55 protein-coding genes and 1 riboswitch (1 of these 56 running past the window's edge) are annotated in these 55,520 nt (G+C 59.8%); of the genes, 23 read left to right on the plus strand and 32 right to left on the minus strand.

Features of this window, described 5'->3' with window-relative positions; genetic code table 11:
• The first annotated feature begins 34 nt into the window (after positions 1-34).
• The 6 genes from tsaB to NW806_RS03135 all read left to right on the plus strand — a co-directional run bounded on the left by tsaB (position 35) and on the right by NW806_RS03135 (position 3,956).
• A complete protein-coding gene (gene tsaB / locus NW806_RS03110) occupies positions 35-718 on the plus strand; it encodes a tRNA (adenosine(37)-N6)-threonylcarbamoyltransferase complex dimerization subunit type 1 TsaB (RefSeq protein ID WP_414409976.1) in 684 nt (227 codons plus the stop codon).
• Positions 719-753: 35 nt separating this feature from the next.
• Complete coding sequence (gene efp / locus NW806_RS03115; RefSeq protein WP_414396277.1) at positions 754-1,311, plus strand: elongation factor P; 558 nt, start codon at positions 754-756, stop codon at positions 1,309-1,311.
• Positions 1,312-1,358: 47 nt separating this feature from the next.
• Positions 1,359-1,826 carry an acetyl-CoA carboxylase biotin carboxyl carrier protein gene (gene accB, locus NW806_RS03120; protein WP_414404963.1) on the plus strand — a complete coding sequence of 156 codons (468 nt, stop codon included), beginning with the start codon at positions 1,359-1,361 and terminating at the stop codon, positions 1,824-1,826.
• An 81-nt stretch (positions 1,827-1,907) separates the two neighbouring features.
• Positions 1,908-2,921 (plus strand): DNA polymerase III subunit delta', encoded by a 1,014-nt coding sequence (holB, locus tag NW806_RS03125; protein WP_414409977.1) that lies wholly within the window; start codon positions 1,908-1,910, stop codon positions 2,919-2,921.
• A 46-nt stretch (positions 2,922-2,967) separates the two neighbouring features.
• Entirely contained in the window at positions 2,968-3,579 is a 612-nt protein-coding gene (gene plsY, locus NW806_RS03130) for a glycerol-3-phosphate 1-O-acyltransferase PlsY (protein WP_414409978.1), read from the plus strand.
• A gap of 17 nt (positions 3,580-3,596) precedes the next feature.
• On the plus strand, positions 3,597-3,956 hold the full coding sequence (locus tag NW806_RS03135) for a gamma-glutamylcyclotransferase (protein ID WP_414396265.1): 360 nt from the start codon (positions 3,597-3,599) through the stop codon (positions 3,954-3,956).
• Here NW806_RS03135 and NW806_RS03140 read toward each other — a convergent pair.
• From NW806_RS03140 to ylqF, 10 genes are all read right to left on the minus strand, one after another.
• Positions 3,953-6,052: a cation:proton antiporter gene (locus NW806_RS03140; RefSeq protein WP_414409979.1), complete on the minus strand. Its 2,100-nt coding sequence runs from the start codon at positions 6,050-6,052 to the stop codon at positions 3,953-3,955. The two genes, NW806_RS03135 and NW806_RS03140, sit on opposite strands and share 4 nt — an antisense overlap.
• A 203-nt stretch (positions 6,053-6,255) precedes the next feature.
• Entirely contained in the window at positions 6,256-6,564 is a 309-nt protein-coding gene (gene minE, locus NW806_RS03145) for a cell division topological specificity factor MinE (RefSeq protein WP_414409980.1), read from the minus strand.
• A gap of 47 nt (positions 6,565-6,611) precedes the next feature.
• Positions 6,612-7,418, minus strand: coding sequence for a septum site-determining protein MinD (gene minD, locus NW806_RS03150; protein ID WP_414409981.1), 807 nt, complete (start codon positions 7,416-7,418; stop codon positions 6,612-6,614).
• Complete coding sequence (gene minC, locus NW806_RS03155; protein WP_414409982.1) at positions 7,397-8,164, minus strand: septum site-determining protein MinC; 768 nt, start codon at positions 8,162-8,164, stop codon at positions 7,397-7,399. Before minC ends, minD begins: the two co-directional genes overlap by 22 nt.
• Positions 8,165-8,190: 26 nt before the next feature.
• Entirely contained in the window at positions 8,191-8,697 is a 507-nt protein-coding gene (locus NW806_RS03160) for a DNA recombination-mediator protein A (RefSeq protein ID WP_414396255.1), read from the minus strand.
• 105 nt (positions 8,698-8,802) lie between these two features.
• Positions 8,803-10,011 (minus strand): VLRF1 family aeRF1-type release factor, encoded by a 1,209-nt coding sequence (locus NW806_RS03165; RefSeq protein WP_414409983.1) that lies wholly within the window; start codon positions 10,009-10,011, stop codon positions 8,803-8,805.
• A 352-nt stretch (positions 10,012-10,363) separates the two neighbouring features.
• A complete protein-coding gene (gene cpdA / locus NW806_RS03170) occupies positions 10,364-11,221 on the minus strand; it encodes a 3',5'-cyclic-AMP phosphodiesterase (protein WP_414409984.1) in 858 nt (285 codons plus the stop codon).
• On the minus strand, positions 11,218-11,796 hold the full coding sequence (gene psbP, locus NW806_RS03175) for a photosystem II reaction center PsbP (protein WP_414409985.1): 579 nt from the start codon (positions 11,794-11,796) through the stop codon (positions 11,218-11,220). Before psbP ends, cpdA begins: the two co-directional genes overlap by 4 nt.
• Positions 11,797-11,862: 66 nt before the next feature.
• Positions 11,863-14,145, minus strand: coding sequence for a RelA/SpoT family protein (locus tag NW806_RS03180; protein ID WP_414409986.1), 2,283 nt, complete (start codon positions 14,143-14,145; stop codon positions 11,863-11,865).
• A gap of 198 nt (positions 14,146-14,343) precedes the next feature.
• The gene (gene ylqF, locus NW806_RS03185; protein ID WP_414409987.1) at positions 14,344-15,213 is read right to left on the minus strand and encodes a ribosome biogenesis GTPase YlqF; all 870 of its coding nucleotides are present in this window, start codon (positions 15,211-15,213) and stop codon (positions 14,344-14,346) included.
• 143 nt (positions 15,214-15,356) lie between these two features.
• On the opposite strand from ylqF, the gene NW806_RS03190 reads away from it, so the two are divergent.
• Positions 15,357-15,842 (plus strand): 2Fe-2S iron-sulfur cluster-binding protein, encoded by a 486-nt coding sequence (locus NW806_RS03190; protein ID WP_414396241.1) that lies wholly within the window; start codon positions 15,357-15,359, stop codon positions 15,840-15,842.
• Between the two features lie 6 nt (positions 15,843-15,848).
• Positions 15,849-17,207 (plus strand): FGGY-family carbohydrate kinase, encoded by a 1,359-nt coding sequence (locus NW806_RS03195; protein ID WP_414409988.1) that lies wholly within the window; start codon positions 15,849-15,851, stop codon positions 17,205-17,207.
• Between the two features lie 527 nt (positions 17,208-17,734).
• On the opposite strand, the gene NW806_RS03200 is transcribed toward NW806_RS03195, so the two are convergent.
• Positions 17,735-18,586, minus strand: a complete 852-nt coding sequence (locus tag NW806_RS03200) for a Tab2 family RNA-binding protein (RefSeq protein ID WP_414409989.1) — start codon at positions 18,584-18,586, stop codon at positions 17,735-17,737.
• A gap of 17 nt (positions 18,587-18,603) precedes the next feature.
• Positions 18,604-19,071 carry a VOC family protein gene (locus tag NW806_RS03205; protein ID WP_414396234.1) on the minus strand — a complete coding sequence of 156 codons (468 nt, stop codon included), beginning with the start codon at positions 19,069-19,071 and terminating at the stop codon, positions 18,604-18,606.
• On the opposite strand from NW806_RS03205, the gene NW806_RS03210 reads away from it, so the two are divergent.
• Genes NW806_RS03210 through gcvT form a run of 3 tightly spaced genes read left to right on the plus strand, consistent with a single transcriptional unit; the run spans position 19,070 to position 21,571 of the window.
• Positions 19,070-19,297: a hypothetical protein gene (locus NW806_RS03210; protein ID WP_414396232.1), complete on the plus strand. Its 228-nt coding sequence runs from the start codon at positions 19,070-19,072 to the stop codon at positions 19,295-19,297. The genes NW806_RS03205 and NW806_RS03210 overlap by 2 nt on opposite strands.
• Positions 19,278-20,384 (plus strand): energy transducer TonB, encoded by a 1,107-nt coding sequence (locus NW806_RS03215; RefSeq protein WP_414409990.1) that lies wholly within the window; start codon positions 19,278-19,280, stop codon positions 20,382-20,384. The genes NW806_RS03210 and NW806_RS03215 overlap by 20 nt, the downstream gene beginning before the upstream one ends.
• Before the next feature lie 53 nt (positions 20,385-20,437).
• On the plus strand, positions 20,438-21,571 hold the full coding sequence (gcvT, locus tag NW806_RS03220; protein ID WP_414409991.1) for a glycine cleavage system aminomethyltransferase GcvT: 1,134 nt from the start codon (positions 20,438-20,440) through the stop codon (positions 21,569-21,571).
• Here the strand turns inward: gcvT and NW806_RS03225 are convergent.
• Together NW806_RS03225 and NW806_RS03230 are read right to left on the minus strand one after the other, a co-directional pair.
• Positions 21,568-22,524: a sigma-70 family RNA polymerase sigma factor gene (locus NW806_RS03225; RefSeq protein ID WP_414409992.1), complete on the minus strand. Its 957-nt coding sequence runs from the start codon at positions 22,522-22,524 to the stop codon at positions 21,568-21,570. The two genes, gcvT and NW806_RS03225, sit on opposite strands and share 4 nt — an antisense overlap.
• Before the next feature lie 631 nt (positions 22,525-23,155).
• Positions 23,156-24,490, minus strand: a complete 1,335-nt coding sequence (locus tag NW806_RS03230; protein ID WP_414409993.1) for a hypothetical protein — start codon at positions 24,488-24,490, stop codon at positions 23,156-23,158.
• Between the two features lie 232 nt (positions 24,491-24,722).
• On the opposite strand from NW806_RS03230, the gene ccsB reads away from it, so the two are divergent.
• From ccsB to tig, 3 genes are all read left to right on the plus strand, one after another.
• Positions 24,723-25,679 (plus strand): c-type cytochrome biogenesis protein CcsB, encoded by a 957-nt coding sequence (gene ccsB / locus NW806_RS03235; RefSeq protein ID WP_414410071.1) that lies wholly within the window; start codon positions 24,723-24,725, stop codon positions 25,677-25,679.
• Positions 25,680-25,746: 67 nt separating this feature from the next.
• Positions 25,747-26,130 carry a LapA family protein gene (locus tag NW806_RS03240; RefSeq protein ID WP_414396221.1) on the plus strand — a complete coding sequence of 128 codons (384 nt, stop codon included), beginning with the start codon at positions 25,747-25,749 and terminating at the stop codon, positions 26,128-26,130.
• Between the two features lie 71 nt (positions 26,131-26,201).
• Entirely contained in the window at positions 26,202-27,806 is a 1,605-nt protein-coding gene (gene tig / locus NW806_RS03245; RefSeq protein ID WP_414409994.1) for a trigger factor, read from the plus strand.
• An 11-nt stretch (positions 27,807-27,817) separates the two neighbouring features.
• Here tig and NW806_RS03250 read toward each other — a convergent pair whose 3' ends face one another.
• The 5 genes from NW806_RS03250 to trmH form a co-directional block, all read right to left on the minus strand.
• On the minus strand, positions 27,818-28,933 hold the full coding sequence (locus tag NW806_RS03250; protein ID WP_414409995.1) for an extracellular solute-binding protein: 1,116 nt from the start codon (positions 28,931-28,933) through the stop codon (positions 27,818-27,820).
• The gene (locus NW806_RS03255) at positions 28,905-29,330 is read right to left on the minus strand and encodes a resolvase (RefSeq protein ID WP_414409996.1); all 426 of its coding nucleotides are present in this window, start codon (positions 29,328-29,330) and stop codon (positions 28,905-28,907) included. Before NW806_RS03255 ends, NW806_RS03250 begins: the two co-directional genes overlap by 29 nt.
• An 11-nt stretch (positions 29,331-29,341) precedes the next feature.
• Positions 29,342-30,721 carry a DUF3084 domain-containing protein gene (locus NW806_RS03260; RefSeq protein WP_414409997.1) on the minus strand — a complete coding sequence of 460 codons (1,380 nt, stop codon included), beginning with the start codon at positions 30,719-30,721 and terminating at the stop codon, positions 29,342-29,344.
• Between the two features lie 81 nt (positions 30,722-30,802).
• Complete coding sequence (locus NW806_RS03265) at positions 30,803-31,780, minus strand: alpha-ketoacid dehydrogenase subunit beta (protein ID WP_414409998.1); 978 nt, start codon at positions 31,778-31,780, stop codon at positions 30,803-30,805.
• A 191-nt stretch (positions 31,781-31,971) separates the two neighbouring features.
• On the minus strand, positions 31,972-32,556 hold the full coding sequence (gene trmH / locus NW806_RS03270; protein ID WP_414409999.1) for a tRNA (guanosine(18)-2'-O)-methyltransferase TrmH: 585 nt from the start codon (positions 32,554-32,556) through the stop codon (positions 31,972-31,974).
• A gap of 122 nt (positions 32,557-32,678) precedes the next feature.
• On the opposite strand from trmH, the gene NW806_RS03275 reads away from it, so the two are divergent.
• Positions 32,679-33,686, plus strand: a complete 1,008-nt coding sequence (locus NW806_RS03275) for an o-succinylbenzoate synthase (RefSeq protein WP_414410000.1) — start codon at positions 32,679-32,681, stop codon at positions 33,684-33,686.
• Here the strand turns inward: NW806_RS03275 and prfB are convergent.
• The 3 genes from prfB to NW806_RS03290 all read right to left on the minus strand — a co-directional run bounded on the left by prfB (position 33,683) and on the right by NW806_RS03290 (position 37,508).
• Positions 33,683-34,811 (minus strand): peptide chain release factor 2 gene (prfB, locus tag NW806_RS03280; protein WP_414410001.1). Its coding sequence is split into 2 segments (ribosomal slippage): positions 33,683-34,738 and positions 34,740-34,811, totalling 1,128 coding nucleotides; the frame shifts between segments, so codons are not numbered across the junction. The genes NW806_RS03275 and prfB overlap by 4 nt on opposite strands.
• 97 nt (positions 34,812-34,908) lie before the next feature.
• Positions 34,909-36,030 carry a methyl-accepting chemotaxis protein gene (locus NW806_RS03285; RefSeq protein WP_414410002.1) on the minus strand — a complete coding sequence of 374 codons (1,122 nt, stop codon included), beginning with the start codon at positions 36,028-36,030 and terminating at the stop codon, positions 34,909-34,911.
• A gap of 257 nt (positions 36,031-36,287) precedes the next feature.
• Positions 36,288-37,508 carry an HD domain-containing phosphohydrolase gene (locus NW806_RS03290; RefSeq protein ID WP_414410003.1) on the minus strand — a complete coding sequence of 407 codons (1,221 nt, stop codon included), beginning with the start codon at positions 37,506-37,508 and terminating at the stop codon, positions 36,288-36,290.
• Positions 37,509-37,660: 152 nt separating this feature from the next.
• On the opposite strand from NW806_RS03290, the gene pth reads away from it, so the two are divergent.
• Positions 37,661-38,350 carry an aminoacyl-tRNA hydrolase gene (pth, locus tag NW806_RS03295; RefSeq protein WP_414410004.1) on the plus strand — a complete coding sequence of 230 codons (690 nt, stop codon included), beginning with the start codon at positions 37,661-37,663 and terminating at the stop codon, positions 38,348-38,350.
• A gap of 275 nt (positions 38,351-38,625) precedes the next feature.
• Here the strand turns inward: pth and NW806_RS03300 are convergent, their stop codons facing one another.
• Positions 38,626-39,588, minus strand: a complete 963-nt coding sequence (locus NW806_RS03300; protein ID WP_414410005.1) for a hypothetical protein — start codon at positions 39,586-39,588, stop codon at positions 38,626-38,628.
• A 403-nt stretch (positions 39,589-39,991) separates the two neighbouring features.
• Here NW806_RS03300 and NW806_RS03305 point away from each other — a divergent pair, with 403 nt between their 5' ends.
• On the plus strand, positions 39,992-41,173 hold the full coding sequence (locus NW806_RS03305; RefSeq protein ID WP_414410006.1) for an RNA-guided endonuclease InsQ/TnpB family protein: 1,182 nt from the start codon (positions 39,992-39,994) through the stop codon (positions 41,171-41,173).
• Here the strand turns inward: NW806_RS03305 and NW806_RS03310 are convergent.
• The 8 genes from NW806_RS03310 to NW806_RS03345 form a co-directional block, all read right to left on the minus strand.
• A complete protein-coding gene (locus tag NW806_RS03310) occupies positions 41,144-41,815 on the minus strand; it encodes a hypothetical protein (RefSeq protein ID WP_414410007.1) in 672 nt (223 codons plus the stop codon). The genes NW806_RS03305 and NW806_RS03310 overlap by 30 nt on opposite strands.
• Before the next feature lie 3 nt (positions 41,816-41,818).
• Positions 41,819-42,688 carry a (2Fe-2S) ferredoxin domain-containing protein gene (locus NW806_RS03315; protein WP_414410008.1) on the minus strand — a complete coding sequence of 290 codons (870 nt, stop codon included), beginning with the start codon at positions 42,686-42,688 and terminating at the stop codon, positions 41,819-41,821.
• Positions 42,689-42,697: 9 nt separating this feature from the next.
• The gene (locus NW806_RS03320) at positions 42,698-43,084 is read right to left on the minus strand and encodes a DUF1636 domain-containing protein (protein ID WP_414410009.1); all 387 of its coding nucleotides are present in this window, start codon (positions 43,082-43,084) and stop codon (positions 42,698-42,700) included.
• 69 nt (positions 43,085-43,153) lie between these two features.
• The gene (locus NW806_RS03325; protein ID WP_414410010.1) at positions 43,154-43,792 is read right to left on the minus strand and encodes a TonB-dependent receptor domain-containing protein; all 639 of its coding nucleotides are present in this window, start codon (positions 43,790-43,792) and stop codon (positions 43,154-43,156) included.
• Positions 43,789-45,108, minus strand: a complete 1,320-nt coding sequence (locus NW806_RS03330; protein ID WP_414410011.1) for a TonB-dependent receptor plug domain-containing protein — start codon at positions 45,106-45,108, stop codon at positions 43,789-43,791. The genes NW806_RS03325 and NW806_RS03330 overlap by 4 nt, the downstream gene beginning before the upstream one ends.
• A 39-nt stretch (positions 45,109-45,147) precedes the next feature.
• A riboswitch (cobalamin riboswitch) is annotated at positions 45,148-45,289 on the minus strand.
• Between the two features lie 80 nt (positions 45,290-45,369).
• Positions 45,370-45,960: a formylmethanofuran dehydrogenase subunit E family protein gene (locus NW806_RS03335; RefSeq protein ID WP_414404998.1), complete on the minus strand. Its 591-nt coding sequence runs from the start codon at positions 45,958-45,960 to the stop codon at positions 45,370-45,372.
• Between the two features lie 70 nt (positions 45,961-46,030).
• Positions 46,031-48,628: a leucine--tRNA ligase gene (leuS, locus tag NW806_RS03340; RefSeq protein ID WP_414410012.1), complete on the minus strand. Its 2,598-nt coding sequence runs from the start codon at positions 48,626-48,628 to the stop codon at positions 46,031-46,033.
• Between the two features lie 92 nt (positions 48,629-48,720).
• Complete coding sequence (locus NW806_RS03345; protein WP_414410013.1) at positions 48,721-49,611, minus strand: ferredoxin--NADP(+) reductase; 891 nt, start codon at positions 49,609-49,611, stop codon at positions 48,721-48,723.
• Positions 49,612-49,881: 270 nt separating this feature from the next.
• Between NW806_RS03345 and NW806_RS03350 the strand changes: the two genes are divergently transcribed.
• From NW806_RS03350 to NW806_RS03375, 6 genes are all read left to right on the plus strand, one after another.
• A complete protein-coding gene (locus NW806_RS03350) occupies positions 49,882-50,889 on the plus strand; it encodes a phosphoribulokinase (protein WP_414396180.1) in 1,008 nt (335 codons plus the stop codon).
• A 39-nt stretch (positions 50,890-50,928) separates the two neighbouring features.
• Positions 50,929-51,660: a 6-phosphogluconolactonase gene (gene pgl / locus NW806_RS03355; RefSeq protein ID WP_414410014.1), complete on the plus strand. Its 732-nt coding sequence runs from the start codon at positions 50,929-50,931 to the stop codon at positions 51,658-51,660.
• 92 nt (positions 51,661-51,752) lie between these two features.
• Entirely contained in the window at positions 51,753-51,944 is a 192-nt protein-coding gene (locus tag NW806_RS03360; protein WP_414405001.1) for a hypothetical protein, read from the plus strand.
• Between the two features lie 169 nt (positions 51,945-52,113).
• A complete protein-coding gene (locus NW806_RS03365; RefSeq protein WP_414410015.1) occupies positions 52,114-53,268 on the plus strand; it encodes a homocysteine biosynthesis protein in 1,155 nt (384 codons plus the stop codon).
• Positions 53,269-53,359: 91 nt separating this feature from the next.
• Positions 53,360-53,881 carry a thermonuclease family protein gene (locus NW806_RS03370; protein WP_414410016.1) on the plus strand — a complete coding sequence of 174 codons (522 nt, stop codon included), beginning with the start codon at positions 53,360-53,362 and terminating at the stop codon, positions 53,879-53,881.
• A gap of 50 nt (positions 53,882-53,931) precedes the next feature.
• A complete protein-coding gene (locus NW806_RS03375) occupies positions 53,932-54,585 on the plus strand; it encodes a cofactor assembly of complex C subunit B (RefSeq protein WP_414410017.1) in 654 nt (217 codons plus the stop codon).
• A 33-nt stretch (positions 54,586-54,618) separates the two neighbouring features.
• Here NW806_RS03375 and bchI read toward each other — a convergent pair whose 3' ends face one another.
• On the minus strand, positions 54,619-55,520 hold the 3' portion of the coding sequence (bchI, locus tag NW806_RS03380) for a magnesium chelatase ATPase subunit I (protein WP_414396168.1). The gene runs 157 nt beyond the window's last position; 902 of the gene's 1,059 nt are visible here — the last part of the coding sequence; its start codon lies off the right edge, out of view; it ends in the stop codon at positions 54,619-54,621.

Here is a 55,520-nt window from a genome sequence, read left to right on the forward strand (position 1 = left end):
CCGTTAAGTTCTGTCAACTCTCCTGAAAGAAGCCATGTCGCTTGCCCGCTGGATTCTAGGGATCCACACCACCACGCCCGTCTTGGGCCTAGCCCTACTGCCGCTGGAAGGAAAGGAGAGGGAAGGCCGTAGCCAAAGTTGGTGGCTAGATCGCCAGATGGCAGCGCGGCTGCACCCGTGCCTAAAGGAGTTCTTGGCTGGCCAAGACTGGTCCCAGGTGGCGGGGATCGCTGTCGCCGTCGGGCCAGGGAGTTTTACCGGTAGCCGTTTGGGGGTGAGCGTGGCGCGGCTGGTGGGGCAGCAGCTGGGCATTCCCGTGTTTGGCTACTCGTCCTTGGCTGTTATTGCCCGCCAGGTGTGGCAGGAGCAGGGATCCCCACTCCAGCCCCTGAGGGTGGCGGTGCACATGGATGCCAAGCGGGGGGAGCGGTATGGCGGCGTGTACCGGGTAGGCCCAGACCAGGTAGTGGCTGAAGTGGCCGATCAACTCTGGGAGGCGGTGGCTTGGCAGGCCCTTCTCCGCCAGTGGCCGCAGGCGCTAGCGGTCGATGCCGCCGATTGGGTAGAGCCGGTGCCTGTGCTGGCGCTGGCAGAGCTTGCCCGTGCTGACTTTCTTGCAGGCCTGCGCCCTCCCTGGCAGGAGGTGTTGCCTAAGTACGGACGGCAGCCGCCCATTGATCTCAGCGGGGTGAATCGGAGTACCCCCCAGGCGCGGTAAGATTGGGAAGGCTAGGCAACAGACCCCGTGCTGACATGATCTCAAGCAACGACTTGCGCCCCGGCGTCTCTGTAGAGATTGATGGCGCTCCCTACAAAGTCATCGAGTTTCTCCACGTCAAGCCAGGCAAAGGGGCAGCCTTTGTGCGCACTAAGCTCAAAAACATGCAGACCGGCAACGTTGTCGAGAAAACCTTCCGCGCCGGCGAAATGCTGCCTGCTGCCACCATCGAAAAGGTGAACATGCAGTATCTCTATGCGGAAGGAGATAACCTCGTGTTCATGGACATGGAGACCTACGAGCAGGCTGTGCTCAGTACCGCCCAGGTGGGCTCTGCCGTGAAGTACCTGAAGGAAAATATGGAAGTGTCTGTTTTGCGCTGGAAGGGGCAGGTGATCGATGTGGAGCTGCCCACCAGTGTCGTCCTGGAAGTGGTGGAGACGGACCCGGGCGTAAGGGGAGACACAGCTACAGGGGGGACTAAGCCTGCCAAGCTAGAAACCGGCGCCGAGATCCAGGTGCCTTTGTTTATCAAAGTGGGAGAGCGGGTTCGAGTCGATACTCGCACGGACACCTACCTAGGCCGCGAGTGATGGCTCTTCCCCGTCGCTAGGTTGCTGTTGTGGACAGGTGACTTCCCTTGGATGTCATTAATTGGCAGGAAATTCGCCTTCTGCTGGCCGCTCTGCAAGAGAGCGATGTTAGCGAGTTAACTCTGGAGTGCAAGGATTTCCGCCTTACTCTGCGCAAAGGAATCCCTGCTGCTCAGCTTTCCACCACTGCTCCCTCCCTTACTGCTTCGCCCCCTTCTGCTCCTGCCGAGACTCCCCCTCCTGCGCTTGCCCCCAAATCTCCACCGAGCCACTGGGTGGAGGTAGTGTCACCCATGGTGGGAACCTTCTACAGCGCTCCTGCTCCTGGAGAAGCGGACTTTGTCCAAGTAGGTCAACGGGTAAACAAAGGCCAAACCCTGTGCATTATCGAGGCCATGAAGGTGATGAACGAGATAGAAGCAGAAACAGCAGGTGTGGTAAGGGAGATTTTGGTGAGCAACGGCCAGCCGGTGGAATTTGGCCAAGTTTTAATGCGGCTGGATCCCACCGGCTAACAGCGAAACTGGGGCAGAGATGAGGCTTTTCCCCCCGGAGGGATCCCTTGGTAGCTTTGCCCGGGATTAGGGTACTCTGCCATGCTTCAGCCCACGGCCCCCGAGACAGTTGAGGGGGTAAAGGTTCTGCCCCCCCAGCACATTGTCGGCCAGGAGCTGGCGGCGCAGCTACTCGCAGCGGCCCTAGAGAAAGGGCGGGTGACCTCAAGCTACTGCTTCCTAGGGCCAGAAGGGGTGGGGCGGCGCCTGATGGCCCGCTGGTTTGCTCAAGCTCTCCTGTGCGAGTCCAACACCAGGATCCCCTGCGGCCAGTGCCTTGGCTGCCATTGGCTGCTGGCGGGCACCCACCCCGATCTCCACTGGGTCAGCCCCACCTATCTCCATCAGGGTCGCCTAATCCCAGCAGATGCCCCCGAGGCGCAAGCTCTGCAGCGGCGCTCCCCGCCGCAAATTCGCCTGGAACAGGTGCAGGAAGTGTCGCGCTTCTGTGCCCGTAGGCCAATGCGCGCCCGCCGTTCGCTGGTGGTGCTGGAGGGAGCGGAAACCCTAGCCGAAAGTGCGGCCAATGCCCTGCTGAAAACCCTGGAGGAGCCTGGGCCGGCCCACATCGTTCTCATCGCACCCCAGGCGGCCTCCCTGCTGCCGACGCTGTTGTCCCGCTGCCAGACGGTGCCTTTTCGCCGCCTCAGCTCGGCCGAGATGGAGCAAGTGTTGGCTGCTTTGGGCTGCCCGGAGCTGCCCGGGATCCCTCGCTCAGAGCTCATTGCCCTGGCCCAAGGCAGCCCTGGACGGGCGCTGGCCGCCCATCAGCATCTGCAGAGCCTTCCGCCGTCGCTGCTACAGGATCTAAGGCGCTGGCCCCCCTCGCTGCGAGAGGCGCTGGAGCTGGCTAGGGCAGTAGCTGCTCTCGATTTGCCGGCGCAGCTGTGGCTGATTGACTACTTGCAGCAGCATTTCTGGGCGCAGGGATCCCGCCAGGCCATTTGGCAGTTGGAGCAAATTCGCCGCCAGCTTTTGCACTTTGTGCAGCCGCGCCTTGCTTGGGAGGTCAACCTGGCTAGCCTAAGCCGCAGGGCTGTCGCGAAGGGGGACTAGAAGAAAGCCCTGTGGCAAAGTGAAAAGGAGCGTTCAAGACCTGCCTATGCCTGCCTGGCTTTTGGCTTTCCTTGCGGCCCTTGGAGGCTACTTGCTGGGATCCATCCCCACCGGCTACTGGGTGGGCCGCTGGTGGGGCGGGATCGACCTCCGCCAAGCGGGCTCCGGCTCGACGGGGGCAACCAACGTGTTGCGGACGCTGGGCAAAGGGCCGGCGCTGCTGGTGCTGCTGGTGGATGCCGCCAAGGGGGCTGCAGCGGTGGCGCTGGGATTAGCTCTGGGGTCGCCGTGGTGGGTGGCCGTGGCTGCCCTGGGGGCAGTGGTTGGCCACAGCCGCTCCTGCTGGCTGGGCTTCAAGGGCGGCAAGTCGGTGGCCACTAGCCTAGGGATCCTGTTGGCCATGGCTTGGCCAGTGGCCCTGGCTACCTTTGGCGTCTGGCTGGTGGGGATTGCCCTCACCCGCATCGTCTCCTTCAGCTCCCTGCTGGCAGCGGTGGCGGCTCCGCTGCTGATGTGGGCAACGGCTCAGCCCCTGCCCTATAGGGTGTTTGCCCTGGCGGGCGGGATCTATGTAATCGGCGCCCACCGGCGCAACATCGAGCGCCTGCTGGCCGGCTCAGAGCCGCGCCTTGGCCAAAAATGGGCCCAGTCCCCCTAATGACCTCCTAGAGCCAGATGGAACAGACGACGGTGGTTTTTGTCTACGGCTCCCTGCGGCGGGGCGGCCAGTACCACAGCCTGCTGCAAGGGGCGGAGTTTTTGGGAACAGACAGCCTCAACCACATCGACCTCTACGATCTCGGCCCTTACCCCATGGCGATCCCTGGCCGAAATCGGCTCTACGGCGAGTGCTATCGCATTCCCCTGAGCCTGTTGCCCCGCTTGGACGAGCTGGAAGACCACCCGCGGCTGTACCAGCGGCAGTGGGTGCAACTGGAAAGTGGCACCTCGGCCTGGGTTTACCTGGGCCGGCCCGAGCAGGTGCAGGGGTGCCCCCTCATCCCCAGTGGCTGCTGGCTGCCCCGAGGCTCCTAGAGATCGAAGTGGAGTTTGACACCCCCAACATACTGGGGCAGGAACTCGGCTGGGGGCAAATCCGGATCTCTTGCAGAGGGAGCCGCGGCCTCTACAGGGCTGGCCAGGCGCTCTAGGTAGTAGATGCAATCCCCGCGCCGCCACATGTCGGGCTTGGGCAGGTAAAATAGCCGGCCTACCGGGGATGACCGGGCTCCCTTTTGCCACCAGCTCCCTGCCCGCTGCGGGCGCACCAGTAGCAAAGGCAGGCAGAGATCGGCTTTGATCCGGTAGGCAAACTGATCCCGCAGCCGCTCCAGGGCGGGATCCTCCAACCCTATTTGGGCCGAAAGGGGGTTGAGCAGAGCTAAGCGCGCTGCCGAGCTCGACTCCTGGGCCGAGGCCACGGCAGAGGGGGAGGGCTTCAGGCCCAAATCCGCTAAAGTGGGCAGGGTAATCGAGCGCAGCTCCGCGCGCTTGGCCTCTAGGTAGCCGGCCCAGCGTTGCAGTTGGGCAAAAGAGATCGGCAGGGTGCGGATCCCTTCTAAGATGGGCATCTCGGGCAGCAACACCGTCCAGATGGCAGCGGAAACCGAGAGTTTCACCATCAGCTCGGCAATGGCCCAGTTCATCTGGGGATCCCGCGTCAGAATCAGCAGCGTCTCCGCATGGTCGATATCGGCCTTCAACAGGGCCGACTCGCTCAGCACCACTTCCTGCAGCGATCCCGGCAGCAGCCGGCCAACTTCATCCCCCAGGGCAGAGCCACCCTTGTGGCCGTTGGGCTCGGTTTGGCCAGCGGGCTGGCGCCAACAGGCTGCCGAAGGCAAGGGCAGCACCTCCACGACTTGGTTGAGGGAGCGCAGCAATTCGGCCAAGGGTTCAACCAGCGGGTGATCCCCAAGGATCACGGTGGAACTGCCTTGGTCTAGGCCCAGCCAACGAGCCACCCAGGCGGCAGTTAGCCCCTGCACTGTCACCGTGGCCGAGATGGTTAAAAACACTAGCGCCTTGAGGGCATCTCCCCCAGTGATGCCCCGCTCCGTCAACAAAATGGCAAACAAAGAGGCGACCGAAGCCGCCACAATGCCGCGGGGAGCCAGCCAGGCCACAAACAACTTCTGCCGCCAGTTGAGATCGCTGCCCCAGGTACACAGCCACACGCTTAAGGGGCGGACAACCAGCATCAGGCAGAGCACCGTGGCCAAGGCTCCCCACCCCAAAGCCAATACCGCCTTTAGGGACAGCGTGGAGGTGAGCAAGATAAACAGCACCGAGATGGCCATTACCACCAACTGGCCGTGAAACTGGCGCACGCTCCGCTCGGCAATGGCTGCCTTCTGCCGCACCACTAGGCCTGCCATCACTACCGCCATCAGCCCTGCCTCTGAGCGCAGCGACTGGGCCAGGGCAAATACCCCTAGCGCCCCCGCCAGCACCACCGAGTTGCGCAGCTCCTCCGTCAAAAATTGCCGCGACCAGAGCAGAAAGGATCCCATCAGCCAGCCCCCCAGCGCCCCCACCGCTGACCCAATGGCCAAGCGGCTAGATAGCTGCTCCAAGGCCATCAAGAAACTGGGGTGGCCGGAAAGCACTACCTGCAGCACCACCACTGCCAAGATGGCTCCCACCGGATCAATGAGCACCCCTTCCCCTTCCAAGAGGGTGCTGACGGCGGGATCGACGCGTACCCGCTTGAGGATGGGGTTAACTACAGTTGGCCCCGTCACCACCACCAGGGATCCAAACAGAAAGGCTAGGGGCCAGGGGAACTCTCCCAAATAGTGGGCCGCCAGTGCCCCCCCTCCCAAGGTCAAAAGCGATCCCAGCAATACCAGATTGCGCAGGCTGCCGGAGACCTGGTTGAGGCGTTGTAGCCGCAGGTTCAGCCCTCCCTCGAACAGGATCAGGGCCACTGCTAGCGACACCAGCGCCTCCAGACCGGATCCCATGATCTGGGGGCGAACCCAGCCCAAGCCATCTGGCCCCAGCAGCACCCCAAACAGCAGCAGGAAGACAATGCTGGGCACCTTGACAAAGTTAGCCAGGACTTGAGCTGCGATCCCGGCCACCAAGGCCAGCGTAAACAGGATCGTCAGCTCAAAAGAGCTTTCCATGCCGAGGCTCAACCTCCCTCCGTGAGGACTCTGTCCCAGCAGCTCTCTCCTATTCAGTAGGGTTGCCCCTCAAAGCTGCCATGAGCAGACTGGAAACACCTGCAGAGAACTCCACCCTGGGACAGACAGGAGAAAGCATCCTTTTGCCGAGGGCAGATGCTCCCTGAGCCCAGGGTAGCTCAGGCCGAAGTGAACCCCCCTGACTAATCCGGCTGCCCCTTTGCAGAAGGGTCGAGTTCGGCTGCTGCCAGCGGCTTAACTCGGCGAATGGGTAAGTTAGCAATGAGGGCCGTTGTGCTCCCCTCCACGGTCAAGTGGAATTGCATCCCCTCCGAGTCCAGCTCCACATAGCGGGAGACCACCCCCAAAATTTCCAGCCGCATCGATTCCAGGGCTGCCGGACTGAGATTGGCGCGGTCGTGGGCCAAGATGAGTTTTAGGCGCTGCTTGGCCTGCTCGCGGCTGCCGCCGGGGGAGCGGGGAAAAAGCTGATCCAAAAACTCGAGGAGCATGGGCTTTATTCTAGTCTCGTTGAGAGAGAGCTAAGAGCTGTTGGGCTTCAGAACACCTTTTGGCTTAAAAATCGCTTTGCCTTTTCCCAGAAAGACTCACCCAAGCCGGCCAACTTGGGGAACTCCACCACCTCCCCTTCCAGCCGTCGGGCAATGCGCTGAATGGCCTGGGCAGCCGGAGAGGGACGGGCAGCCAAAACCATGGGTTCTCCCTTGTTGGTGGAGACAATCACCTCTCGGTCTTCCGGAATCATACCCACCAAAGGGATGGCCAGCACCTCCACCACATCTTCCACGGCCATCATCTGGCCAGCGGTTACCATATCGGGGCGCAGGCGGTTAACAATTAGCTGAATTGAAGAGATCTCTGCCGCTTCCAACAGGCCCACCACCCGGTCTGCATCCCGCACGGCAGCTACTTCGGGCGTAGTCACCAGCAGGGCCTCTGTTGCCCCGGCAATGGCATTGCGAAACCCCTGCTCAATCCCGGCTGGGCAGTCGATCAACACATAGTCGTAGCTACCGGCAAGCTTCTCCATCAACTGCCGCATTTGCTCCGGGTTGACTGCTGTTTTGTTGCGGGTTTGGGCTGCTGGCAACAAGGAGAGATTGGGGGTGCGTTTGTCTTTCACCAACGCTTGTTCAAGGCGACATTCCCCTGCAATGACTTCTAGAGCCGTGTACACTACCCGATTCTCTAGGCCCAGCAGCAGATCCAGGTTGCGCAGGCCAAAGTCGGCATCCACCACCGCTACCGAGCGACCCAAGCGCGCTAAGGCAGTGCCTAAGTTGGCTGTCAGGGTGGTTTTGCCTACTCCTCCCTTCCCAGAGGTTATGACGATAACTCGGCCCATGCTCTTCTCCGCAGAAACTCCTGAAGGCTGGCGATGCAGATGGCACCATCTTGCAAGTAAACCACCTCAGGGGTATTGCAAGGGGAGCCACTTTCTGGGGGGCGGGCCACCTGGTCGGCGATGCGCAATTGGGTGGGCTCCAACTGCAAGGCCAGGATCACTGCACTTCTATCCCCCTCGGCGCCGGCATGCGCCAACCCTCGCAGCCGTCCCCAAACCCAAATGTCGCCGCCCGCAACGATCTCGCCGCCGGGGTTGAGATCTCCCAACAGGAAGACAGAGCCACGGTGGCGTACGGACATGCCCGAGCGCACGGTTGAACGCAGGTACAGAGGGGCAGTGTCGGGAGGAGGAGAGGGAACCACCTCCAAAAGGGAGGATTGCTCCACCGAATAGCCCAAGGTTGCCGCGGCAATGGCGGTCGTGCGGGATCGGGTTTGGACGCGCCATAGCTGCAGCCGATGCTGCGCCAACAGGACAGCCAGGGCCTGCAGGGTGGGCAGCTCCAGCTCTCGCTCCTGGCACCACAGGGTTAGAGGAGCCACCCCCGTCCAGTAGGACTTGCGGCTGCGCAACTGCCAAACGAGCTCCTCCCAGACTTCTTCCCAAGCTAGGGTGGTGGGCAGGTGCAGGTGGATCCCTTGGGCATCGGAGCGAAAGTAGACACTCTCTTTGGCTGCCCCTACCCCGATAGAGGAGGCAGGGGCTTTGGGAAAGGGTGGCGAGTTTCCCACCAGCAACCCCATTCTGCCTGCCCTCCTTTGCCAAGGAATTAGTCGAAGTAGAAGAGCGTAACCACCTTGTGTTGCTCCTCAGCGTGCCTGCAGGCCTCCAAAAGCGTGACGCTGTCGTGGAAGGCAAAACAGATCAATTGCTGGCACTTGCTGATGATTTCCAGATTGCAGAGGCGACTGGCCTCCGCTAGAGGCAGGTGGTCGTTTTCAGGGTGCTCCACCAGATGCAGCACCTGCTCCAAACTGGCCCGCGACTCTGCCGGCTGCCGCTCTAGGCTTTGGGGCAGGATCACCGTCAAGGATTTAATATCTGCCCGCATCGCTCCACGAATTACAGCCAGGTTGGTACCAATGGCCCCGGACGTGAGGATGCGGTTGCCAGTAAGGGCCAAGGCGTAGCTGAGGGTCTCGATGAGGTACTGGTGGGTAATGGGCACATGGCGAGTGCCCAAGATGGCTATCCGCTTTGGCCCCACTTGCTGAATGGCGGCCAGCTCTTGCAAGAACGTATCGACGCTGGTGGGGAGGTCAATGGATTGGGTCAAGGGGATCCCTCGCTAAACAGGATGGGCCAGATTATGCTAGCAGCCTACACCGTTGCTCTGGGATCTAGCTAGAGGGTTGGGCCATCCCTGCTCAAGTTGCTAGACCTACCAGCGCAGCAGCGCCGCTGCTCCCTGAAACTCGTGGAGCAAGCGCTCTTCAGCTTCGCCGCGAACGAACTCCAGTTTAGCGCCAAAATCGCGGCCTAGCACCCACACCAGATCCCGCAGGGGTGCCGGCTGTGGCTCTGGGCAAAGGAGCTGGGCCATCTCCTGGGTTCCTCCCACAAAGCCGTCTGGGCAGCGCCAGATGGTGGCCTCTAGCCTCCAGGGCAGGACAAGGATTTCCACCCGGCCCAGCTGGAGGGCGTCCAGCACCGCATCCAAGCCCCAAGCGCCGGGCTGCTCTCGAATCCGCTCCAACAAAGCCAGCTCTCCTCGGCGCTCAGCGGCCTCCAGGACGGGTACCACTCGGTCGAGGATGTCTTGCGGCGTCGGTGTGTGAAGGTTGGCGGGGTGCCCCACCCGCGTGACGATGCGGTTGCGTAGGCCGCGGTTGAGATAGCCCTCAAAGTGGGACACCTGCCAGGCTTCGCCCATGAGCACCAGCCGCTCAATGCCCAGGCGATCCACTGCCTTATCCAGGGCGGAAGCCAGGCGCAGGTAGAGCTTGTGCATCCAGAGGCTGACCTTGGCCGCCTCCCGCTCCTTGGGGGAAAGCTTGTCGAAGGTGCCACCGCTGCGGGCGCGACGTTCGGCAACGGCATTTTCAATGCGGCCGGCCAGCTCCTGCAGTTCCTGCCATTCCTCGGCGCTGATGTTGGCAAAGATTTCCGTGTCCTCTCGCAGTTCTCCCAAAAAGAGCTCGTAGAAGCGCCACCTGCTGCCAGACAGGTGCAACACCCCACCCCGCTCGTATTCATCAAAGGCAAAGAAAAGGGGCGTGAGGTAAGGTTCCCCCCAGCGGGCCTCCACCCGCCCATGGGCCAGATCCACCACCGGCAGCTCCACCTGCAGGTCGATTCGGCGCAGTACTGGCTTGCCGGCGGGATTGCGGCTGGCGAAAAGAACCAGGGTGCGGGCCGAAGGGCGCTCCTGCTCTACTAGAGCAAGGACTTGCTCGCAGAGGGAGTTATCAGGCTTGCTCTCCTCCCTCTCCAGCAGCTCCTTGAGGGTATTCTTGATGCGCCCCACCCAGGCGCGACCCGCATTTTCGGGACGAGCAGGGTTGGTGTCGGCATATATCGAGAGCACGGGCTTGCTGCTGTCGTCAAAGGCAGCTTGCAGATCCTGGATCAGGGTGTTGAGTTCGTCCATGGTCTTGAAAAGGGGCGTCGCTGGGGCTCAAGCGTAGCAGAAAGATTAAGGGAAAGCGAGGGATCCGGCCCTAGCTGAAGCCCAGTTGGGCTCGGCTTTGAGGAGAAGCTTCTAGCATAGCCCGCGCCTAGAGCCGAGCGGCTGCGCTGCCCTCCAGATCCACTGGCTCCGATTGGTCTGCCGGCGGCGGAGCCTCCTGTAGCTCAAGGGCCAAGAGAGTTTTCCCATGGAGGCTGCAGCTTCAGGGCGTGGGGCCCTAGCTGCACCGGACGGCTGGAGGGCGGGTTGCTCTACCTCTTGCAGCCAGTTTCTTCTTGGGACAAGCAGTTGGCCTGGTGCGCCCGGGATCCCATTAGTACCCTTTTGCAGCCAAGTTAGGGGTTTGCAAGGCGGCTTCTACCCGCTGCACCTGGGTTTTGAAGCTGCCATCTGGCTCCAGCCATAGCTGTCGCAGGGCTGGGGGGATCACCTCCAGAGCAAACTGGGAGCTCTTGGGGAGAAATTGCACGCAGGTGGAGGGACAGGCAAAGTAATCAACCCCCCGGCGGCGACGGTGCAGCTCCTGATGAACATGGCCAAAAATCACCAGGCGAACGTGGTCGAACTCGTCCAAAACCCCAAACAGCCGCTCCGGCTGCTGCAGCGCACTTTGATCCAGCCAATCGGAGTCTACCGAAAAGGGGGGGTGGTGCAGGGCTAGGAGAACATGGTGGTGGTTGGCCCGGCTGCGCTGTAGCTCTTGTCGGAGCCAAAGTAAGGTGCGGTCGGTTAGGTAGCCGCTGTCCCTGCCTGGCACCAGCGAGTTCAATAAAATAAAGCTCCAGTTCTCGCGACTGAAGCTTTTCTCTGCGTGCAGCCGCCCGCCGTGGAGCTCTAGGTTCATAACATGTAGGCGATCGTGGTTCCCCGCCAGCCAATAGGTGTCGATGGGAAGGGTCTGCAAATAGCTTCTAAGACGGGCATAGGCAGCCGCACTGCCATCTTGGGCAAGATCCCCAGTTAAGAGCAGCACATCCGGCAAGGGATCCAAACTCACAATGGCCTTTTGCACTGCCAGAAAAGAGGCCTCGGTGTCTACCCCCAACAACCGCTGATGGCTCTTGGCAAATAGATGCAGGTCACTGATTTGAACCACGTAAACCGTCATGGCAGCGGGATTTTTCAGCACCGAAAGGCCTTTGCCGTCTCCAAAGGCAGAGAGCCCTCTCAAGAGACACTTAGAGAGCGACCTACCTCCCGGAAAGCAGTCTGCACCTGTGGCCAGCGGGATTCCTGGGTTGAGGCAGTTAGAGTATAGAGGCGATGGTGACGAACGGTTACCGTCACTACCTCGTGGCGAAGCTGGGATCCCAGATTGGTTTGGTACTCAAACAGGTAGTAGGGCTGCCCCTGCCGCTCGAAGGCCTCGGCTGCCAAGAGCTGGGTTGAGCGACCCGATCCCTCAGGGGCAATGATCTTCTTTGCCACCAATTGCCCCACCTCCTCTGGGCCTCCCAGATCCGCAATCGTCTCCCCTTTGTCGAAGGGGGCAATCATTAGGCTGATGTTTTCGGTCTCATAGACTAGGTCGCGCAGGATCACGGCTAGCCCCTTCCCAGGGCTTAGCTTCACGCTCACCATGCCATTGGGGTAAGCAAAGGCAAAAGCTCCATTGGGATCCCGGTAGACTCGCAGGTTGGGGCTTGCTGAGCAGGCACCAATGATCAAGCTGAGGCAGACCCCCAGCAGCAACAACACCCTAGAAAGCCGCCGACCCAGTAGGCTCAACTGCCCCTCTCCTGCCATGCCGAGATCCTCCGCTTAGGGTTAGCCACCTCCATATCCTACCTAAGATTAGACCGCAGCAGCCTTTTAGCGGGATCCGTTCTGGTAGTGGCGGGAGCGCAGGACCAACACATCGGAAAGCTGGCGCAGCTGATTTTGAAGCTGAGCAAGCTGTTGGGCGTCGCGTACATCAATGCAGAGGTCAATTGAGGCAGTGCGATTGGCAAAGGTTTGCACCTTGGCATTGCGCACATTGATGCCCTGATCGGAAAGGCGGGAGAGAATATCCCGCAGCACGCCAACCCGGTCGATGACCTCTAGACGCAGTTCTACAGGATAAGTCTGGGTGCTTTGCCGCAGTTGCTCCTCGTTCCAGCGCACCGGCACCAGCCGCTCACCCGGAACCTGGGCTACCCGCGGACAATCGCGATGATGAATGGTGATGCCCTTGAAGCGGGTAACCACACCCAGGATGGGATCCCCTGGGAGCGGGTTGCAGCATTTGGCCAATTGATGTTTCAGGCCCTCCACCCCCAGGATGAGAGACTGGGATCGGCTAGAAGCTCGCCCTCCCTCGCTTCGCGGCAGCAGCAGCTTGGCTTCCGCCAAAGATCCCTCCTCGGGTGGGGGGGAGATGGCTGGCTTGCTGACCTCCTGCAGCCGGTGGATCACCTGCGCGGGGGTTACCTCTCCATAGCCCAGCGCCGCCAGTAAATCGTCCACGCTGCTGTAGTTGAGCTTCTCGGCAACCTTCTGCATCCGCTCGGACTTCAGCAGGGCTTCAAACCCCGTTTTGCCCAGCTCCCGCTCCAGCAACTGCCGACCGCGGGCAATATTTTGCTCGCGATTGGAGCGCTTAAACCATTGGCGAATGCGATTGCGCGCCGAGCTGGTGGCTACAAAATTAATCCAGTCTAGACTGGGGTGGGCATTCTTGTGGGTGATAATCTGCACGATGTCGCCATTGCGCAGGCGGGTATCCAGCGGTACAATCTTGTTGTTTACCCGCGCCCCGGCGCAGTGATCCCCAATTTCTGAGTGGATGCGATAGGCAAAATCAATCGGGCAGGATCCCTGGGGTAAGGCCAGCAGATCTCCCTTGGGGGTGAAGACGTAAACTTCGCTCTCAAACAGGTTCTCGCGAACAGTCTCCAGATATTCTCTGTCGTCCTTGAGGTCGTTTTGCCACTCCAAGAGTTGCCGCAGCCAGCTAAAGCGCTCTTCCTCGGGCTTTACGGGGGTGCTGCCGGCTTCCTTGTATTTCCAGTGGGCAGCAATGCCGTACTCGGCCACGCGGTGCATTTCTTCGGTGCGGATCTGCACCTCCACGGGTCGCCCCTGCAGACCAATCACTGTCGTGTGCAAAGATTGGTAGCGGTTTGGCTTGGGCAGGCCAATGTAGTCTTTAAAGCGCCCGGGAATGGGACGAAAGCAGTTGTGAACAACTGCCAGCACCCGGTAGCACTCGCTCACGGTCTGCACAATGACCCGCACGGCCAGGAGGTCGTAGATCTCGTGGAATTCCTTGCGCTGCTGCTGCATCTTGCGGTAGATGCCATACAGGTGCTTGGGCCGCCCGCTGATCTCAAAGTGCTCTAGCCCCGCTTGGAGGAGGTTCTTCCGCAGCTCTTCGATAAAAGCTTGGATCTCCGCCTCTCGCTCGCTGCGCTTGGCGTTAACCAACTCTTGGATCTGGCGATAGGCTTCGTAGTCCAGGTACTTAAAAGCCAGGTCTTCCAGTTCCCACTTGAAATGCCAGATCCCCAGCCGGTTGGCCAAGGGGGCAAAGATCTCCATGGTTTCGGCTGCAATCTGCTTTTGCTTGTGGGGCGGCAGATATTGCAGCGTGCGCATGTTGTGCAAGCGATCCGCCAGCTTGACCACGATGACCCGAATGTCTTTGGCCATGGCCACAAACATGCGGCGGAAGTTCTCCGCTTGCTGCTCCGTTTTGCTGGAGAAATTAAACTTAGAAAGCTTGGTTACCCCTTCCACCAGGAGGCGCACTTCGGGTCCAAATTCTGCTTCTAGCGCCTCCAGGGTAACGCCTGCATCCTCAACAACATCGTGCAAGAAGCCAGCCGCTACCGTGACGGCATCCCCCCCCAGCTCCCGCAACAAGCTAGCTACAGCCACCGGGTGGGCGATGTAGGGATCCCCCGACTTCCGCTTTTGGCCCTTGTGCAAGCAGTAGGCAAACTCAAAGGCCCGGCGCAGCAAATCTGCCTCTTGGGGAGTGTAAGCTCTCAGCCCATCGCCGAGATCTTCAGCGCCAGAAAGCAAAGCACGCAGCCATCCTGGCACCTCAAAATCGAGGTTATTTAGGTCAAAGCCTCCTTCTAAGCTGGCGGCAACAGCAGGCTGACCCATGGGAATCTAGCAAGGAGGATGGTCTACTCCCTGGAGTTTCTTACAGCCTATCCCCAACTTGACTCGTCCGCAGGCAGGTTAAAGGCAAAAAGCGCTGCGAAAAACCTCAGGGAAAAATCTGGCGCAGTGTTAGTATTCTAGTTCCATCGTATCACTCACTCTGCCGCATCTCGTAGCAACATATACAGACAGATGAAGCTAGCCTCTTGCTGGGGGGCTAGAGATGGGAGGAAGTTGCAAAGCTAGAGGCCCTAGCCACCCCTTGCGGTAGTCGTTGAGGATTTGCCTTGCCGCTCGCTCGGTATCGCCTTGGTAGCGCCGTTGGGCCAGCTCCTGGACTGCCACGCTGCCAGGGGGGATCGGGTCAGGCCAGCCGTAGCGCTGTTGCAAAAGAGCTTGGGCCTGGGGCTGCACCTGCAGCAGTTGATCCACAAAGTAGGCCGCTACGCGCTCGGGGTCGTAGGCGGCAGCGCCAATGTCATCGCAGATGGCTAGCAGCGTGGCTGCCCGCTGATCCGGCAGCGAAGGCGGGAGGATGCCCGGCGAGTCCAGCAAATCCAACTCCCCCCCTAGCCGTACCCACTGCAGTTGCCGGGTTACCCCAGGGCGCGCAGCGCTCTCGACGGCTCGCCGTCCCAAAAGTCGATTCAGCAGGGCCGACTTGCCCACATTGGGAAAACCCACCACCACCGCCCGGACAGCCCGCGGCCGCATGCCCCGCCGCTGCCGCCGCTCGTTGACCGACTGCCCTAGCTGCAAAATAGCCTGCTTGAGGCGACTGACCCCTTGTCCCGATTGGCCGTTGGTGGGATAGACCGGGATCCCTTGCTGCGAGAAATACTCCTGCCACGCTTTCAGATCCCTTGTCGCAATCGAGTCGGCTCGGTTGAGGGCCAAGAGGCGCGGCTTCTGCCCCAGCCACTTGTCCAGCTCGGGATGGCGGCTGGCCAGCGGGATGCGCGCGTCCACCACTTCAATTGCCACATCCACCAGCCGCAGTTGTTCCCGCAACTGGCCAAGGGCCTTAGCTACGTGGCCAGGATACCACTGGATGGGCGGAGAGCTCATGCTGCCAAAACCCTGGCAAACACCAAGGGCGGGATCTACTCTAGCTTGTCCAGCTCGTCTTTCCCACCTGCAGGGCAAGCAACGGCTGGGATCCCTTGCCAAGACAAGCTAGCGTTAAGGAGTGTAACGGCGGAGAAGGGACGATGGTCAAGCGCGTGCGGTTGGATCCCATTGCTCAGGTGTCAGAAGTGGCCACCAACAACAACTTGCTCTCGGTGCTGCTGCAGGAAGAGCTGAATGTGTTGAAAGAGTGCGGCGGGCGCGGTCTCTGCGCCACCTGCCATGTGTACGTGAAAGAAGGGATGGAGTCGCTCTCGCCCATGACCCGTCGGGAGCAGCGCACCCTGGAGGTGATCACTAGCCGCAAGCCCAATTCCCGGCTTGCCTGCCAGGCGCGGGTTTTGGGAGAAGGGGTGGTGGTGGAACTGCCGATAGGAATGTACGCCAATGCCCTCAAGGACATCGAGGTGCTCATTGGGCGGCGGGCCGAGCAGCCCATCTTGCACCCTATCACTGGTGCTGTGTTGGTGCAGGCAGGAAAGCTGATTACCCGTTCGGTGCTGGAGTCGGTGAAGAACCTCGATCTAGACATCCAAGAGGCTTTGGCCCGCAGCAGCCGAGATTTCTAGAGCTCTATGGAACCTGTATTTCTTGGGATCGACCTAGGCACGTCGGGAATGCGGGTGGTGGCCCTTTCAGAAGCGGGGGAGGTGGTGGGCAAAAGCGAGCGCTCCTGGGATCCCCCAGAAACCAACCCGGGTCGCTGGCTGCGCACCCTAAGAACCCTGTTGGGACACCTGAAGGGGCAACTGGGGGATCGCTACACCATTGTTGCCCTTAGTGCCTGCAGCACCTCGGGTACAGTGCTGCCGGTGGACGGTCGCGGCATGCCGCTGGATCAGGCCTGGCTGTATTCCGACCCGCGGGGCCAGGTTCAGGCCAAGCAGTTGGGGATCCCTGCCAGCTGGGGACTTAGCCGCTGGCTGTGGTGGGCAGAAGCCCATCCCGACCGCTACCGGGACAGCTACTTGGCCCATCCGGCGGACTTTCTCCTAAGCCAACTGGGAGGCCGCCGACGGGTAACTGACCACACCCACGCCTTGAAAAGTGGCTTTGACCTAGAAACCTACACCTGGCCGCGGGAGTGGCTATCTCGCCATGGCCTCGACCCCAAGCGTTTCCCTGAGGTGGTGGCGCCGGGAACGGTTTTGGGAACGGTGCGAGCTGAGTGGGAGCTGGGGCCAGAGGTGCTAATTGCCGCCGGGATCACCGATGGCTGCGCCGGGCAACTGGCTGCAGGAGCTACTCGCTTGGGTCAAGTCTCCACCAGCCTGGGCACCACTCTTATCTTCAAGGCCAACAGTGCTGATCCCATACAAACCCCTAGCATCTACTCCCATCTGCACCCCGACCGAAACGGCTGGTGGCCAGGGGCAGCTTCTTTTTGCGGAGGCGGGGTTTTGCCCCACTTCTTCCCTGGCGGCAACTTGGCTGCCTTGGATCAGCAGGCGGAGGCCCATCTGCCCACTGGCTTGGTCAGTTATCCGCTCTGCCGACCTGGCGAGCGTTTTCCCATCCTCGACGACGCATTCGCGGGGTTCTTGCCCCAGGCAGAGGTGGGCTCTCCCCGTTTTTACGCGGCCTTGCTGGAGGGAGTGGCTATGGTGGAGCGGCTGGGGCTGGAGACCTTGGCCGCCCATGGGATCCCCCTACTAGAAGGGAGCCCAATTTTTACCACCGGCGGGGGCTGCAAAAGTTCCCTCTGGCTCCGCCTGCGCGCCAGTATCCTTGCCCGTCCCTTGGCAGTGGTCAAACATCCCGACCCGGCTGTAGGAGCGGCCATCCTGGCAGCATCGGCCTATTGGTGCTGCTCAGTGCAGCAGGCTGCCGAGTGCTTGGTGCAGGTGGAACGTCTCATCCAGCCAGATCCAAACTGGGTCAAGGCCTATGCCGAGATCTACTCGGAATTTCGCAGCCGGTATTTCTCCCCCTGAGGGGGAACATTTTTACACACTCCCCGGGGATCTACCTCGGGGGGTTTCGTTTCCTATTTCCAGGAATCCCCCCGAAGGGAAGACCTCGGACATTAAGCGCGGCCCTCGCTTTGCTCAAGCCTTGTTTCCAGTTTCTGGGAGTCACCCCGGACGGGAGAACTTGCCAGTTTGAGATTAAGTGGCACGCTCCTGTCGCGTTTCCAAGTTTCTAGGGCTCCCCCAAAGGGGGAACTCGATTCCGAGGTGGGGCTACCACCTAGACGACGTGGATCATGTTTCCAATTTCTGGGAACCAACAGGACTCCACCCCCCTTAAAGCCAAGCAGGGCAAGGAATACAAGACCCATTTGTGAGGGGGTCGGTCGAAAAGAGCAGAAAGTAGCCTTGGAAAGGGGGGTAAGAGCCTGAACCTCGTGCTGCAAGGAATCGAGCGGGTGAACGAAAAAATAGGCTTTTCCGGGACTTTCAAAGGCGCTCGCAAAGCTGGCGATACTATGCTTGCCCTGAAGGATTACGCAGGCTTCTCCTCAAAGTTGCATCAGCCAAAAGCCAGCGAACGACTGAGCCCTGAAATCGCTTTGGATGGCGAGGAAATGGATCCCTTGCGCTTGGCGTTGGCGTTGGGCAAAGCCCTCGGCCTCTGCTCGCAGCTTTTCGTCTTTGAGTTGTGCAAAGAGATAGCAATCGTTGAGGCCAGCCTCGAACAGCAGCCATCCCTCCGCCACAGTCAAGTAGGCAGGCTCCATGCCGCTCATCCAGGCTGCTATAGGAAGAGCCCGCTGCGAGGCGATCACCAAGCCGGGAATGATTGTGTCGGGCGCAAAAGCCTCCCAGTTTACTGGAAACAGCTCGCCAAATTCGATTGGCCAGGTCTCGGCTTCCCGCAGATCCCTAGCCCGCAGCGTCACGAACGCCCAGCGCTCTCCCTGCAACTTGTCCGGCAGGGGGACGGGATCCGGCGGATCCGGCTCCACGGGGGGTTCAGGGCTGTAGGTGAACTGGGTTTCCTGGGGGTAAACCTGCTCTGCCCGTTCCCGCATCCAGGCCTTAAGGGCATAGACGCGACGGCTGGGGAGCATGGGGATCCCGACGGCGTTGCAGGCCCGTTGCAGAATGGAGCTCATGCGGGCTCGGAACACCCGGATGGCCGAGGGGGGCTGGGGAGCCGCTTCCAGATAGCTGCGCAACTGTTGGGCCACCCAGGTGCTATTGACCTCTTGGTTGCTGCAGTACTTGGCCTGGCGAAACTGGCCGCCGGGATCGCACACCAAGAGCTCCCAAACTCGCCGATCCTGGGCATCTCGCAGCGGGACGGCGTTGAAGTCCATCTGCCAGATGGGGCCGCGCACAGGGCCAGAACGAGGGGGTTGAGTAGCCAAGGCACTTCTCCCCTTTGCTACGCGCTGCTGGGAGAGGGGTTCGGAAGCTGTTGGCCTGCAATATCCCCGACCACGGCCCATTCCCGCTCCCCAAAAATGGCGGAAGGGTAGCGGTAGTACTTAAACTCCAGCAGGTTGTAGAAGGGATCCTGCAAAAAGAACGTGCCGTGCTCCAGGGGGGTGCCGACGAAGCGCCAGCGTGGCTCCTGATAAAAAGGCAATCCCCGCACCTGGGCCCGGTCGGCCAGGCTCTGCCACTCTGCTTGGGTGGGAAAGATCAGGCCGAAGTGGCGAGGGTAGATGCCCCGCTGGGGCCTCAGCTCTTCCTGGGTGAGGTGAGCCACCAGTTGATGGCCATAGAGGTTCAGGATGACGGAAACAGGCGTTTCCCGACCAATCTGGCAACCCAAGCCCTCGCCGTAGTAGGTCTTGGTCAAGGCAATGTCGGCAACCGGAAAGGCAAGATGAAAGCGGATGGGTTCCATGGGCTCTCCTGGCAAGCAGCCTGCTCAAGTCGGGATCCCTGCTCTTTATAAGGTAGGCGATTTTGTGCTGAAGGGTGGGATCCCTTCCCCAGCCGACTGTACGCCTTTGCGCAAGAAGCCCAGCCAGGGCGATGTTATAACATTTGAGCTGGAGAGCCAACTCAGTGTGGTGAGAGACTGGGGAGCGCAAAGAGGCAATCTTGGCCATGACCAGCACCTGGACTGAGCAGCGCCGCCGCGAGGAGGAAGCGCGCCATTTTTTTTGGATGGTGGCGCTGTCCCTGCTGCTGCATGGGTTGGCGCTGTTGGGCTTGCTCTCCTGGAGTCGGTTTTGGCCGTTTCGCCAGCAAGAACAAAAAGCCATTGAGTTTATCTTGCTGGAGCTAGAAGATCTCGAGACGCCGGAAGAAGCAGAGCTGGTTTCAGAAGTGGATTCCCGCGATGGGGGCAAGCGGGTAGAGGCCCCTCCCTCCCAGGGCAGTCCACCCCAATCCCGCGCTGCTACCCGTCAGCAAGCCGCTCCGCCGCCTCCGCCTCAGCCCCAGCCGCCACGGCCGCAGCCGCCTGCCCCTGTACCGCCGCCTGCCCCAGCAGAAGTTGCCCTAGCCACTCCTAGACCTACCCCACCCCCTCCACAAACTCCAGTTCCAGCTCCTCCTCGGTCCAGGGCAACGCCAACTGCAGCGCCGCCTCCACCTACCGCAGCCCCCAAACCCACTCCCACTCAGACTCCGCCACCTGTGGCGGCCGCTCCTCCTGCTCCGCCCGCGCAGCCCAGAGAGCGGGCCTCGGATCTCAGCCAATTGCAACCCCTTGCGCCTGCTCCCCAGCCGCCGACAGAGGTTTCCCCTGCTGAGCGGTCCTCCGAGGCTTCTCAGTTGGGACCGCCCATCAGCGCTTCTGCGCCCAGCGATGGAGGCGGGATCCAGGGCAGAGGAGCCAGCGGCTTGGCCAACCCTACCCAGTCGGCTCCCAACCCTCCCAGTGTGGCGGCGCGGGCCAATGTGGATTGGGGCCCCTGGCTGGCAGCTTTGCAGCGCAAGGTGGAACAGAATTGGATCCCAGGCCAGACCGGCACTTCCCGCCGCACCGTAGTGATCTTCACGGTGGGTCGGGGTGGCGAGCTGCAGAGCATTCGCCTGGCCCGCACTTCCGGCAGCCAACAAACCGACGACGCGGCGCTGACGGCAATTCAGCGGGCGGCACCCTTTTTGCCCCTGCCTGAGGCCTATGAGGGCAACTCGGTGACGATCAACTTCACCTTCGACATCAACGTTTTGGGCCAGTTGACGGTGGACGGATCTGCCAACTAGACCCCTGAAGCGAGCTCCAAGAAAGGTACGAGGTTGGGTTTAAAGCTCCCTTCATGAGCCAAACGCCGCTGCAGCGCACCCCCCTGTTCCCCTTGCACCAAGCCTTGGGGGCGCGTTTTGTCTCCTTTGCCGGATGGGAAATGCCGCTGTACTACCAGGGTGTGGTGGCTGAGCATCGGGCGGTGCGGGAGCAGGCGGGGATATTCGACATCTCTCACATGGGCAAGTTCACCCTTTGGGGACCAGAGCTGGGATCCCACCTCAGCCGTCTCGTGCCCAGCGATCTCAGCGCTGTGCGGGTGGGCTCTGCTCGCTACACGGTTTTGCTCAATCCCCTGGGGGGCATTGTGGACGACGTCATCTTCTACCGGCATCCACCGGAAGGAGAGCTGGAGCACTGGAGCCTGATCGTCAACGCGGCCACCTGCCAGAAAGACAGGGAATGGCTGCAGCAGCAAGGGATCCCTGGCCTAGAACTTCAAGATCGCACGGTGTCCCACGTGTTGCTGGCCGTCCAGGGGCCGGCGGCGGAAGAGGTTTTGCAGCCTTTTCTAGAGGGATCCTTGAAAGCTTTACGCCGATTTCAACATGGGCAGTTTATCCCTAAAGCTCCTCAAAGGGAGAGCTCCGCAGAAGCAAGTATCTTCGTGACCCGCACCGGCTACACCGGCGAAGATGGCTTTGAGCTCCTGCTCAGTCCCTCAGACGGCCGCTGGCTCTGGGAGCAACTGGTGCAGGCAGGAGTCCAGCCCTGTGGCTTGGGCTGCCGCGATACGCTGCGGTTGGAGGCTGGCTTTTGCCTCTACGGGCAAGACATAGATGAGAGCACCACTCCTCTCGAAGCCGACCTGGGCTGGCTGGTCAACAACCCGGCAGAGTACCTAGGCAAGGCGGCGCTAGAAAACCAGCGGGCCGAGGGGATCCCTCGTCGTCTGGTGGGATTTCGCATGCTGGATCGAGCCATTCCCCGCAGCGGCTATGCCATCTATGCTCCCAACTCCTCTCAGCCGATTGGCCGGGTAACCAGCGGCACCCACTCTCCCACCTTGGGCTATGGCATTGGCCTGGGGTACGTGGATTCGACTTGGGCCGAGGTGGGATCCCGGCTGGAGATTGAGATTCGGGGCCAGCGCCGGCTTGCCGAGGTGGTGAAAAAGCCCTTTTACCGGAGGCAGGCCCCGGCCTAGTTGGAGGGATTGAGCCGTTTGCCAGTCTTGGGGGTGGAGTATTCCTGCTGCAGCCGCCGCAACTTCCGCAGGGCCCGTCGCTCAATTTGCCGTACCCGCTCCCGCGACAGGCCAATGTGCTCCCCAATCTCGCGCAGCGTCATCCTCTTGGCTCCATCTAGGCCGTAGCGGGCTACGATGACCTGCTGCTCGCGTTCGCTCAGTTGCCTCACAAGGGCGCGGACTTCCTCCCAACGGGCAACCCGAGTGAGATGCTCGACTGGGTCGTTGTCTTCGTCGGGGATAAAGTGCTGCAGCTCCGTGCCGTCCTCATCGCCCACACTCACGTTGAGGGAACAGATCTCGGCCATGTGGCGGGTGATCAGCTCGCGGTAGTTGTCGCCAATATCCAGCGAATCGAAAACTTCTTCGGCTGCAGGTCGGGATCCCTTCTGAGCGGATAGCTCGCGGTAGCGCCGCTTCACCTGGGAGACCTTCTCGTACATGTGGGCAGGCAGACGAATGAGGCGCCCTTTGTTTTGGATGCCGCGGTTTACGCTCTGCCGGATCCACCAGGTAGCGTAGGTGGAGAACTTGTACCCTCGCGTGGGATCAAACTTTTCCACGGCGCGGGTGAGGCCAATGGTGCCCTCTTGGATGAGATCCAAAAACGGCAAGCCGCGGTTGCGGTAGCGCTTAGCAATCGATACCACTAGGCGTAGGTTGCACTCCACCATGCGCCTTTTGGCCGCTTCCCCCTCCTGTAGGATCCGCTGCAGCTCTTCCACGGGGATCCCCACCCGTCGGCTCCAGTCCTCGAGCGACTCATCCTGCCGCCGCTGTTCCAGGAGGGCCATCATTCGCTGTACCTGGTAGGCCAGGCGAAGCTCCTCTTCAGGGCTGAGCAACGAGTAGCGACCAATGATTTTCAAGAAACGGCCTACTGCATCTTGCAGGTCAAGGCTTTCCGACATATCCAACCCCACACCCTAAACTACGCCCTGTCCGGGCTTTCGCCTCTCCTGTTGCTTTAGGCCTTTCCCCTAGCAGGAGAAGTTGACCGCTCTGCAAGCAGCATCTCCTTCATACCAGAAGAGCAGACTTTCTGTAAAGGTTTTGGCACTTCAAAAATTTGAACTTCTGGTAAACGCCTAGTTCAGAAAACTTACTGAGCCTGTCTCGCTTGGCTCTACATAAAGTGTTTTCGAACTAATCTTTTGGACGTGCAACTCCACCAGTAGATGTTGCGAAAGATAAACCAACTTCTCTAGCCAAGAGAAAAGCTCATAGAAATAAATGGGAAAAAATAGCTTATATCGAATACTTCTTGAGGGCCAGATTCCTTCGGGCTAAGACAAAAAGTCCAGAAAAATGCTTGAGGATATCTGTATGGGCACGGACATTTGATTGCAGCGATCCGGCACCTGCTTCCGACAGCAGCTAGCCTTAGGAGCTTGCCCAGCAAAATCTTGAAAAAGGTCAGCAGCTACCTCGAGCTTTCAAGTAGCCCCAACCTGAAACCAGCCAAAGCTGGCTCCAGGAAAAGCCATGACTGGGCTATCCCAAGTCTAGAGTATACCGAGGATTCAGGCACTATATATGGGGTCAGCCCTCGGAGCTGAGCTCCTGCTGTAGCTTATTGCCTGAGTAGGGGCTGCGCAGCCCAGGTGGGAAAAGTCGCAGTCCCTGGGGCCGCACCTGCCGCTCCGCCAACGGAATGGGTGTCAGCCGCGGCAAAGGGGTAGCCTCTGGCTGAGATCTGGGCGTGGGTGTTGGGGTCGGTGTGGGCCTGGGCGTTGGCTTAGCCGTGGTCTCTGCTGGAGACGGAGGGGTAGGCTCGGCCAGAATCGCTTCTGGCGTCGGACGACGGCGCGGCGCGGGCGTAGGTGGCGACTCTGGTGTAGGTGTGGGTGCCAGCGGTGGAGTTGGGGTCAGCGTAGGGGTAGGGGTGGGTGTCGAAGTAGGAGTGGGAGTGGGCGTCGGAGTCGAAGTGGGAGTGGGTGTTGGACTTAGAGTGGGGGTGGGTGTTGGAGTCGGGGTGGGCGTGGGTGTCGGAGTAGGGGTAGGCGTCGGAGTCGGAGTCGGGGTGGGCTGGGGCTGTACGATAGCCAGGGCCTCTTCCGCTTTCAGCTCTCCTCGGATCAGCTTGGAGAGGGTATCTTGGCCCCCGGGGGTGTAGGTGATCTCGCGGGCGGCGCTGTTCAACACATTGCGGATGGGATCCCCTTTGCTGTCAACCAGCTCCACTACCATCACGTTGCGGCCAGGCTTCCAGCCCTTCAGGTAAAAAGACTCCCAGCGATCCAGCAGGCCAGACTGACCGTTGAGAGTGTAGCGGATGCGCCAGTCACGGGGTAGGTCAGCCAGCAAGCTCTCCCGCACGGGGGCATTGGCGAGCCAAAAATCGACCAGGATTGGCTCAGCTCCGTAGCTGCCGCTGGGAGAGCTGTAGGTGAGAAGAGGCAACTGCGGCTGCGGCACGTATTCTGGCGTGGGAGCTAGCACATGGAAGCTGACTTGAGCGTAGGCTTCGGAGTTTTTAAAGCTCTCGTGCCAGGGCTTGACAGCAAACACCCGCAGCGTATGGGATCCCGGTTCCAAATCCTCAAAAACAAGAGGGGCATCAGCGTCGTAGTGAGAAATGTAAGGCTGGTTGTCCAGAACCACATGCAAATGGGGACCAAGACCCAGTTGCGGATCCTTAAAAATCGGGTACCCTCGTACTGCAAAGCGAACCGTGACCTGGCGCTCTGGCAAGATCTCGCCAGGTTGTGGGCTGAGGATCTGCACCTGCGGGCGATAGTGCTGCAAGTAGGCATCCAGCTTGGCAATTTCTGTCGGCGTTGGCACCCGCTCGAGCTGAGGTGGTTGGTGCTCCTGGGGTTGCTTGGGCGCAGATCCCCCACAGCCAACCAGCACCAAAGCTGCCAACAGCACCATCCACCATCTCAATCCCCATGCCTTCAAGCTGGCACTTCCCGCGTGTTCTTGCATGAGCCTCCCATTCCAACACTTGCCAAGCCGCAGACAAGCCATCCTCACATTACCAGGATGTGTCCTTTGGGGAGGATCCCTTCCCCGCCCTAGAATGGGATCGGCAGGCTTGGTCCTGTCCGGAAAAGCTTTGGGGTCATCTATGAGTTGCTTGGCAGCGACGATAGCGCTCGCGGGCTTGGATCTCACTCAGTGGCAAGCTCTCCTCAACACCCTGGCCTTTGCCATTTGTCTGGGGGCCATGCTCTTTTACTGGGGTGGGGCAGCTTTTCCCCAAGTGCCCCTTTTGGCCGAACTGGGCTTGGCAGGAATGGTGGGGGCCAACTTGACAATAGCTGCTCTGTTGACGGCCCGCTGGATTGATGCCGGCTACTTCCCTTTGAGCAATTTGTACGAGTCTTTGTTTTTCTTGGCCTGGGGGATCACCGCCTTGCACCTAGTGGCTCTCCAGTGGACTCGCCGCCGTTGGGTGGGAGTGATGACTGCCCCATTAGCGACAGGCATTGTTGCCTTTGCCGCCTTGGCCTTGCCGGAGGATATGCAGGCAGCCCAGCCGCTGGTGCCAGCTCTGCAGTCCAACTGGCTGATGATGCATGTCAGCGTCATGCTGTTGGCCTACGCAGCCCTCTTGGTGGGCTCCCTGTTGGCCATGGCCTTTCTCATCCTCACCCGTGGCCAGGAGGTACAGCTCAAGGGCAACTCCCTTGGTCTGCAATTTCGCCCGTCCCAAGCTGCAGTCCAGCCGGAGCTGATAGCCCGTGCCAGGACTGAACTTCCTCCCCAGCCGACTCCAGAGGGGATCCCTCGGCAACAACTGAGCCTGGCCGAGATCTTAGACAACGCCAGCTACCGCTTCATCGGGCTGGGCTTTCCGCTACTTACCATTGGCATTGTTGCCGGGGCCGTCTGGGCCAACGAGGCCTGGGGTACCTACTGGAGCTGGGATCCCAAGGAAACCTGGGCCTTGATTACCTGGTTGGTTTTTGCTGCCTATCTACACGCCCGCATCACCAAGGGCTGGCAGGGCAGGGGTCCTGCGCTTCTAGCCAGCTTGGGTTTTGGGGTGGTTTGGGTTTGTTACCTGGGAGTGAACTTTTTGGGCAAAGGCTTACACAGCTACGGCTGGTTCTTTTAGGTCCGCCGCCCCATTGACTCTGGTGCTGGCAAGTCGTCGTGGATACCTTTGATTTGAGGAAAACGGCATGCGTCTGTTTAACTACCTAATCTTTTTCTCGGCCCTCCTGGGTGTGGCCCTCTTTGCCATGCAAAACGCCAACCCGGTAACGATTACCTTTGCCCCTGGCGTCAGCATCGAGAGCCCGCTAGTGATTGAGCTTTTGGCTTCTGCTGGGATTGGCGCTGCCTTGGCCTGGATCTATGGCCTCTGGATGCGGCTGCAATTTAGCCTCGAAGCCCGCGAGAAAAATCGGCAACTGCAAGAGAAGGAAGTGGCCATCAGCGAGCTGAAGGAAATGGTGGTGGAGCTGGAGGCAAAAGTTAAGCAACTGCCCCCCAGCAAACGAGCTGAGCCTCAGGAAGACCTCCAAGAGGTTAAGGAAGTGACCACCGAGGGATCCCCTGCCTAGACCGCCCATTAGCATAATCCCTGGATCTTTGCGGTACAATTGAGCCTCTATTTGCCTTTGCACTAGCACCTATGCAGGTTACTCAAGAAAAGCGCCCTGGTAGCCGGCTTGGCTTCAAGATCGTGGTGGAAGCTGACCGGGTTAAGCGCTCCTACGAAAAAACCCTGCGCCAACTGGAGCGGAACATCCAGATCCCGGGGTTTCGCAAGGGCAAGGCCCCTCGTAACCTGGTAGTGCGCCAGGTGGGCCGCGAGAGGGTTATTGCCAGTGCTATCGACGACCTAATCCAGGAGGCTATCCAGGAGGTTCTCCAGGAGGCTCAAGTCACCCCCATCGGCCAGTTTGAGCTGGATGAAGAGGTGAAGCAGCTTCTGGAGCGCTTTAACCCAGAAGCCGAGTTCAGCTTCTCAGGGTATGTGGAAGTGTACCCTGAGGCTCGCGTTGGCCAGTACAAAGGGCTGACGGTTACGGCAACCCGGGTTGACGTCAAGCCTGAGGAAGTCGACCGCCTCATCGAAAAGCTGCGAGATCAGCGGGCTACCCTCTTGCCTGTGGAGGATCGGCCTGCCCAGTTGGGGGACGTGGTGGTGCTGGATTTCCAAGCCCGCGACGCCGAGGGCAATCCCCTCAAGGAGCTTGCCGCCCAAGACTTGCAACTGGAGCTAAAAGAGGAAAACTTCATTCCCGGCTTTGTAGCAGGTGTTGTGGGCATGCAGCTCGACGAGACTAAGGAGATCACTGCCACCCTGCCCGAGGATTACTTTAGAAAAGAGCTGGCTGGGAAAACGGTTACCTTTACCGTCTGCCTCAAGGAGATCAAAACCAAAGAGCTGCCGGAGCTGGACGATGCCTTTGTCCAGGAAGTCAGCAACTTCCAGACGGTGGCGGAGCTGCGGGAACACCTGCAAAAGCGCCTTGAGCAAGATGCCCTAAGACAATCCGAAGAAAACCTTGAAACGGCCATCCTCAACGCCATTTTGGCAACCACCGAGGTGGATCTGCCTGATAGCCTTGTTGAGCAAGAGATAACGCAGCTGCTAGCTCAAGACCTGCAGTCGCTGCAGCAGCAAGCAAGGGTTGCCCCGGGAGAAATCCGCAAGCTCCTGGCTCAACTGCCACCTGAGACTCTCAACCAATTGAGGGAGCGCCACCGAGCTGAGGCCATCGACCGGCTGCGCCGCGCCTTTGCTCTCAGCGCCATCGTCCGGCAGGAGCAAATTGCCGTCGGCCCCACTGAATTGGAAGTGGAAATGGAAGCGGTGATGAAAGCCTACGCTCAGCAGGGCCACAAGCTGGATCGGGAGCGGACACGCCAGGTCATTTACGAAAATTTGCTTACTCGTAAGGTGATGGCCTGGTTGAAGTCTCAAACCACGGTCAACTGGGTCGATAGCGATGGCAATCCCACCGAGGCACCCCCCCTTCCCGTCGGGGCTAAAGGCGAAGACTTCGAAGAAAAGGCTGGGTCGGTACTGGCAGCAGCAAGCCTTGAGGCTTCTACAGCCCCAGCTGAGGCTGTGGCAGAACCCCCTTCAGGAGTAGCCACAGAAACCGCCACAGTTGCCGCTCCAGAGTCGGAACCAGCCTCTGCCTCTGGGGAGAGCTTAGATCGAGAAGCCGAATCGGCCGTCCAGGACAAGCCCAAGTCGGGTAGAAAGAGCAAAAAGGTCAAGTAAAAGCGGTCAAGCTACAGGAGGCCGCGCCGCATCTGATCCCAGAGGCGGAGGTAGGACTCGGCTTCGGCCAGGCTCAAGGGCCGCCAGATCTCGGCCCGTTCCCAGGTGGAGGGGTGGAAGTCGGGCCGGCGGCGCAGCCGCAGGGAAAGTTGGTTCAAGTCCAGCGGTAACACTGAAGGGATCCCGCTTAAATTGACGAGGCGAGGGGCAAACTCGGGATTTAAGACAAAGTCAATCCAGTTGACCAGCAGGGATGGCAGCTCCGCCTGCAGCTCTTCAGGGAGAGGCTGGGCAGCCCGAGGCCGCACCCAGACATCCCACCAGACAGCAGATCCCGAGGCCGGGATCACCACCTCCAACTCGGGGTAGTTGGCCTGGGTGGCGTAGAGATCTTGCGACCAGCCCACAGCTACCCAGCTATCGGCCAGGCGCAACATGGGCAAATAGTCAGCGGAGGTATAGGCCAAAACTTGACGGTGCAGGGATCCCAGCTCCCGTCGCAACTCGGTTTCTTCCGGATCGAGGGGATCGTTGTAGGAGCGGCCCATCTTTTTTAGGGTCAGCCCAATCACCTCGCGTGGGTGATCCGGCAGCGTGATCTTGCCAGCCAACTCAGGCCGCCACAGGTCGGCCCAGTCCTGGAGGGGTTTGCTGACCCGGTCCCGGCGGTAGGCAATGGCCGTCACCCCCCAGCGCCAGGGCACACCCCAGATCTGCCCCTCCCGCAGGGCTGCTGCTTGCCAACGGGGATGCAACTGCTGCCAGCGTTCTCCCAGGAGACTGCGCGGCAAGGGATCCAGCCAGCCGGCAGCCAGAGCCCAATCCAAAGCGTCGGCCCCCAGCAGGCTGAGAGCTGGCACCGGCAGTCGTTGGCTAAAAGGCCCCCAGGAGGGCTGGGGTGGCTGAAGGCTTTGGCGCAGGTAAGCCAACAACTGGCTTCGCTCATCCACCAGCTGCAACCGAAAGCGGGCCCGAGTGCGACGGCGAAACTCGCTGACTAAGCTCTGAGGGATCCCCGGCTTGAGGGCGAGGATGAGGGGCAAATGGGCACTGGGCCCGCCACAGCCGGCCACCGCTAGCCCGGCTAGGAGGAGGAATTCACGTCGGCTTAGCTGTCTTTTGCCCACGCCAGTACCGCTCCACCAGAATCAAGGCCACCAGATCATCGTAGGCCCTGTCCGGCAGTCGCAGCCCTTTGGGCAGTAGGTGCTGCCACCACCGCGGCCGGTAAACCTCCCAGTAGCGCCGCCGGGCTTCTTCCGAGCTGTGGCGTTCGTCCACCAGGACAATCTGGTGCGGCGGAAGAAGCAGCTCCAGTTGAGACTTCCACTGCCGCGCCGTCGTTTGATCCCCCAGGATGAGCCGCTCTGCTCCAAACTGCTGCCAGAGAGCCCCCAACCTGGGCAGGGCCTCTTGGGCAGGAACCACCTCCCGGTGCAAAACTTGCCAGGCTGGCTGGGTTTGCACAACCGCAAGGCCGCACTTGTCCCGCCCTGGATCAAAACCCACTAATACCCGCTCCATCTCCTTGACCCTCACCCCTCCCTGCGCCCTCTTAGCTGGGCTGGAGCAGGGCCGTGTTGGCTGGAGGCTTGCGCCATGAGAAAACTCACCCGCAGCGGCCCTGCCGTGTAGATGTCGGCATCAGCCACCAGCTTCACATCCAGAGGGGTGGTGCTTTGGCGCAGCTGCTGCACCACTTCCAAAAACTTGACCTGGGAGAACTCTCCAACAGTGCCAGTGATGGGATCTGCAAGGAGACCTTTTTCTTGGGAGCGCTGGTTGGCCTCGTTTAGCAGCTCCAGCAGCCGCTGCTGGATTTCACTTTCGCTGAGGCCCGGCTGGATCACTCCTTGGGCCAGCACCGACCCCTTGGCGAAGAGGCGCTGGTTGGGGTAAATCTGAACCACCACAGGCACAGGCTCACCCTTGAGCCGGTTGGTGAGAGAGAGGATGCGCACCGCCCAGCTGCCGGCTTCCTGCAGCTTTTTCAAAGCTCGATCCGCATCCTCGCGGCGGATGAGGATGGCGTTTTCTAGAGGAGGTATAGGCTGGGATCCCAGCGCCAGCGCCCGCTGTTCTGCCTGCGCCAACAGTTGCTCAAACTGCTGCCGGACTGTCTCTGGCTTTGCCCCGGCAGGGGTCTGAACTACCCCTGTAGCTAAGACTTCGCCTGCCAAGATGGCGAGCTCGCCCCGCCGCAGCCGCACTGCCAACTGGCTGAGCTGGGCAATTTCCCCCTCGAGCTGGTTTTTCTGGGTCTCCAGTTGGTTTAGGGCTGCCTGCGCCGCCTCCAGGGAGCGCTCCAGTTGATCCCGATCCAACTGCAAGGTCTGCTTTTGGGACTTTAGGGTGGCGATGGTTTGCTGCGCCGATTCCACCTCCCTCTTGACCGCCGCCAGCTCTACTTGGGCCTGCTCCAGCTTAGGCTGCACCTGGGCCAGCTGCTCTTGGGTTGCTGCCAGCTTGGCTTCGGCCTCCTGCCGGGCCTGCAGGGCTGCGGCCAGTTGATCCTGAACTTCACTCAGGCGGGTTTGGGCTGCCGACTGCTGGCTGCGAAATCGATCCAGATCTAGCCGCAGGCGATCCCGCTCGGCCCTGAGGGCAGCATTCTCGGTCTCCAGCCAAGCTTTTTGGCGATTGAGGGCCTGCAGCTCTTGCCTAGCCCGAGCAATTTGGTTGGTGTAGCTAAAAAGGGCTTCTGACAGCGAGCGGTTTAGAAGCAGCAGCGTGCCCAGGGTCAGGGCTGAGATGCTCACCCCCGTAATCACGGCTACCAAAATGGCTGTGTGGCGAGGGCGGAGGTTAAACCAGGTTAGGCGCTTTTTGCCAATGCGATACCCCACCCGATCCCCAACCACGGCAATCAGGCCACTGACAAACAGCATGTAGAGGATCAGCAGTACGCCCTGCATATCCCGGGATCCCTGCCACGGAAATCTTAGCAAGGCCACCCAGAGGACTTGAGAAATTTTTGGCGCTATTTAGCAAGTGTTTTAAGCGTAGAGGAGCCGCTCCACAGCTGCCACAATATCTTCTGGCTGCACGATGGTGGCTGCTTCCAAGGTGCCGTTGTAAGGAGTGGGAATGTCTTGGGAAGCCAGGCGCACCACTGGCGCATCCAGCTCGTCGAAGAGTTCTTCCATGATACGCGCAGTCAGCTCTGCCCCAATGCCGCCAGTTTTTACATCTTCCTCCACAATGATCACTCGGTGCGTTTTGCGCACCGAAGCTGCAATGGTCTCCATATCCAGCGGCTTGAGGGAGATCAAATCAATCACCTCAGGATCGATCTCCTGCGCTACCAGGGTATCCACAGCCTTGAGCACGTGGTAGCGCATACGGGAGTAGGTGAGGAGGGTAACGTCGGATCCAGAGCGGACAACTTCCGCCTTATTCAAGGGCAAAAGGTACTCCTCCTCTGGCACCTCTCCCTTCACGTTGTAGAGAAGAACATGTTCGAAGAAGAGGACGGGGTTGTCGTCGCGGATGGCCGACTTGAGCAGACCTTTGGCGTTGTAGGGAGTGGAACAGGCAACGATCTTCAGCCCCGGCACTGCTTGAAAGTAGGCCTCCAGCCGCTGCGAGTGCTCGGCCCCCAACTGCCGGCCCACGCCGCCAGGTCCGCGGATGACAATCGGGACCTTGAAGTTGCCGCCAGACATGTAGCGCAGCATGCCGGCATTGTTGGCAATCTGGTTAAAAGCCAGCAGCAGAAAACCCATGTTCATCCCTTCCACCACCGGGCGCAAGCCGGTTATCGCTGCCCCAATGGCAAGGCCGGTGAAGCTGTTTTCGCAAATGGGGGTGTCCAGGAGGCGCATCTCCCCGTACTTGCGGTATAGGTCTTTGGTCACTTTGTAGGAGCCGCCGTAGTGGCCTACATCTTCTCCCAAAACAAACACGTTGGGATCCCGGGCCATTTCTTCGTCAAGAGCGGCACGCAAGGCGCTGTAGAGGAAAGTCTCCGGCATAGGGGCAACTGCTGCTCACTAGTCTCTACATTAAACCACCCCTTTGCCGCTGGTTGCCTGTCTGCGGGAGAACTCCGTCTATGCACCCAAACGGCAGCAACCCTTTTGCAAGCGCCCCTTGCGACTAGCTGGGGGCAAAGTGGCCTTGCCTTCCTTGTCCTGCTGGGCTTTGCGGAGGGATCCTTGGAAATTTACTTCATAAGCCAGTCCTCCAAAATCTGCTGGTAAAGTTCGGGATCCAGGCGGGGTGCGTCGTAAAGCCCTGCTTCGAGCCTTTGTCTTTGAGCCTCAAAGAGAATCACGGCTGCTGCCACCGAGACATTTAGGCTCTGCACCATGCCCAGCATGGGGATGTGGATGAGCGCGTCAGCCAGGGCCAAGGCCTGCTCAGAAACCCCCCACTTCTCCGCTCCCAAGACGATGGCGGTGGGCTTGGTGTAGTCCACCTGTCGGTAGCTGCGGGCCCCCTCCTTCAAGGCAGTGGCATAGATTTGGAAGCCTTTTTCCCGAAGGTGCTGGAAGGCCTCTTCCGTGGTGGGGTGAACCTTGAGGTAGACCCACTTGTGGCTGCCGCTGCTGGTCTCGTTGAAAGTGGGCACACCCTCCGTGGGGTTCACGGCGTGAACTCTGAGCACCCCCACAGCATCGCAGGTGCGCAGGATGGCGGAAAGATTGTGGGGTTTGTGGACGTTCTCTAGAAGCACCGTGAGATCCGGCTGCCTCCGCCTTAGAACCTCCTCCAAGCGCCTTCGCCTCTCTGGAGTGCGCTCCTTCATGGGTGCCTCCCGGAGAAACTTTCGCTTGAGCTTAAAGGTCTAGGGGTAAATCGGACTAGCACCTACCCCAGCTCTGCCGCCTGTAAGATGGCTCTTGGTCAGGGTTCCCAGGGATCGGAAAATTGCTGGCCCGCCTTGAAGTTTGCTGCTATCAGCAACCTTTCCGGCAGCCCCTGCGCACCCGCTACGGTCTCTGGTCTACCCGCGAAGGGATCCTAATCCGCCTGACAGACCTGGAGACAGGGCAGCAGGGCTACGGGGAGGTAGCCCCCATTCCTTGGCTGGGCAGTGAGACCCTCGAGGAGGCCCTGGCCTTTTGTCGGCAGTTGCCGGCTGAGCTCTCGGAGGCGCAGATCAAGGAGATCCCGGCAGCGCTGCCTGCTACCCGCTTTGGGCTGGAATGCGCCTGGCTGGCCTGTCGGGATCCTGGCTGGCTAGATAGGGATCTCTCCGGTCTTTCCTTTTGTGGGCTTTTGGGGAAGGATACCCCCTCCGGCTCCTACCCAGTTTACAAGGGCAAGGTGGGAATGGATCCCTTCGCAGCGGAGCGGAAGAAGCTAGAAAGCTGGCTGGAGCGGTTGCCTGCGGGATCCCGGCTGCGGCTAGATGCCAACGGCGGCTTGACTCTAGCAGAGGCGCGGCAGTGGCTGGCTCTCTGCGACCGGATCAATCGGGAGTGGCCGGGCAAGATCGAGTTCTTCGAGCAGCCTTTGCCGCCAGAGCAGTACGCTGACTTAATCCAACTTAGCCGCGAGTTTCAAACCCCCATTGCCCTGGATGAGTCGGTGGTCGGCCTGGAGCAGTTGCAAGCTGTCCATCGCTCGGGCTGGCAAGGGATCCTGGTGGTCAAACCCTCTTTGATGGGATCGGGTCTTGCCCTTAGAGACTACCTCAGCCAACACCCGGGCTTGGATCTGGTGTTCTCCTCAGCCCTAGAAACCCCTATCGGCGCTTGGCATGGGCTAGCTTGGGCGGGATCCCTGCAAGCAAAAACCGCCTGCCCCAGGGCCGTGGGATGGGGGGTGGGGGAGCTTTTCCAGGAGGGGGATCCCCTGGACCTGCTCAAGCTCTCGCCCCACGAGCGGGCCGCTTGGATGCAAGCGGTGTGGGAGCGCCACAGCCAGCCCTAGACTGCGGCGGCTTGCTTGGCGTGTTCCTGCCGTAGGTAGGCCTGGATGAAGTGCATCAGCTCCTCCGGCTCGCCGTTCATAAACGCCTCGACGTTGGTGGTTTCGGCGTTGGTGCGGTGGTCTTTGATTAACTTGTAGGGATCGAAGGTGTAGGTGCGAATCCGACCCCCAAAGCCCTGGGTCACGATCTCGCCGCGGATCTCAGCCAACTTTTGCCGGCGCTTTTCCTCCTCGATTTCGAGGAGCTTTGCCTTGAGGATCTGGATGGCCCGCTCCTTGTTTTGCAGTTGGGAACGCTCCTCGCTGCAGCGCACGGCAATGCCGGTGGGCTTGTGGATAACCCGCACCGCCGTTTCCACCTTGTTGACGTTTTGGCCTCCTGCCCCTCCCGAACGGCAGGTCTCGAACTCCAGATCCTCCATCCGCAGCTCAAACTCGTTCTCTTCCTCGAGGATGGGCATGACCTCAACGCCGGCAAAGCTAGTCTGGCGCTTGCCGTTGGCGTTGAAGGGGCTGATGCGCTCCATGCGGTGGTTGCCCTTCTCCGCGGAAAGATACCCGTAGGCATAGGGCCCCTCAATCAACAGCGTGGCTGACTTGATGCCCGCCTCTGCCCCTTCCGAGTAGTCCGAAAGGGTAACCTTGTAGCCCTGGTTCTCTGCCCAGCGGGTGTACATCCTCAGCAGCATCGCCGCCCAGTCCTGGGCATCGGTTCCTCCAGCTCCAGCAGTGATGGTGAGGATGGCGCCGTTTTTGTCGTAGGGCCCTGAAAGCAGTTGCTGCAGCTCCCATTGGCTCAACTCTCGCTCCACCGCTGCTAGAGATCCCGCTGTCTCGGCCAAGAGCTCCGAATCGGCTTCTTCTTGCAGGAGCTCCAGGGCAGTGGCAACCTCTTCCAGGCGGGCTTTCCAGCGGTGGACCTGCTCCCAGGAGGCCTTGAGGCTGTTGAGCTGCTTTAGGTGGCGACGAGCTGCCTCTACATCGTTCCAAAATTGCGGCTGGGAGGCTTCCTGCTCCAGAATGGCGATCTGCTGTTCCAGGTAAGGCAGGTCAAAGGTAGTCCTGAGCAGTGCTCAGGCGCGCGGTGAGCGCTTCTAGGCTGCGTTTCAGCTCGGCCAGTTCCATAGGCTTACGAACACTGTCTCATACTTTTGGACCCCGTCCAGAATCTCATCTTAACTTCCCGACCTCCAGAAGGAGGTAGCTATCTATCGTATTCAGACTAAATCCGAGCTTGCTCCAACAAAGCTTGCAACTCCTCCAGGGCCACCTGGGCCGACTGGGCTTGCTGGTAGAGGGATTGCACCACCTCGGCGCTGGCCTGGGCCGATTGCAGGGTGGCTTGGCTTTGGCGTTGGATGCGATCTGCCAGGCCGCGGATGCGGTTGCTGGCCTCGGTAGTGCGCCCCGCTAACTTGCGGATCTCCTGGGCAATGGCGCCAAAACCCCCGCCCCCACCGCTGCGGTTGGCCTCTACAGCCGCGTTGAAGGAGAGCAGACGAATGTAGCCCGCCACCTCTACGATCACGTCGACGATGGTGTTGATTTCTTTGAGCTCGCGGGATAGCTCCTGGTTGCTGTCGGCAATTTCCTGAAATAGGCGGCGCACCGCCTCTACCCCAGCAAAGGTGGCGGCAAAGGTGGATTTGCCCTTCTCCGAGAGCACCGAGCTGATCTCGATGATGCGAGCGTTGAGGCGGGCCAGTTCTTCCGAGCGCTGCTGGGCCTGGCGTCGCTCCTGCTCCAAAGCAATGTTCTGGCTGAGGATCTCGGCTTTCTGCCGCTCCAGATCGCGGGCATACTGGAGGCTGCGGTTTTTCTCCTGCTCCAGCTCGGCCAGGATCCGTTTCATCTCCTCCTGCTGTTCTTCGAGCTTCCGCTGGGTGGCTAGATGTACCTGGGACTGAGCCACCAACAACACCGGCACATCCAAAAGGCGATAGTCTTGGGGGCCGACTTCTACCACCACCGGGTCGTAGATAGTCTCCTGGGGCCGCCGGAAAGCCTGGCTGGCCGCCTCAATGACATCGCAGTCGCCGGGCAAAAGGAGAAAACCCTGGCCCTGGAACTCTGCTAGGGAGCTGATGGGCCGCTTCGAAAACACCTCCAGGCCATAGGGTTTGCTCAGCATCCACTCCAAAATGGCACGCCGAGTCAGCATCCCCCGCACCTGCGACTGCTCGTCCAACACGACTACCCCTGAAAGGTTGGGGTCGTCTTCTAGGCGGCGCACCACGTTCTCGCAGGGGGTGGACTCACTTACCTGAAAATCCACTAGCGCCAGATCGCGCAGTTTGGTGTGGATCGATAGGGTGGGAGTGGGCGGATTCGTCAGGGTAGTCATCCTAGGGATCCTCAGCACAGGCTCGGTAGAGACAAGTGGTCAATAGTGTGCTATGTATAGAGGAAAACAGGGACCTACCTCTCCTCGGCTTTTCAAAGGCCCAGCAAAAGGAGGGTCTAGTTACCTTTAGTTTGACTTGGGATCTGGTTTCCTGACTACAGCTCTGTCCCGGGTTATACGGGAGAAGACTCTTTTTTGTGGTTTTTACGGACGGGCAAGGAAGCTGTCCTGACCCCAGGGGCTGGAGCGATCTGAACTTAGCGAGGTTCTTGGTAGCGGTGGTAGACCTCGAGGATTTCGCTGCGACCACGGTTGAAAGCTGCCACCACTTGGGGATCGAAGTGGCTACCGCTTTGGCTTTCCACGAAGCGAAAGATATCTGACAGATCCCAAGCTTCTTTGTAGGGGCGGCGGCTAGCTAAAGCGTCGAACACGTCGGCCAAGGCCACAATCCGCCCTTCTAGCGGGATCTCTTCTCCCTTAAGGCCCCGCGGGTAGCCGCTGCCGTCGAACTTCTCGTGGTGGGTGAGGGCAATGATGGCGCTTTTTTTCATCAGCTCCGAGTCCGATTTACTGAGGATCTCGTAGCCAATCTCGGGGTGGCGGTTCATAATTAGACGCTCTTCGGGGGTGAGGGGGCCTGGCTTCCGCAAGATGGCATCCGGGATCCCGATTTTGCCCACATCGTGCAGGGGGCTGGCATAGAAGATCAGCTCTTGTTCATGGCTGGAGAGGCCCAACTGTTTGGCAATGATGCGGGAGTAGTGGCTCATCCGCTTGAGGTGAAAAGAGGTGTCCTGATCCCGGTATTCGGCGGCTTGGGCTAGACAGAAAATCGTTTCCAGGTGAGCGGCTTTCAGCTCTTCCCGCAAGCGCACATTTTGGTAGGCAACCGCCGCCTGGGAAGCCAGGGCTTCTGCCACCCGGACTTCCAGCTCAGAAAACGGCTGGCTCCAGTCAGCCACCTGGTTGGGCGCTAGGTTGGCAGGGCAATCCGGCCTGAGACGGTTCAAGAGTTGCAGGGCGCCAAGGATATTTCCTGAGGGATCCCGCATCGGCACCGTGAGCAAAGAGCGGGTGCGGTAGCCGGTCTGCTGATCGACTTGGGAGTTGAAGGCATAGGGCAAGCCCGCTGGCAAGCGATAGACGTCCGGCAGATTCAAGCTCTCCCCCGTGAGCACCACATAGCCCACAATGCTGGAAGGAGCAAGGGGCAGGCGCAGATCCTGCAGCTCCTCGTTGCGGTTGACCACGAAAAAGCGCAACTCTTCTCCCTCCCGGACGAACAGGCTAGCGCCATCACAGCAGGTTAGCTCGCGGGCCTGGGCGACAATCAGTTCCAGCAGGCGCCTTAAATCCGTTTCCGAAGAAAGGGCGATCCCCACTTGGATCAGCCGCTGACTCAGGCGCAAGGCAGCAGCAGCCTCAAATTCGGCTTCGCCAGGAGAGAGATCGAAGGCGAAAGGCCCATGGGACATAACCTGATCCTCCGGTGGGTTACAAGTGTTCTCAGGGAAGCGGGGTTAGAGCTCTGGCAGGGATCCTGCCGCTGCTCCAAGTTGGGAGGCTGGGGGTCGCCAATCCAAAGTAACTCTGCTACCCTACTTTACCTGTGGAAGCGAGAGACGCTGTGACCCAGGTCAAGACCCAGCCGCCAGATGAGGTTGCCCTCCAGCTCATCGTTGGTCTAGGCAATCCTGGCCCGCAGTATGCCAACACCCGCCACAACTGCGGCTTTATGGTGGTGGATCGGTTGGCAGAGCGCTGGGGGATCCCATTAGCTCTGGAAAAGCAGTTCCAAGGCAGCTACGGAGAAGGTTTTGCCCTGGGGGGCAAGCGGCGCCTGCTCAAGCCGGCGACTTATATGAATCGCTCTGGCAAGGCAGTGCGGGCAGTCCTGGATTGGTACAAGTTGGATCCCAGGTCGGTGCTGGTGGTCTACGATGATGTGGACTTGCCTCTGGGTCGCCTGCGACTGCGGGGATCTGGCTCCGCCGGCGGGCATAACGGCATGAAGTCCGTCATTCAGCACCTGGGCAGCGAAGCCTTCCCTCGCTTGCGCCTGGGCGTGGGCAGGCCCAAGGGCAACCAAGACATGGTTGGGCATGTTTTGGGAAGGTTTGAACCTACTGAGCAGGCAGTGCTGGAGCGGGTTCTAAGGGCAGCAGTGGAGGCAGTGGAGTGTTGCTTGCAAGAAGGATTGAGGGCGGCGATGAACCGCTTCAACCCTCTGGATCTCTCTGAGCCGCTATCCGAGCGAGATCGGCAAGATCCGGCAGCTTCTCTCGACCCAGCCAAGACTGGGCCTGGGGAAGGCTGAGGCCGGGCTCTTGGGCGCTATCCGAGTGAGCAAAGCCGCCTCATCGAGGACTACGTCCAGCAACCCGCGGCAATTTCTCAGAACCGTCTGACTGCATCAGGAGGTCGGCTTCCCCAGAGCCACTGGCAGGAGAGGGCAAGGAACCCTCTAAGATGCTCCCCGCAGGGGCACCCCCAAGTCCAAAAAAGTCAGCAACTCTCCTCCCTCAAATGGAGCGAAGCCGTTCTCCTCCTAAGCCGAACTTTTTACCCTCTCTAGTCGCAAGCTAAGCGGGGCTACGGCTGTTGCAAGAGGTCTTGCCGCACCGCCTCCACATACTGCAGCAGTTTTGGGGATCCCGTGCCCGCAGACCGCCACAGACTCAAGGCGCTTTCCAGATCCGCGGCGGCGCCAGCCTTGTCTTCTCCCTGGTAGGCGCGCGCCATGCCCCGGTGGTAGTACCCTTCAGCCCGCTGCGGCTGCAGCTCAATCGCCCGGCTGAAATCGGCAACGGCCAGTTGGAAATTGCAGATGCTCGCCCACAGCAGGCCGCGATGAAGGTAGGCATCGAAGAGATCGGCGATGTTTTGATTTTGTTTGGCTAGTTCAATGGCCAGGTTAGCTACATCAAATGCCGATTCCAAATGCCCTTGCTCGGCCCAAATGCGGGAGCGCAACAAGTGGAGTTGGGGGTTGCGATAGGCAATGCGATCCAAGGGAGACAAGGTTGCCAAAGCCTGCTCCAGCTCTCCAAAATGCTCGCGCTGAATCCTGGCCTTGAGCAAATAAGCCTCAGGCAAATAGGGATCCAAAGCAATGGCAATGTCCAGATCCCGCAGAGCCCTGAGCACTAGATGGTCAGCAGCTGTCTGCTCTGGCTCGCCCACCTGCGAATACTCCCAGAGGTACTGGGCCCGCTGGAGATAGAGCCGCGCATTTCCTGGCTCCTGCTCAATGAATGGCCCTAGCTGCAGGAGCAGTTGATGAGCCTGGGAGCGCTGCTCAAGCTCTCGTGCCCGGGCTTGCAATTGAGCCTGCCGCCGAAGCAAAGGTTCAGGACCTGGCTTGTCTTTAAATCGCGGCAACTGAGCTTCCTGCAAGAGGGGCACAGAGAGACCTTCCGTGGCCTGCCCCTTGCGCAGCGAGGCCAGCCAACCACACTCGCCGTTCAAGCACAGCCAAGACAGCAAGCCCACCAGGGCCGATCCGGAAAGCAAAAGACTGGGCCTAAGCATGGATCCCACCCCACGAAACAGCATGGAAAGAGAAGTTGCCTCTAGGCTAGTTCGCCATCGCAGCGGTGTCCAGATTTCTTGGCTACACAGGCGTGCTCCAAAGCCTGAAGGTGTTAGGGGATTTTGTCGCTAGCCAGCTCCACTAAGAGGCGGTTCTTCGCCCGGCCCTCGTCGGCAGCCTGCTCCGACAGCCATAGTGCGGCGCCCTTCGACAGCTTGAGAACGATAGGGCTGCACGGAAAAACACTCTCAATTGGTCTGAGGCGCCGGCGGCATTGAGAGAAGTCTCACAGCTTCCTGAGGTTGAGCTTGGAACATTTGGGTTAGTGCGGAAAACCTAAGTGACCAATAAAACTGGGTTTCAAGCCCCGACCTTGGGAGCGGCTTTTTGTATAATGCTCTAGATAGCAGAAAGACAATTTTTTGCATGTACTTTGTCCGCAAGCTCAAGCTGGGAGTCTCGGAACAACTACAACTTTTGAGCAGGGCGGCAGGCGAGCTGTACTCCCAGACACTCGTCAGTTTTTGGCGCGTCGTCCGCAAGAAAGGTCTTTGGTTGAAGCCTGCCACGCTCATGCGTTGGTTTCCCAGTGATCCTGAAAACAGACTTCACGCCCACAGTGCGGATGCTGTTGTCCAAAGTTTCTTTGCCTCCCTAAAGTCGTGGCGAGAACGTCGCAAAACTGATCCCAATGCTCGCCCACCTCGACGCCGACGGTACTATTACAAAATCCAATGGAAAGCTTCAGCCATCAAAGTCGTAAATGGAAAGTTGCGGTTGTCCAACGGAAAAGGCAACGAGCCTTTGGTCATTCCTTGGGCCTGGGATACGCCTGTCTGGGTAGAAATCGGCTGGGACGGCAGGCAATACGAGCTAAGGGCTTGCTACAAATTGAGTGATGCGCGCCCCAAAGAAGAGAGGAAAGAAAGCGGTGTTGCCGGTGTGGATCTGGGTGAGATTCACCTTGCCGTTGCCCATGATGGGGAGAACACCTACATCGCCAATGGCAGGCTGCTGCGTTCCAAGCGCCGCTACCAGAACAAGCTGAAATCTACTCTGTCAAGGCTGCTTGCCAGAAAGAGGCGTGGCTCAAGGCGTTACAGGAGAGTTTTAGCTTCTGGGCGAAAGCAGCTGGCGAGGTTAAATGACCAGATTCGAGATATTTTGCACAAGCAAACTACAAGACTTGTCTCGACGCTGTATGCAAGGGGCGTCCAGACCGTTGTAATTGGGGACATTCGGAATATCAGGGTGTCTGCTGATTACGGCACAAGGTTGAACCAAAAGCTCCACCAGATGTTGCATGGCCAAACTCGGCACCACATCACCTACAAGGCTGAACGACTGGGAATGAAAGTTGTGCTGCTGGATGAGCGGTACAGCTCTCAAACCTGTCCTGCTTGCAACAAGAGGAACAAGCCTCAAGGCCGTGGGTATAGGTGTGGGTGTGGGTTTGAGTTTCATCGCGACGGGGTGGGAGCACTCAACCTTCGCAGAACGTATCTGGGCTCTGGCCTAGTAGTTGGGGTTATGGCATCCCCCACAGGGTTGAGGTTTCAGCCTCATGCTCTGTGTAGCTCAGCCGGTAGGAGCCATCCTGCTGTCTGAGAAAGAATCCCTGCCTTTTATGGCAGGGAGAATGTCAAGTGCCCTGTCCCACACCAAAAGAGTATGAATCCCAAGCCAAAAGCTCGTCCACAGCCAGTTATCCACCCAGATCTTGCCGAGAACAGGTAGGGTCAAACCCTCTGTCCCTCCCAAAACTAGGCCGGCTGCCAAGATCAGCCCTTCAAAAGCAAGAAAACCCAGGATGAGCATGGCTGGGATCCAAAGATAATTCCACAGCCATCGTCCGGCTCGGAGAGGGTGGGGCTGGAAGAAGAGAGGGCGGTAGCTGGCTAGCAGGACCACTCCCACCGTGCCGATCCCCAAGACCACCCCCCAGGCAAAAGAGTCAGGGGTGCGGGGATAGTTGTGCCAGACATAGCCAAAGATTTGGTTGGCTAGCCAAATCATCGAGGCGCTAACCATTGCCCTTTGGCGAGTTAACGTGGTGCCCGCAATGATGCCAACGGTTACAAAAGGAAGCGTACAGGTATAGGCAATGTTGCTAAGGCAGCCAATGGTGGTCAATAGACTGGGCCAAAATCGGCCACAGGCTAAGTCTTGGGCAGCTCGTAGCCAAATGGCAACCGGGATCCAGGGGCGAGGTTTGGGGATGGACTGCACAAGAGATTGTAGACTGACCATAGGCTAATCTCCGGGAAAAAGGTGAGCTTTCAGGGGGCAGTTCTTTAGCAGATGCTCCTGGACAATTTGCCGCGCTACTGGAGGTGTAACCCGCTTGTACCAAGTGCGGTCGCCAGAGTAGAAAACCACAGGCCCTTCTTGACAGACTTCTAGACATCCGGAAGTAATGACCCGAATATCTAAATTGGCTTCTTGCAGGGCAGATTGCAGGGCTTCCACAACCGGTTGATAGTTGCGGGAAGGATAACAGCGGCTGGAGCGGCAAACCGCCAAGTAGGGCCGCTTGAGAGGGTTATCCTCGTAAGGGATCCGCTCTTTTCCCTCGACATAAATGGCTCGCAGGCGTTCATAGAGGGAGAGCTTTTGGTAGTTGGCTTTGCTTTCGGGCAGGTAGTCTTCTCCTGGCCCTAAAAAGGGACTAGGCAAGAAGATCTGCAGCAGAGATTCCTCTGCCCCGTTCCAAAATTGAATTCCCCATTGGCGAGGCTGGCGCCGCGGATTGAGGCGGCGATAGAGGGCGGCGCGGCTGACCAATCTTTTGCGGCGCAGTTCTAGGGGGGTTCGGCCATAGGGGCCGCCCCGGTGCTCTTCTAGACACAGATGCAAATGCCAAGTTTCGGTGGCCACGGTCAAGTAGCCGTCGTAGAGCACACAGAGAGCAGGAGGACTGGTAAAGGCCGCTTCCAGCACTCCCCCCTCCGCCACACAGCCCACTTGGATCTCAGCCCAGTGCTCCTGGAAGAGCTCATAGAGGAGCGGCCCAAGACAGTCGATGTGAGCCGGGATCCCTTCGTAGAGGGTTATCCAGCCAGTGGGGGAAATCTCCTGCCAACTTTGGTTTAGAGGCGTGATCCAGGGGCCGAAAGCGGCCATAGGCTGCTCCTATTGGACTGGTGGAATGCGGGCAATCACCCCCTTTTTAAGAGGGCGCTCTGCCCAGGGCAGGACGCCATCGGGCTTTGTCAAATACAGCTCCGCTGTTTGCAAGATTGGCTCTACGTCTTGGGGATCGAGATCTCCAAACACGTAGGTCATCTTTCCAGGGGCTGCCAGGGCAATCACGCAAGCATGGCTGCAGCTGCTCATACAGGCAACCGGCTTAAGCTGCAATTGAGGACTGAGCACCTGCGATTGCAAGGCGGCTAGAAGCATTTCTCCTTTGCTAGCCCCTTCTTTTTGGCCGTTGACCCAGCGAGATCCGCAGGTGGTACAAACCCAAAGGTAATGTTTGGCCTCAGCTTGAGTCGAGATTCTGGTTGAGATCGTCATACAGTTGCTTCCAAACTAGAAGCACCCCACAAATGGTTAGCCAGAATTCAAAAACAACCTGAGATGTTGCTAAAATTGCCCCCGCAAGTTCACCCTCAACGTGCGACCAACGCCGGGATAGCCGGGGAAGACTTCATACTGCTCGTCTAGCAGGTTGTCGATCCCCATCTCTAGGCTTAGGTCCTCAGTCAACGGGATCCCTCCTCGCCAAGCTACGGTAGTGTAGCCTGGCAGGGATTCTATGTTGGTGTTGTTGGTAAAAAAGCTCCCAATGTGATGGACTAAAATTGAGCTGTACCAACCTTGCTCGTGACGGTAGGTCAGGCCTAAGTTCAGGCTATCGGCTCCCACAAAGGCTAGCTGCTTGCCAACTGTAGCTGGGTCAAGGGCAGCGCGGATGATGGGATCATTGAGAGTGTAGTTGGCAAAAAGCATCCAGTTTTCCCCCAGCCGCACATCCAAAGCTGCCTCCAGGCCGGTATATTCAACCAGCCCAATATTTTCATAGGTTCCCCGGCGCGGCCCAAGGCTGACAAAGGTGATGCCATCGCGGATGCGGTTGTGGGCAACAGTCAAGCGCAGTAGGCCAAAATCTCCCAAGGTTTGATCTAAGCCAATGTCAAAGCTTTCCCCTCGCTCTGGGCGGAGATTGGGGTTGCCATCCACTTCAAAAAAGCCGCGCAGCCGGAAGAACAATTCCGAGATCAAGGGAGTAAGGGAGTGCGAAAGCTGCCGGCATAGCTGGCCCTCAAGGTGGTGCCTTCCGCCAAAGCCCAGCGGATCCCTAGAGCAGGCGAGGTAGCCGAGCCGCTGGCCAAACTGCTGAAGTCCTGGCGGATGCCTAAGTCGAGGTGGAAACGGGGATCTGGGCTGTAATCCAGGCGGGCAAACAGGGCTCCCTGGTTAACCGTATCGTCGTAGTTGATATTGGTAGAACCCCTGGCAAACGAAAAAGTTGTATTGCGGGCTGAGATGGAGCGATAATCTGCCCCCAGGACTCCTTCTAGGTTTTCGCCGGCTTTCCAAGCATACTGGAGCTGGGATCCCCAGCTATCGCGCAGGATGAGGTCGCGGGATCCCTGGCTTTGCGGGGCGCTGAAGCGGTAGTTGAGATCGTCCAAAAAGAGCCGAGCTTGCAGGGAGCCTGTTTCCTGAGTCCACAGCCACCTGAGATCCAGCAGCAGGTCGTTGGTGGTTTGCTCGGCATCGAGGGAGGGAAAGTCTATGCTGCCGGGCACGCGGAAGGTTTTGTTGAGGTAGAGGGCGTTTGCCGTTAGGACTTGGTCTTCGGCCAGTTGCCAGGTGAGCTTGGCCTGCAAGTTGTGGTACTCCACCGCCGAGTTTTCCCGCCTGCCTGACTTGCCTAGCCGCCGGATGGTAAAGGGAAAGTCGTTGTTGCTCTGCAGGCGACGGTAGCTGAGCACCCAGCCCAGCTCCTGCCCTTGGCCGCGGCTTTGGATCCCTTGCTCATTGAGGCCATAGCTGCCGACCGCCGCTTCCACCACCGTCTCCGTTTCTGGCTGGGGCTCCACCGTGACGATGTTGATGACGCCGCCAACAGCGTCTGAGCCGTACAGGGTAGAGCCGCCGCCGGGGGAGACTTCAATTCGCTCGACGACATCGGTGGTGATTTGGGAGAGGTCAAACCCCCCAAAAAAACCCAGATCGTTGAGGGGGCGGCCATCCAACAGCACCAGCACCTGGGCCGTTCGCGCCCCTCGCAGGAACTGAGAGCTGAGGGCTCCCAACTGGTTGCCGGCTGTGCCATCGCTGAGGATGCCGGGCAGATAGCGCAGGGCTTCCTGCACGGTTCTTGCCCCTTGCTCGCGCATCTGCTGGCGGGTGATGACATAGACGGGGCGGGAAGACTCTCGCAAGAGGCCAGGACGGCGAAACGGGGTGGTGACGGGTTGATTCAAAATCTCGGCGCTGAGGCCGGTATCCAAGACCGCTTGCGCCCAGGCTGGGATCCCCAAAACCCAGCTTCCCAGCCCAAGGCTGAGGCCTAGAACTGTCTTTTTCATGTCAGCTCTTTGTTCCATGCGACCCGGAAGGGCTCTAAGCCCTGAGCTGAAGCCGCAGGCGGGCATCCTGACTGAGGGCTTTTGCCCATCACAGTTGCGGCACAGCGCCGGATTTGCACCGGACTTTCCCCATTGCTTGCCCTGGCTGATCCCCAGAGCAACCTAGCGGCACAGCTTTCTCCTTAGTCCTTCTGGAAAAAGCCGTGCTAGGCATCATACCTCTCCCGCCCTGGAGTTCCCATCCTGCTGGGGGGATCGGCGCTAGGGTCTAATCGTGAGACGGAAAAGAGCCTCGTCGGCCATTTGAAGAACTTCTTGCCCCGCTGCCATAAGCCGTTCTGGGGGCAGCTCTCGGTACTTAGCAATAAACCCAGGCAAGACTTGAAACTCCACTCGCTTGCCAGTTTCTCGATGGATGACAACACTGCGCATTTTGTCCAGGGAGTCCACCTCCACCAGCTTTAAGTTCAGCTTGCCCAAGCTGGCTCCAGTGGCGGCGTGCAACCCATCCACGATGCAGGCAAAGGGAATCTGGAGCGGCGACTCGTGAATGACTTCCACCACAAAGCGACTTGGGGAGGTGGGGGGGAGGGGACTTGCCAAGCCCAGCTCCTTGAGAGCCCGCATCCCCATGCGATAACCCACCACCGCCCAGGGGCCAGCACCGCCGTGGATTTCGGTAACTCGCTGGGTGGCAGCCTCAAGGGCAGCCGGAGGATTGGCAGAGCTGCTGCTGGGGTGGGCCAGGGCAGGGATCCCGACCGCTAGCTGAATGGCCATCCACAGCAGAGGAAGCTGCTGCGGCTTGAGAACCCATCGCTTGCGCATAGGCAGACAAGAACTAAACCCCAAGGCAGTATCCTAAGCCCTGCTCCTGGGTCTTGCCTATGCAGGGGGGGAGGTTACCTGAGCAAACGGAGAGCTAGACAACCACGTTGACCAGCTTCTTCGGCACCACGACGACCTTCTTCGGCGTCGCCCCTTGGAGATACTTCTGGGCCGCTTCCGACTGCAGAGCTAGCCGCTCCTGCTCCTCCGGCGTGACATCGGCAGGGGCTTCAAAGGAGCCGCGCAGCTTGCCGTTGACCTGCACCACAATCGTGACCGTATCGGCCACCAGCGCCGCCGGGTCGTAGCTAGGCCAAGACTGGCGATGCACCGAGTCGGTACCGCCTAGGGCCTGCCACAGCTCTTCGGCAATGTGGGGGGCAAAGGGCGCCAGGAGCAAGACCAGGGTGCGGATCCCTTCGGCGTAGACGGGCGAGTCCGGGATCCCCGCCTCGGCTAGGGCATTGCTCAGCTTCATCAGCTCGGCAATGGCAGTGTTGAACTGGTACTCCTCCAGATCCTCACTGACTTCCTTGATGGTCGTGTGGACGGCACGGCGCAGATCCCTTTCCGCCTTGGTCAGGGATCCCGCCTCAACCTTGGCCTGCAAGGACGCCGTCCCGCCACCGCGACTGACAAAGTCGTACACCTGCCGCCAGACGCGGTTGAGAAAGCGGAACTGCCCTTCCACGTCGGCATCGTCCCATTCCAAGTCCTTTTCCGGTGGCGCCTTGAAGAGGATAAACATGCGGGCCGTGTCTGCCCCATAGTTGGCCAGCACCTCTTCCGGATCCACACCGTTGCCCTTGGATTTGGACATCGTAGCGTAGATAACTTGCAGAGGCTCGCCGGTTTCGGGATCCCGCGGATCGTTGGGATCCTTAACCAGCGCTGTGGGGATCCAGCGATCCTTGCCGGACTTGTTGGGGTTGTAGTAAGTGCGCGCCTGCACCATCCCCTGGGTTAGCAGGCGGGAGAAGGGCTCATCGAAATTCAGCAACCCCAGATCCCGCAGCACTTTGGTGAAAAAGCGGGCGTAGAGCAGGTGCAAGATGGCGTGCTCGATGCCGCCCACGTACTGATCCACCGGCAGCCAGGCGTTGACCAGATCCTTGCGGAAGATCTCGCGGTCGTTGTGGGGATCACTAAAGCGCAGGAAATACCAGGACGAGCAGATGAAGGTGTCCATGGTGTCCGTTTCCCGGCGGGCCTCTGCGCCACAGGTGGGGCATTTCACCTTCACCCACTCCTCCAGTTGGGCTAATAGGGATCCGCCTCGCCCCGTCAGCTCTACATCTTCTGGCAAGAGCACTGGCAGATCTTCTTCCGGCACCGGCACAATGCCGCAACGGGGGCAGTGGATGACCGGGATGGGGCAGCCCCAGTAGCGCTGCCGCGAGATAAGCCAGTCGCGCAGGCGGTAGTTGACCTGCCGTTCCCCTAGCCCCTGCTCCTCCAGCCAGGCGATGGCCCTTTCCACACTTTGCCCTGGGCCCTTGCCCACCGGGATTCCGTTCAAGGGGCCGGAGTTTATCAACACCCCCTCCCCTGTCCAGGCCGCCTGCAGATCTTCAGCAGTCTCCACCCCACCCTGAGGCGGCTGCACCACCAGCTTGATGGGCAGGCCAAACTTGCGGGCAAACTCAAAGTCCCGCTGGTCGTGGGCCGGCACGGCCATGATGGCCCCTGTGCCATAGCCCATCAACACGTAGTCGGCAATCCAGATGGGGATGCGCTCTTGGTTGACGGGGTTGATGGCGTAGGAGCCCGTCCAGACGCCCGTCTTTTCCCGATCCTCAGCGCTGCGCTCGATCTCGCTGCGGGCAGCAGCCTCGGCCTGGTAGGCTTTGACGGCAGCCTGCTGCTCGGGGGTGGTGAGCTTCTCCACCAAAGGATGCTCCGGCGCCAGCACCATAAAGGTGGCTCCCCAGAGGGTATCAGGCCGGGTGGTAAACACCGGCAGCTCTTCCCCTGTTTCGGTTTTGAAGAGAACTCTAGCCCCTACCGACTGGCCAATCCAGTTCTCCTGCATGGTGCGCACCCGCTCTGGCCAGCCGGAGAGCTTCTCCAGGTCAGCCAGGAGTTGGTCGGCATAGGCCGTGATCTTGAGAAACCACTGCTTGAGGAGGCGCTTTTCCACCCGAGCCCCAGATCTCCAGGATCTCCCTTCCGCATCCACCTGCTCGTTGGCCAGGACGGTCTGATCCACGGGATCCCAGTTCACCGGCGCTTCCTTTTGGTAGGCCAGGCCTGCCTTGAAAAACTGCAGGAACAGCCACTGCGTCCATTTGTAGTAGTCGGGGGCGCAGGTGGTGATCTCCCGCTCCCAGTCGTAGGAAAGCCCCAGCCGCTGCAGTTGATCCCGCATCTGGGCAATGTTCTGGTAGGTCCACTTGGCCGGCGGGATCCCCCGGTCAATGGCGGCGTTCTCTGCCGGCAAGCCAAAAGCGTCCCACCCCATGGGGTGCAGCACCGCATACCCCTGCATCCGCTTGTGGCGGGCAATGACATCCGTGATGGTGTAATTGCGCACATGCCCCATGTGCAGGCTGCCGCTGGGGTAGGGGAACATCGACAGGGCGTAGAACTTGCGGCTTTCTGCTGTTAGCTCTGGCGTGCGATCCAACCCAATTTCACGCCAGTGGGCCTGCCATTTCCTTTCAATGGCCTGGGGATTGTAGCGCGCGTCCACAGCTTAGGACTCCTGGAAAACCTTTTGCTCTGGGGAGCCTAGATACCAGCATTTTGGCATGCTTTGGCCGCTCCAGAAACCTCCAGGACCCCCTAGTAGGTTTCCTCGTTCCAGCGGCTAGCTTTCTTGAGCTCCTTCTGGAAGCTGCTCCAGTCTTGGCCTGCTTGTTGGGCTACGGCAGCCATGACGCTGTTGATGCCATCCTCCATCCCCTTGAGACCACAGATGTAGACGTAGGTGTTGGGTTTTTGCAGCATCTCCCACAGCTCGGCGCCGTACTCGGCCATGCGGTTTTGCACATACATCTTTTTGCCATCGGGGGTTTGCTGCTCGCGGCTGATGGCGTAGTCGACGCGAAAGCGATCCCCATGCTCAGCTTTCCAGGCTTCCAGGTCGCCCCGATACAGCAGGCTGGAAGTGGTGGGTACCCCAAAAAACAGCCAGATCTTGCCTTGGTAGTTGGGATCCTCCTCGAGCAAATGCTTGATGAAAGCCCGAAAAGGAGCAATGCCCGTGCCAGTGGCAATTAAGATCAGGTTGGCGTTTGGATCCTCCGGCAGGAGGAACGTCTTCCCAGCCGGCCCCGTGATCATCACCTCATCCCCAGCTCGGAGATCGGTGAGGAAGCCCGAGCAGACTCCCACTCCCGGCTGGCCGGTTTCCTTATCCACGTATTCGGCCCGCTTCACGCTCAAAGAAACCGTGCGTCCCTCGCCATCGTCGCCGTAGCGGGTGGAGGCGATCGAGTAGAGGCGGGGCTTGTGGGGCTTGCCTTGGGCATCGACGCCAGGAGGAATAATGCCAACGCTCTGGCCCTCCAGGTAGCGGAAGTTGGGATCGGGCAGGCTAAGCACAATGTGCTTGGTTAGGCCAGGTGCCCCTTCCTCAACAAGGGAGTAGGTCTCCAAACATTGGCCAACTAGAGGGGCATTGGGGCGGTAGAGATTGACCACAACTTCTCGTTTTTGGGCGCTGGCAACCATGACTGGGATCTGCTCCTGGCAGTGGTAGCTACAGCAAACACCTTAGCAGGCTGCCTTTGCGGAAGGGAACCTGCCCTGTCAACTGGCGGCGTCTCCCTTGCCCATCCAGAAAAACGCCTGCACTGCCCAGGAAATGGTTTGTCTTCTGCCAGCGCCAGCTTTTCCAGCCTCAGGCTCGCTTGCGGTGGAGCGTCTTGTGGTAATATGCAAAGCCATAAAGTTTTAGAAGCCTCCTTGCAGTTTTGCCCCGCCTATCCCCAAGGAGTTCCCATGGCAAGCAGTCCCGAACGCATTGTGATGATTGGTGTTGCTGGAGATTCTGGCTGTGGCAAGTCCACGTTTTTGCGGCGGCTGAGTGACTTGTTTGGCCGGGATCTCATCACCACCATTTGTCTGGATGACTACCACTCCTTGGATCGCCAACAGCGCAAGGAAAAGGGCATTACGGCGCTGGATCCCCGCGCTAACAACTTCGACCTCATGTACGAGCAGGCCAAGGCCCTCAAAAATGGCCAGAGCGTGATGAAGCCCATCTACAACCACGAGACGGGGACCATCGACCCCCCTGAGCGGGTGGATCCCAGCCCCATCATCGTCTTGGAGGGCCTTCACCCCATGTACGACGAGCGGGTGCGGGAGTTGCTGGACTTTAAGATCTATCTAGATCTGGCGCCGGAAATTAAGGTTGCCTGGAAGGTCAAGCGCGACATGGCAGAGCGGGGCCACACCTATGAGGATGTGCTGCGCTCCATCGAGGCCCGCCGCCCGGATTTCGAGGCCTACGTCGATGTGCAGAAGCGCTATGCCGATGTGGTGATTGAGGTGCTGCCCACTAAGCTTCTGCCAGAGCTGGATCCAGAGCACAAGGTGTTGCGGGTGCGCCTGATCCAGCGCGAGGGGGTGAAGTACTTTGACCACGTCTATTTGTTTGACGAAGGCTCCACCATTGACTGGATCCCGTGCGGCAAGAAGCTAACCTGCTCCTATCCCGGCATTCGCCTACACTACGGCCCCTCCACCTATTTCGACCATCCGGTCTCGGTGTTGGAAATTGACGGCAGCTTCGACAAGCTGGAGGAGGTCATCTACATCGAGAACCACCTGAGCAATCTGTCGACCCGCTATTACGGCGAGCTGACAGAGCTTCTGCGCAAGCACCCCGAATATCCGGGATCCCGCAACGGCTCCGGGCTCATCCAGGTCATTGTGGGCCTAAAGCTGCGATCCCTCTACGAGAAAATCCAGGCGGAAACCAAGAAGATGGCGGTCGCTTCTTAGGGGGATCCCTTTGCCCAGCTAGGGCAGTAGAAGGCGCCGATGCAAGGGTTCCAGTTGGAAATCTGGCCGGAGGGGGCAGCTCTTTTCCGCCGGGCGGTGGAGATCTGGCAGGAGCAGGCTGCGGCGGCCATTCGTCAACGGGGTCGCTTTACGGTAGCTTTGGCAGGAGGAAACACCCCGCGAAAGTTGTATGCCGCTTTAACCCAGACGCCAGGGATCCCTTGGCAGCAAACCTGGTTGTTCTGGGGGGATGAGCGCTACGTTCCCCCGGATCACCCCGAGAGCAACTACGGCATGGTACGGCGGATCCTGCTGGAGACGGTCGGGGTTCCTGCCTCGCAGGTCTTTCCCATGCCTACCCAGGCAGGGGATCCCTTGCGGGATGCAGCGGAATACGAGGCAACCCTGCGGCGGGTTTTCGGCAACGAATATCCTGCCTTTGATCTCATCTGGCTGGGAGTGGGGGAGGACGGCCATACGGCTTCCTTGTTCCCCGGCACAGCTGCCCTGCAGGTGCAACACCGCTGGGTAACGGTGGGGCAGAAAGGAGAGGAGCCGCGCCTGACCCTGACCTATCCTGTCCTAAACCAAGCGGCCCAGGTGGTGTTTTTGGTTGCCGGAGCTAGCAAAGCCGAGATTGTCAAAAAGGCGCTGACGACGGAGGCCCACCTGCCCTGTCAGAGCGTCAACCCTAGAGGGCGGCTGCTGTGGCTGCTGGATGCGGCAGCGGCGGCAGAGTTGCCCCTGCCGGCAGTGGGCTTGCTTGGCTAGGCCCTGGCTGAGGATGGCCATTTGACTTGGATCACGGCTGTCTCCTCCTCCTTCTGAATTTCATAGGGGTAGTTGAGTTAGAGCGCTGCCCCATGTCCATTCGCCTAATTGTCGAATCAGTTCTCCAGAGTGCCTGCCTCACCCGCGAACAAGAATCCCAAATCTGCTATCTCCTCCAAGAACGGTTCTACGACGAATTGGATCTGGAGGCCCTTGACCGGCTAACCCTGGCTTTGCTGGAAGGGCAAGTCCACCTGGAGGGAGAGGAAAGCCGCGCTGCCTAGCCAGATCCTCAAGAAGCCCGATAGTTTGGCGGCCCGCCTGGCCTACCCTGCCCAGGGACGCCCTACCGCCACCGCTAGCAGCTTGCCTCCCTGAGGCTTTCTTGCCCATCTAAGCTATTGATAGCCATTCGAGAGCGCTGCCGCAAAGGAACGCGGACTGCCTGCAATCATGGAAAGAACTCTAGACGAAATTAACCGGCGCATTCTCCAAGGCCAAGTGCGGGTGTGGACGGCTCAGGAGGCCAAGGCCAAGCTGGCCACCCTTAGCCTTGAGGAGGCCTTCCAGCAGGTGGACGTGGTAACCACCGGTACCTTTGAGCCGATGGAGTCTTCGGGGGCAATTCTCAACCTAGGGCACACGGATCCCCCAATCAAGATTCGCCAGGCCTGGTTAAACGGCGTGCCCGCCTATGCCGGCTTTGGGGCTGTCGATCTCTACATCGGGGCAGCCCAGCCCAGTGAGCAAGCTGATCAGCCCTATGGAGGGGGCCATGTCATCGCGGATCTGGTTGCCGGCAAGCGGGTGCATCTGCGGGCCATTGGCCAAGTAACCGACTGCTATCCCCGCCCCGACTACGAGACTGTGCTGACGCGGGATCAGCTTAACCAGTTCTACCTGTTCAACCCCCGCAACGCCTACCAAAACTTCATTGTCGGCGTCAATGGCGGCGATCGGCCGCTGTACACCTACTTGGGCCTGTTGGAGCCCAACCTGGGCAACGCCATCTATTCCAATCCCGGCGAGCTATGCCCCCTGCTCAATGATCCCCTCCTGCGCCGGGTGGGGATTGGCAGCCGCATCTTTCTAGGGGGCGGCATCGGCTATATAGCTTGGGAAGGTACCCAACACTTTCCGCTGCAAAAGCGGCTGCCCAACCAAACTCCCATTGGCCCCGCAGCCACCCTGGCCTTGATTGGCGACGCCAAACAGATGCAAGCCGAATGGGTGCGAGGCTGCTACTTCCGCAACTACGGCCCCAGCTTGATGTTAGGGGTTGGGATCCCCATCCCCATCCTTTCCCCCAGCGATTTGGAGCCCATTGCCATCCGGGACAAAGATTTGGTGGCGCCCGTGATTGACTTTTCTATCCCCCGGCGGGTGCGGCCCACCTTTGGCCTGGTGAGCTATGCCCAGCTCAAATCCGGCTACATTGTCCTCAATGGCCGCAAGGTGCGCACTGCCCCCCTAGTCAGCCTGCGCCGCTCGATGCAAGTTGCCGAGATTCTCAAACAGTGGATTGCCAGCGGTCAGTTTACCCTTACCCAGCCAGTGGCCCCCCTACCGCTAGATCGGGAGTTCCTCACCCAAAATCCCTATTCATGAGAGAACCTTGGCTGGCAAGGGGTTGCCTAGCTGAGAGTTGCCGCTACCATTACGCCTTAGGTGTCCCTGGGGGAAGAGAATGTTCCGGCGTATGGCTTTTGGCTGGGCGGTGTTGGGATGGCTCCTAGCCCTGCCTGTTCTTCCCGGCCACGGGTTTGGGGAGCGGCGGGTTGTGCCTGACACCCCCTTCTACTTCGATAACCACTACTTTGATCGCTACCCCGAGGCAGTGGTGGTGGGCGTGGTCAATGGCGACACGCTGGTGGCGCAGATTGAAGGGGAGCAGAAATTGCGCTTGATCCGGCTGGCCGGGATCCAGGGCCTTAGCCCCCAGGAGGATCCTTTTTATCAGCAGGCGCTTGAGCTAATGCGTGAGCGCATCCTCCGCCGCACGGTCAAGCTGGAAGGGGATAAGCTGCTGCGCAACGTCGATGCCACTGGCTTGGTGGAAGCCTATGTCTGGCTGGAGGGCCAGCAGATGAACGCCATGCTGGTGCGCAACGGCTTGGCTCGCATCGCCCCCTATACCCATAACATCAAGTACGACAGCTACTTCCGCGGCCTGGAAAAAAGAGCTCGCCAAGAGCGCCTCGGCATCTGGAGCCGCCTCTAAGACCTTGGGTAGCTCTAGACTGGACTTAGCGCTAGACGTCTCTTCCTGCTTTGAGGGTCAAGCGAGATCCCAACCGCTGGCTGCGGCGACTGCCTTTGGTGGCAGGCGTTTTGGGCAGCATTCTCCTAGTCATCAACCGGCTGGCCTTTACGCCAGAACTGCTGGCCAGTCAATCCCGCTCTGACGCCTTGGGGATCCTCCTCAGCGCCGTCTTAATCCTAACTGGCCTTTTGTGGCAGCAGGTTCAGCCCCGTCCTCCCCAGGCCGCTCCCCTGCAGGGGAGTCCAGGTTGCGATTGGCATCCTGAGCTGTCTGAACGCGAAAAACTGGAGCTGGCCTGGGCCTCCCACACTCTCCTTAGCACTACCGCCGCCCGCACCGTGGTGATCTGGGTGGAGGGACGCACTCTGCTGCAGCGAGGGATCCTAGCTAGCCCTGGCCAGTTGCCCTCCCTCCAGCCCCAAGGCACTCTGCAGCAGGTGTTGAAGACGGGGCAGCCGGTTTACCTAGGGGATCTGCGATTTTTCCCCGCCCGCGCCGAGTTCGAGGGCCTGTTGCCGGCCGGATCCCAGGCGGTTCTCTGCCAGCCCATTGGCCAAAAGGGATGCCTTATCTTGGGCAGTGACAGGCCGCGCAGCTTCAGCCGCCAGGAGCGAGCCTGGATTGCTGCCATCGCCAACAAACTAGAAACCCTGTTTGCCTAACTCCCCCCCTGGAGGAGGGGTTGGGAGCAAGGGCTAGGCAGCGCTCTCCAGGCTCACCTGAAACACCTCGCTAAAGGCCTTCTCGACCTTGTAGCCGGAGTCGATGGTTTCCAGAGGATCCTTGCGCAGGCGGTGGCGCAAGCACAAGCTAATCACCCGGCGAATGTCGGCAACAGTAACTTCCGTACGCCCTTCTAGAGCCGCTAGGGCCTTGGCCGCCCGGTTGGTGACGATATCTCCCCGCAGCCCGTCGACTTCCAAGGCCGCACACACGCCAGAGATCTTCAAGCGCAATTCGGGATCAATCCCCACCTGCGGCAATAGGTGTTGGGCTTTTTCAATGCGCTCCCGCAGGCGCTGCTGGGCATCGGCGTATTTGGCTAAGAAAGCCTGGGGATCGGCGTCGAACTGGCTGCGCTCTTCCACAATCTGCACTCGCAGGGCCGGATCCCGCACCGTTTCGATGCGGACAAACATGCCGAAGCGATCCAGAAGCTGGGGGCGCAGCTCCCCTTCCTCGGGGTTGCCGGATCCCACGAGCACAAAGCGGGCTGGGTGGCGAATGGAGATCCCCTCCCGCTCGACGGTGTTCCAGCCGGAGGCCGCCGCATCCAGCAGTACGTCCACCAGGTGGTCGTCCAGGAGGTTGACCTCGTCCACATAGAGGATGCCGCGGTTGGCCTTGGCCAGAAGCCCCGGCTCAAAGGCCTTCACCCCTTGAGAGAGAGCCCGCTCGATATCCAGGGTGCCGCAGACCCGGTCTTCGGTGGCCCCCAGGGGCAAGTCCACCATCGGCACCTGGATCCAGGTGGTTTCCAGGGTTTCTCCTGCCTGCAGGCGCTCCCACACCTGATCGCTCATCAGATCCCGCTGCCGCGGATGGCTGTTGAAGGGATCCCCTTTGACGACCTCAATTTTGGGAAGGAGATCGGCCA

It is taken from the genome of Synechococcus sp. W65.1 (assembly GCF_047461615.1).
Classification (GTDB): Bacteria; Cyanobacteriota; Cyanobacteriia; order Thermostichales; family Thermostichaceae; genus Thermostichus.

Excerpts from the sequence above, each read along its gene's own strand:
- tsaB (WP_414409976.1), top strand. The coding sequence starts at position 35 with ATGTCGCTTGCCCGCTGGATTCTAGGGATCCACACCACCACGCCCGTC.
- efp (WP_414396277.1), top strand. The coding sequence starts at position 754 with ATGATCTCAAGCAACGACTTGCGCCCCGGCGTCTCTGTAGAGATTGAT.
- holB (WP_414409977.1), top strand. The coding sequence starts at position 1,908 with ATGCTTCAGCCCACGGCCCCCGAGACAGTTGAGGGGGTAAAGGTTCTG.
- plsY (WP_414409978.1), top strand. The coding sequence starts at position 2,968 with ATGCCTGCCTGGCTTTTGGCTTTCCTTGCGGCCCTTGGAGGCTACTTG.
- NW806_RS03135 (WP_414396265.1), top strand. The coding sequence starts at position 3,597 with ATGGAACAGACGACGGTGGTTTTTGTCTACGGCTCCCTGCGGCGGGGC.
- NW806_RS03140 (WP_414409979.1), bottom strand. The coding sequence starts at position 6,052 with ATGGAAAGCTCTTTTGAGCTGACGATCCTGTTTACGCTGGCCTTGGTG.
- minE (WP_414409980.1), bottom strand. The coding sequence starts at position 6,564 with ATGCTCCTCGAGTTTTTGGATCAGCTTTTTCCCCGCTCCCCCGGCGGC.
- minD (WP_414409981.1), bottom strand. The coding sequence starts at position 7,418 with ATGGGCCGAGTTATCGTCATAACCTCTGGGAAGGGAGGAGTAGGCAAA.
- minC (WP_414409982.1), bottom strand. The coding sequence starts at position 8,164 with ATGGGGTTGCTGGTGGGAAACTCGCCACCCTTTCCCAAAGCCCCTGCC.
- NW806_RS03165 (WP_414409983.1), bottom strand. The coding sequence starts at position 10,011 with ATGGACGAACTCAACACCCTGATCCAGGATCTGCAAGCTGCCTTTGAC.
- psbP (WP_414409985.1), bottom strand. The coding sequence starts at position 11,796 with ATGGCAGGAGAGGGGCAGTTGAGCCTACTGGGTCGGCGGCTTTCTAGG.
- NW806_RS03180 (WP_414409986.1), bottom strand. The coding sequence starts at position 14,145 with ATGGGTCAGCCTGCTGTTGCCGCCAGCTTAGAAGGAGGCTTTGACCTA.
- ylqF (WP_414409987.1), bottom strand. The coding sequence starts at position 15,213 with ATGAGCTCTCCGCCCATCCAGTGGTATCCTGGCCACGTAGCTAAGGCC.
- NW806_RS03190 (WP_414396241.1), top strand. The coding sequence starts at position 15,357 with ATGGTCAAGCGCGTGCGGTTGGATCCCATTGCTCAGGTGTCAGAAGTG.
- NW806_RS03195 (WP_414409988.1), top strand. The coding sequence starts at position 15,849 with ATGGAACCTGTATTTCTTGGGATCGACCTAGGCACGTCGGGAATGCGG.
- NW806_RS03210 (WP_414396232.1), top strand. The coding sequence starts at position 19,070 with ATGGGCTCTCCTGGCAAGCAGCCTGCTCAAGTCGGGATCCCTGCTCTT.
- NW806_RS03205 (WP_414396234.1), bottom strand. The coding sequence starts at position 19,071 with ATGGAACCCATCCGCTTTCATCTTGCCTTTCCGGTTGCCGACATTGCC.
- NW806_RS03215 (WP_414409990.1), top strand. The coding sequence starts at position 19,278 with ATGACCAGCACCTGGACTGAGCAGCGCCGCCGCGAGGAGGAAGCGCGC.
- gcvT (WP_414409991.1), top strand. The coding sequence starts at position 20,438 with ATGAGCCAAACGCCGCTGCAGCGCACCCCCCTGTTCCCCTTGCACCAA.
- NW806_RS03225 (WP_414409992.1), bottom strand. The coding sequence starts at position 22,524 with ATGTCGGAAAGCCTTGACCTGCAAGATGCAGTAGGCCGTTTCTTGAAA.
- NW806_RS03230 (WP_414409993.1), bottom strand. The coding sequence starts at position 24,490 with ATGGTGCTGTTGGCAGCTTTGGTGCTGGTTGGCTGTGGGGGATCTGCG.
- NW806_RS03240 (WP_414396221.1), top strand. The coding sequence starts at position 25,747 with ATGCGTCTGTTTAACTACCTAATCTTTTTCTCGGCCCTCCTGGGTGTG.
- tig (WP_414409994.1), top strand. The coding sequence starts at position 26,202 with ATGCAGGTTACTCAAGAAAAGCGCCCTGGTAGCCGGCTTGGCTTCAAG.
- NW806_RS03255 (WP_414409996.1), bottom strand. The coding sequence starts at position 29,330 with ATGGAGCGGGTATTAGTGGGTTTTGATCCAGGGCGGGACAAGTGCGGC.
- NW806_RS03260 (WP_414409997.1), bottom strand. The coding sequence starts at position 30,721 with ATGCAGGGCGTACTGCTGATCCTCTACATGCTGTTTGTCAGTGGCCTG.
- NW806_RS03265 (WP_414409998.1), bottom strand. The coding sequence starts at position 31,780 with ATGCCGGAGACTTTCCTCTACAGCGCCTTGCGTGCCGCTCTTGACGAA.
- trmH (WP_414409999.1), bottom strand. The coding sequence starts at position 32,556 with ATGAAGGAGCGCACTCCAGAGAGGCGAAGGCGCTTGGAGGAGGTTCTA.
- NW806_RS03285 (WP_414410002.1), bottom strand. The coding sequence starts at position 36,030 with ATGACTACCCTGACGAATCCGCCCACTCCCACCCTATCGATCCACACC.
- NW806_RS03290 (WP_414410003.1), bottom strand. The coding sequence starts at position 37,508 with ATGTCCCATGGGCCTTTCGCCTTCGATCTCTCTCCTGGCGAAGCCGAA.
- NW806_RS03300 (WP_414410005.1), bottom strand. The coding sequence starts at position 39,588 with ATGCTGTTTCGTGGGGTGGGATCCATGCTTAGGCCCAGTCTTTTGCTT.
- NW806_RS03305 (WP_414410006.1), top strand. The coding sequence starts at position 39,992 with ATGTACTTTGTCCGCAAGCTCAAGCTGGGAGTCTCGGAACAACTACAA.
- NW806_RS03310 (WP_414410007.1), bottom strand. The coding sequence starts at position 41,815 with ATGGTCAGTCTACAATCTCTTGTGCAGTCCATCCCCAAACCTCGCCCC.
- NW806_RS03315 (WP_414410008.1), bottom strand. The coding sequence starts at position 42,688 with ATGGCCGCTTTCGGCCCCTGGATCACGCCTCTAAACCAAAGTTGGCAG.
- NW806_RS03320 (WP_414410009.1), bottom strand. The coding sequence starts at position 43,084 with ATGACGATCTCAACCAGAATCTCGACTCAAGCTGAGGCCAAACATTAC.
- NW806_RS03330 (WP_414410011.1), bottom strand. The coding sequence starts at position 45,108 with ATGAAAAAGACAGTTCTAGGCCTCAGCCTTGGGCTGGGAAGCTGGGTT.
- NW806_RS03345 (WP_414410013.1), bottom strand. The coding sequence starts at position 49,611 with ATGGTTGCCAGCGCCCAAAAACGAGAAGTTGTGGTCAATCTCTACCGC.
- NW806_RS03350 (WP_414396180.1), top strand. The coding sequence starts at position 49,882 with ATGGCAAGCAGTCCCGAACGCATTGTGATGATTGGTGTTGCTGGAGAT.
- pgl (WP_414410014.1), top strand. The coding sequence starts at position 50,929 with ATGCAAGGGTTCCAGTTGGAAATCTGGCCGGAGGGGGCAGCTCTTTTC.
- NW806_RS03360 (WP_414405001.1), top strand. The coding sequence starts at position 51,753 with ATGTCCATTCGCCTAATTGTCGAATCAGTTCTCCAGAGTGCCTGCCTC.
- NW806_RS03365 (WP_414410015.1), top strand. The coding sequence starts at position 52,114 with ATGGAAAGAACTCTAGACGAAATTAACCGGCGCATTCTCCAAGGCCAA.
- NW806_RS03370 (WP_414410016.1), top strand. The coding sequence starts at position 53,360 with ATGGCTTTTGGCTGGGCGGTGTTGGGATGGCTCCTAGCCCTGCCTGTT.